Annotated in this window: 50 protein-coding genes, 3 tRNA genes and 2 pseudogenes; 18 read left to right on the top strand and 37 right to left on the bottom strand. The window is 63.4% G+C overall.

What is annotated here, in order from left to right:
• Positions 1-190 (bottom strand): annotated as a pseudogene (locus tag JQ580_RS28355) (hypothetical protein); the annotation flags it as partial.
• 195 nt (positions 191-385) lie between these two features.
• Here JQ580_RS28355 and argE point away from each other — a divergent pair.
• Positions 386-1,558 carry an acetylornithine deacetylase gene (gene argE / locus JQ580_RS28350; protein WP_212283792.1) on the top strand — a complete coding sequence of 391 codons (1,173 nt, stop codon included), beginning with the start codon at positions 386-388 and terminating at the stop codon, positions 1,556-1,558.
• A gap of 124 nt (positions 1,559-1,682) precedes the next feature.
• On the opposite strand, the gene JQ580_RS28345 is transcribed toward argE, so the two are convergent.
• Positions 1,683-2,741: a phosphotransferase family protein gene (locus JQ580_RS28345; RefSeq protein ID WP_212283790.1), complete on the bottom strand. Its 1,059-nt coding sequence runs from the start codon at positions 2,739-2,741 to the stop codon at positions 1,683-1,685.
• Positions 2,742-2,894: 153 nt separating this feature from the next.
• Positions 2,895-4,130, bottom strand: coding sequence for an acyl-CoA dehydrogenase family protein (locus JQ580_RS28340; RefSeq protein ID WP_212283789.1), 1,236 nt, complete (start codon positions 4,128-4,130; stop codon positions 2,895-2,897).
• Between the two features lie 223 nt (positions 4,131-4,353).
• On the opposite strand from JQ580_RS28340, the gene JQ580_RS28335 reads away from it, so the two are divergent.
• Entirely contained in the window at positions 4,354-5,016 is a 663-nt protein-coding gene (locus tag JQ580_RS28335) for a TetR/AcrR family transcriptional regulator (RefSeq protein WP_212283787.1), read from the top strand.
• 10 nt (positions 5,017-5,026) lie between these two features.
• On the opposite strand, the pseudogene JQ580_RS28330 reads toward JQ580_RS28335, so the two are convergent.
• The 16 genes and pseudogenes from JQ580_RS28330 to JQ580_RS28255 form a co-directional block, all read right to left on the bottom strand.
• A pseudogene (locus tag JQ580_RS28330) lies at positions 5,027-5,413 on the bottom strand (RidA family protein); the annotation flags it as partial.
• A gap of 99 nt (positions 5,414-5,512) precedes the next feature.
• A complete protein-coding gene (locus tag JQ580_RS28325) occupies positions 5,513-5,728 on the bottom strand; it encodes a hypothetical protein (RefSeq protein ID WP_094895426.1) in 216 nt (71 codons plus the stop codon).
• Positions 5,729-5,832: 104 nt separating this feature from the next.
• Positions 5,833-6,708, bottom strand: a complete 876-nt coding sequence (locus JQ580_RS28320; RefSeq protein WP_212283785.1) for a beta-keto acid cleavage family enzyme — start codon at positions 6,706-6,708, stop codon at positions 5,833-5,835.
• Between the two features lie 223 nt (positions 6,709-6,931).
• Positions 6,932-8,161: a CaiB/BaiF CoA transferase family protein gene (locus JQ580_RS28315; RefSeq protein WP_212283783.1), complete on the bottom strand. Its 1,230-nt coding sequence runs from the start codon at positions 8,159-8,161 to the stop codon at positions 6,932-6,934.
• A 190-nt stretch (positions 8,162-8,351) separates the two neighbouring features.
• Positions 8,352-9,548 (bottom strand): MFS transporter, encoded by a 1,197-nt coding sequence (locus tag JQ580_RS28310; RefSeq protein WP_212283781.1) that lies wholly within the window; start codon positions 9,546-9,548, stop codon positions 8,352-8,354.
• 121 nt (positions 9,549-9,669) lie between these two features.
• Entirely contained in the window at positions 9,670-9,840 is a 171-nt protein-coding gene (locus JQ580_RS28305) for a hypothetical protein (RefSeq protein WP_212283779.1), read from the bottom strand.
• 27 nt (positions 9,841-9,867) lie between these two features.
• On the bottom strand, positions 9,868-10,083 hold the full coding sequence (locus JQ580_RS28300) for a hypothetical protein (RefSeq protein WP_212283777.1): 216 nt from the start codon (positions 10,081-10,083) through the stop codon (positions 9,868-9,870).
• 3 nt (positions 10,084-10,086) lie between these two features.
• On the bottom strand, positions 10,087-11,430 hold the full coding sequence (locus JQ580_RS28295; RefSeq protein ID WP_212283775.1) for a PQQ-dependent sugar dehydrogenase: 1,344 nt from the start codon (positions 11,428-11,430) through the stop codon (positions 10,087-10,089).
• Positions 11,427-11,819: a DUF2231 domain-containing protein gene (locus JQ580_RS28290; RefSeq protein ID WP_249134498.1), complete on the bottom strand. Its 393-nt coding sequence runs from the start codon at positions 11,817-11,819 to the stop codon at positions 11,427-11,429. Before JQ580_RS28290 ends, JQ580_RS28295 begins: the two co-directional genes overlap by 4 nt.
• 322 nt (positions 11,820-12,141) lie before the next feature.
• Positions 12,142-12,465, bottom strand: coding sequence for a hypothetical protein (locus JQ580_RS28285; protein WP_212283771.1), 324 nt, complete (start codon positions 12,463-12,465; stop codon positions 12,142-12,144).
• A 99-nt stretch (positions 12,466-12,564) separates the two neighbouring features.
• Complete coding sequence (locus JQ580_RS28280; RefSeq protein ID WP_212283770.1) at positions 12,565-13,353, bottom strand: ABC transporter permease; 789 nt, start codon at positions 13,351-13,353, stop codon at positions 12,565-12,567.
• Positions 13,350-14,213 carry an ABC transporter permease gene (locus JQ580_RS28275; protein ID WP_249134487.1) on the bottom strand — a complete coding sequence of 288 codons (864 nt, stop codon included), beginning with the start codon at positions 14,211-14,213 and terminating at the stop codon, positions 13,350-13,352. Before JQ580_RS28275 ends, JQ580_RS28280 begins: the two co-directional genes overlap by 4 nt.
• A gap of 18 nt (positions 14,214-14,231) precedes the next feature.
• Entirely contained in the window at positions 14,232-15,278 is a 1,047-nt protein-coding gene (locus JQ580_RS28270; RefSeq protein WP_212283768.1) for an ABC transporter substrate-binding protein, read from the bottom strand.
• Between the two features lie 22 nt (positions 15,279-15,300).
• The gene (locus JQ580_RS28265) at positions 15,301-16,608 is read right to left on the bottom strand and encodes an NAD(P)/FAD-dependent oxidoreductase (protein ID WP_212283766.1); all 1,308 of its coding nucleotides are present in this window, start codon (positions 16,606-16,608) and stop codon (positions 15,301-15,303) included.
• A 16-nt stretch (positions 16,609-16,624) separates the two neighbouring features.
• Positions 16,625-17,341 (bottom strand): HAD family hydrolase, encoded by a 717-nt coding sequence (locus JQ580_RS28260; RefSeq protein WP_212283764.1) that lies wholly within the window; start codon positions 17,339-17,341, stop codon positions 16,625-16,627.
• A gap of 34 nt (positions 17,342-17,375) precedes the next feature.
• The gene (locus JQ580_RS28255) at positions 17,376-18,458 is read right to left on the bottom strand and encodes an ABC transporter ATP-binding protein (protein WP_212283762.1); all 1,083 of its coding nucleotides are present in this window, start codon (positions 18,456-18,458) and stop codon (positions 17,376-17,378) included.
• A 213-nt stretch (positions 18,459-18,671) separates the two neighbouring features.
• Between JQ580_RS28255 and JQ580_RS28250 the strand changes: the two genes are divergently transcribed.
• Positions 18,672-19,610: a LysR family transcriptional regulator gene (locus tag JQ580_RS28250; protein ID WP_212283760.1), complete on the top strand. Its 939-nt coding sequence runs from the start codon at positions 18,672-18,674 to the stop codon at positions 19,608-19,610.
• 84 nt (positions 19,611-19,694) lie between these two features.
• Here JQ580_RS28250 and JQ580_RS28245 read toward each other — a convergent pair.
• The 3 genes from JQ580_RS28245 to JQ580_RS28235 all read right to left on the bottom strand — a co-directional run bounded on the left by JQ580_RS28245 (position 19,695) and on the right by JQ580_RS28235 (position 20,518).
• Positions 19,695-19,768 (bottom strand) — tRNA-Gly (locus JQ580_RS28245).
• 340 nt (positions 19,769-20,108) lie between these two features.
• Positions 20,109-20,312 carry a hypothetical protein gene (locus JQ580_RS28240; RefSeq protein WP_212283758.1) on the bottom strand — a complete coding sequence of 68 codons (204 nt, stop codon included), beginning with the start codon at positions 20,310-20,312 and terminating at the stop codon, positions 20,109-20,111.
• Between the two features lie 23 nt (positions 20,313-20,335).
• The gene (locus JQ580_RS28235) at positions 20,336-20,518 is read right to left on the bottom strand and encodes a hypothetical protein (RefSeq protein ID WP_212283756.1); all 183 of its coding nucleotides are present in this window, start codon (positions 20,516-20,518) and stop codon (positions 20,336-20,338) included.
• Positions 20,519-20,717: 199 nt separating this feature from the next.
• On the opposite strand from JQ580_RS28235, the gene JQ580_RS28230 reads away from it, so the two are divergent.
• Positions 20,718-21,098: a YciI family protein gene (locus JQ580_RS28230; protein WP_212283754.1), complete on the top strand. Its 381-nt coding sequence runs from the start codon at positions 20,718-20,720 to the stop codon at positions 21,096-21,098.
• Between the two features lie 3 nt (positions 21,099-21,101).
• Here JQ580_RS28230 and JQ580_RS28225 read toward each other — a convergent pair whose 3' ends face one another.
• Positions 21,102-21,716 carry a TMEM175 family protein gene (locus JQ580_RS28225; protein WP_212283752.1) on the bottom strand — a complete coding sequence of 205 codons (615 nt, stop codon included), beginning with the start codon at positions 21,714-21,716 and terminating at the stop codon, positions 21,102-21,104.
• A gap of 128 nt (positions 21,717-21,844) precedes the next feature.
• Between JQ580_RS28225 and JQ580_RS28220 the strand changes: the two genes are divergently transcribed.
• Both JQ580_RS28220 and JQ580_RS28215 read left to right on the top strand, forming a co-directional pair.
• A complete protein-coding gene (locus JQ580_RS28220; protein WP_212283750.1) occupies positions 21,845-23,902 on the top strand; it encodes an ATP-dependent helicase in 2,058 nt (685 codons plus the stop codon).
• Positions 23,903-23,958: 56 nt separating this feature from the next.
• The gene (locus tag JQ580_RS28215) at positions 23,959-24,939 is read left to right on the top strand and encodes an NADPH:quinone oxidoreductase family protein (RefSeq protein ID WP_212283748.1); all 981 of its coding nucleotides are present in this window, start codon (positions 23,959-23,961) and stop codon (positions 24,937-24,939) included.
• A 27-nt stretch (positions 24,940-24,966) separates the two neighbouring features.
• On the opposite strand, the gene JQ580_RS28210 is transcribed toward JQ580_RS28215, so the two are convergent.
• Positions 24,967-25,779, bottom strand: a complete 813-nt coding sequence (locus tag JQ580_RS28210) for an outer membrane protein (protein ID WP_212283746.1) — start codon at positions 25,777-25,779, stop codon at positions 24,967-24,969.
• Between the two features lie 268 nt (positions 25,780-26,047).
• Here JQ580_RS28210 and JQ580_RS34160 point away from each other — a divergent pair, with 268 nt between their 5' ends.
• The 3 genes from JQ580_RS34160 (at position 26,048) to ppk2 (ending at position 29,282) form a co-directional block, all read left to right on the top strand.
• On the top strand, positions 26,048-26,950 hold the full coding sequence (locus tag JQ580_RS34160; RefSeq protein WP_283814000.1) for an AraC family transcriptional regulator: 903 nt from the start codon (positions 26,048-26,050) through the stop codon (positions 26,948-26,950).
• A 90-nt stretch (positions 26,951-27,040) separates the two neighbouring features.
• Positions 27,041-28,075 (top strand): LLM class flavin-dependent oxidoreductase, encoded by a 1,035-nt coding sequence (locus JQ580_RS28200; protein ID WP_212283744.1) that lies wholly within the window; start codon positions 27,041-27,043, stop codon positions 28,073-28,075.
• A gap of 238 nt (positions 28,076-28,313) precedes the next feature.
• Positions 28,314-29,282, top strand: coding sequence for a polyphosphate kinase 2 (ppk2, locus tag JQ580_RS28195; protein WP_249134495.1), 969 nt, complete (start codon positions 28,314-28,316; stop codon positions 29,280-29,282).
• Positions 29,283-29,530: 248 nt separating this feature from the next.
• Here the strand turns inward: ppk2 and JQ580_RS28190 are convergent.
• Positions 29,531-29,616, bottom strand: a tRNA-Tyr gene (locus JQ580_RS28190).
• A gap of 206 nt (positions 29,617-29,822) precedes the next feature.
• Here JQ580_RS28190 and rlmB point away from each other — a divergent pair.
• The gene (gene rlmB / locus JQ580_RS28185) at positions 29,823-30,653 is read left to right on the top strand and encodes a 23S rRNA (guanosine(2251)-2'-O)-methyltransferase RlmB (RefSeq protein ID WP_212283740.1); all 831 of its coding nucleotides are present in this window, start codon (positions 29,823-29,825) and stop codon (positions 30,651-30,653) included.
• Positions 30,654-30,720: 67 nt separating this feature from the next.
• Here the strand turns inward: rlmB and JQ580_RS28180 are convergent, their stop codons facing one another.
• Positions 30,721-31,215: a hypothetical protein gene (locus tag JQ580_RS28180; RefSeq protein WP_212283738.1), complete on the bottom strand. Its 495-nt coding sequence runs from the start codon at positions 31,213-31,215 to the stop codon at positions 30,721-30,723.
• A 42-nt stretch (positions 31,216-31,257) separates the two neighbouring features.
• Positions 31,258-31,737, bottom strand: a complete 480-nt coding sequence (locus JQ580_RS28175) for a hypothetical protein (RefSeq protein WP_212283736.1) — start codon at positions 31,735-31,737, stop codon at positions 31,258-31,260.
• Between the two features lie 282 nt (positions 31,738-32,019).
• On the opposite strand from JQ580_RS28175, the gene JQ580_RS28170 reads away from it, so the two are divergent.
• Together JQ580_RS28170 and JQ580_RS28165 are read left to right on the top strand one after the other, a co-directional pair.
• A complete protein-coding gene (locus JQ580_RS28170) occupies positions 32,020-32,526 on the top strand; it encodes a hypothetical protein (protein WP_212283734.1) in 507 nt (168 codons plus the stop codon).
• 170 nt (positions 32,527-32,696) lie between these two features.
• A tRNA-Thr gene (locus JQ580_RS28165) sits at positions 32,697-32,771 on the top strand.
• 329 nt (positions 32,772-33,100) lie between these two features.
• Here the strand turns inward: JQ580_RS28165 and JQ580_RS28160 are convergent.
• From JQ580_RS28160 to JQ580_RS28140, 5 genes are all read right to left on the bottom strand, one after another.
• Complete coding sequence (locus JQ580_RS28160; RefSeq protein ID WP_212283732.1) at positions 33,101-34,309, bottom strand: ABC transporter substrate-binding protein; 1,209 nt, start codon at positions 34,307-34,309, stop codon at positions 33,101-33,103.
• A 93-nt stretch (positions 34,310-34,402) separates the two neighbouring features.
• Positions 34,403-35,101 carry an ABC transporter ATP-binding protein gene (locus JQ580_RS28155; RefSeq protein WP_212283730.1) on the bottom strand — a complete coding sequence of 233 codons (699 nt, stop codon included), beginning with the start codon at positions 35,099-35,101 and terminating at the stop codon, positions 34,403-34,405.
• Complete coding sequence (locus JQ580_RS28150; protein ID WP_212283728.1) at positions 35,098-36,945, bottom strand: branched-chain amino acid ABC transporter ATP-binding protein/permease; 1,848 nt, start codon at positions 36,943-36,945, stop codon at positions 35,098-35,100. Before JQ580_RS28150 ends, JQ580_RS28155 begins: the two co-directional genes overlap by 4 nt.
• A gap of 11 nt (positions 36,946-36,956) precedes the next feature.
• Entirely contained in the window at positions 36,957-37,832 is an 876-nt protein-coding gene (locus JQ580_RS28145; RefSeq protein WP_212283726.1) for a branched-chain amino acid ABC transporter permease, read from the bottom strand.
• Positions 37,833-37,933: 101 nt separating this feature from the next.
• Positions 37,934-39,268, bottom strand: coding sequence for a substrate-binding protein (locus JQ580_RS28140; RefSeq protein ID WP_212283724.1), 1,335 nt, complete (start codon positions 39,266-39,268; stop codon positions 37,934-37,936).
• A gap of 328 nt (positions 39,269-39,596) precedes the next feature.
• Here JQ580_RS28140 and JQ580_RS28135 point away from each other — a divergent pair, with 328 nt between their 5' ends.
• Complete coding sequence (locus tag JQ580_RS28135; RefSeq protein WP_249134486.1) at positions 39,597-40,127, top strand: hypothetical protein; 531 nt, start codon at positions 39,597-39,599, stop codon at positions 40,125-40,127.
• A gap of 107 nt (positions 40,128-40,234) precedes the next feature.
• Positions 40,235-40,735, top strand: coding sequence for a MarR family winged helix-turn-helix transcriptional regulator (locus tag JQ580_RS28130; protein WP_212283720.1), 501 nt, complete (start codon positions 40,235-40,237; stop codon positions 40,733-40,735).
• Positions 40,736-40,913: 178 nt separating this feature from the next.
• On the opposite strand, the gene JQ580_RS28125 is transcribed toward JQ580_RS28130, so the two are convergent.
• The 4 genes from JQ580_RS28125 to JQ580_RS28110 form a co-directional block, all read right to left on the bottom strand.
• Complete coding sequence (locus JQ580_RS28125; RefSeq protein ID WP_249134484.1) at positions 40,914-42,575, bottom strand: peptidoglycan-binding protein; 1,662 nt, start codon at positions 42,573-42,575, stop codon at positions 40,914-40,916.
• A 470-nt stretch (positions 42,576-43,045) separates the two neighbouring features.
• Complete coding sequence (locus JQ580_RS28120; RefSeq protein ID WP_212283805.1) at positions 43,046-43,519, bottom strand: PRC-barrel domain-containing protein; 474 nt, start codon at positions 43,517-43,519, stop codon at positions 43,046-43,048.
• A gap of 128 nt (positions 43,520-43,647) precedes the next feature.
• Positions 43,648-43,863, bottom strand: coding sequence for a hypothetical protein (locus tag JQ580_RS28115; protein WP_212283718.1), 216 nt, complete (start codon positions 43,861-43,863; stop codon positions 43,648-43,650).
• 77 nt (positions 43,864-43,940) lie between these two features.
• Positions 43,941-44,741, bottom strand: coding sequence for a Crp/Fnr family transcriptional regulator (locus JQ580_RS28110; RefSeq protein ID WP_212283716.1), 801 nt, complete (start codon positions 44,739-44,741; stop codon positions 43,941-43,943).
• Positions 44,742-44,879: 138 nt separating this feature from the next.
• On the opposite strand from JQ580_RS28110, the gene JQ580_RS28105 reads away from it, so the two are divergent.
• Together JQ580_RS28105 and JQ580_RS28100 are read left to right on the top strand one after the other, a co-directional pair.
• On the top strand, positions 44,880-46,973 hold the full coding sequence (locus JQ580_RS28105; RefSeq protein WP_212283714.1) for a sensor histidine kinase: 2,094 nt from the start codon (positions 44,880-44,882) through the stop codon (positions 46,971-46,973).
• Entirely contained in the window at positions 46,945-47,619 is a 675-nt protein-coding gene (locus tag JQ580_RS28100) for a response regulator (protein WP_212283712.1), read from the top strand. Before JQ580_RS28105 ends, JQ580_RS28100 begins: the two co-directional genes overlap by 29 nt.
• 651 nt (positions 47,620-48,270) lie before the next feature.
• Here the strand turns inward: JQ580_RS28100 and JQ580_RS34000 are convergent.
• Positions 48,271-48,657, bottom strand: coding sequence for a ribonuclease H family protein (locus JQ580_RS34000; protein WP_249134483.1), 387 nt, complete (start codon positions 48,655-48,657; stop codon positions 48,271-48,273).
• Positions 48,658-49,079: 422 nt separating this feature from the next.
• Between JQ580_RS34000 and JQ580_RS28090 the strand changes: the two genes are divergently transcribed.
• Positions 49,080-50,921 (top strand): glycoside hydrolase family 15 protein, encoded by a 1,842-nt coding sequence (locus JQ580_RS28090; protein ID WP_409363234.1) that lies wholly within the window; start codon positions 49,080-49,082, stop codon positions 50,919-50,921.
• Entirely contained in the window at positions 50,918-51,790 is an 873-nt protein-coding gene (locus JQ580_RS28085) for an SDR family oxidoreductase (RefSeq protein ID WP_212283710.1), read from the top strand. Before JQ580_RS28090 ends, JQ580_RS28085 begins: the two co-directional genes overlap by 4 nt.
• Positions 51,791-51,797 lie beyond the last annotated feature (7 nt).

Below are 51,797 nucleotides of genomic sequence, written 5' to 3'. Positions count from 1 at the left end.
CGATGCGATCTGCGTCCACCGCCGCCCGGCCCGCGTTCGGACGATCGCGATACGCCCCTCTTCCTTGGGCCGGGTTGAGGCGACACATACGCCGTTTCCGAAATTCGGTAAAGTGGAATATTTTGGGCGACGCGGATTGACCAACCAATTGGGTGTTTTGCCTGTCGGGCAACGCAAGGATGGTAGCCACCCTCGTCATTCCCGGCGCGACGGAGTCGCTAGCCCGGAATCCATTTCGCAGCGCTTGAGGCGGGCCGATAAATCCTGGCTCGAGGCTGTACATCGCCCCGGACTGACGGCGGCGGTGTTGATTTGCCTCCGGAGACCTCACGTTGGTATGGTTCCTGCAAGCACTTCAGCTTCCATCCCCTGACAGAACGAGACAATGCAGAGCTCAAGACCCGACCGGATTCGCAAACTCCTCGCCGACCTCGTCGGCTTCGATACCGTCAGCGACCGCACCAATCTGCCCCTGATTGCCCATATCGAAAGCTACCTCGCCGCGCTGGGCGTCAAGAGCGAGCGTATCACCGATGCGACCGGCCAGAAGGCCTCGCTGTGGGTCACGATCGGCCCCGCGGACCGTCCGGGCCTGGTGCTGTCGGGCCATACCGACGTTGTGCCTGTGGTGGGTCAGGAGTGGAGCCACGATCCGTTCAAGCTGGTCGAGCGCGACGGCAAGCTCTACGGCCGCGGCACCACCGACATGAAGGGCTTCGTCGCGGTGTGCCTTGCCATGGTGCCGGAGATGGTGGAGGCCAAGCTCACGACGCCGATCCATCTGGCGATTTCGTACGATGAGGAAATCGGCTGCGTCGGCGTGCGGCCGATGCTCGGCGAGGTCGCCAAGAAGAGGGTCAAGCCACTCGGCGCCTTCATCGGCGAGCCGACCGAGATGAAGGTCATCATTGGCCACAAGGGCAAGCACGGCGTGCGCGCGACATTCCATGGCCTCGCCAAACACTCATCGATCGCGCCCGAGGGCGTCAACGCGATCGAATACGCCGCCGAGCTGATCGTCGAGATCCGCCGCCGCGCCGTGAAGCTTGCCAGCGAAGCCGAGCGCAACAGCCTCTATGACGTGCCGCATTCGACACTGCTCACCAGCATCGTGCATGGCGGCGCGGCGCTGAACATCGTGCCCGACACCTGCATGGTGGATTTCGAATGCCGCGGCATCGGCATCACCGAGTCGCGCGAGGTGACGGATGCGATTGTCGCCTGGGCCAAGGCCGAGCTCGAGCCGGCGATGAAGGCGCAGCATCCCGACTGCGGCATCGATTTCGAGGAGATCCTCGACTACCCCGCCCTCGACACCGCCGCCGATGCCGCGATCGTCACGCTCGCCAAGAGCCTCGCGGGCCGCAACGACCACGCCAAGGTCGCGTTCGGCACCGAGGCGAGCCTGTTTGCCAGCATGGCCGATGTGCCGTCGGTGGTGATCGGCCCCGGATCGATCGCGCAGGCGCACACGCCGGACGAGTTCGTGGAGATGGCGGAGCTGGAGAAGTGCGCGGGCTTCGTGGAGAAGCTGATCGCGCATTGTGTGAAGGGTTAGATGGCGTTCGCGGTTGGCTGAGTCCCGGCTCTGCGCAGCAACGCTTCGCGTTGCAGCGCGTCCGGGACACGAGAGAGGTGCACCAAAGCAAAAAGGCGCGGCCATCGCCGCGCCTTCACTAATCCTAAACCGCTCCCGCCTTCTGCGCGTACTCCCACGACGCCTTCGACAGCGGCACGGTGCGCTTGGCTGACTCCAGCGCCTTGGCGTTGGCGGCGGTGCCGTCGCGGACGCGGCCGGCGATGCCTTGGGTGATGCCGGCGAGGCGGAACAGATTGTAGGCGAAGTACCAGTTGAGATCCGGCACCGTCATCTTGGTGACGTTGCAATAGATCTGCGCGGCTTCTTCCAGGCTCGGGATGTTGAGCGCCTTGAGGTCGGCGCCTTCGAGACCCGGCATGATCCACTGCATCAGCAGATAGGTGAAGTCGGCCATGGGATCGCCGAGCGTCGACAGCTCCCAGTCCAGCACCGCCTGCACGCGCGGTTCCGTTGCGTGGAAAATCATGTTGTCGAGGCGATAGTCGCCGTGCACCACGGAGACACGGGCCTGCTCCGGCACCGTGCGCGGCAGCCATTCGGCGACCTTCTCGAACTCGGGAATGTGCTGCGTCTCCGAAGCCCGATACTGCTTGGTCCAGCGGTCGATCTGGCGCGCGAAATAATTGCCGGGCTTGCCGAACTCGCCGAGGCCGATCGCCGCGGGATCGTACATGTGGAGTTTCGCCAGCGTCTCGATCTTGCTGGTGAAGATCTTGCGGCGATCTTCCGGAGCCTGGCTCGGCAGCGTCGGATCCCAGAACACCCGGCCCTCCTCCATCGACATGATGTAGAAGGCGGCGCCGATGACACCATCGTCCTGGCACAGCGCATAGGCGTGCGCGACCGGGAAACCCTGCTTGCCGAGCGCTGCGATCACGCGATATTCGCGATCGACCGCATGCGCCGAGGGCAGCAGTTTGCCGAACGGCTTCCTGCGCATAACGTAGGAGCGCGTCGGCGTGTTCAGCCGGTAGGTCGGGTTGGACTGGCCGCCCTTGAACTGGAGCACGACCAGCGGCCCCTCGAAGCCTTCGACATTGTCGCGCATCCAGGCTTCGAGCCGCATCTCGTCGATACGATGCCGTTCCTCGACCGGCTTGGTGCCGGAGAACTCTTCGTCTTTCCTGACGCCGTCAGCCACGATGACGCTCCCTCTTCAGTCCTGACCATTTACGGTCGAAGCATGATCCTAATCGGTAACCGCTGACGCACTTGCGTCAAGCGGTCATTCCGAATGTGGACCATGCCCCTGTCGTTTCTTCACGTCGGGAGCGCCGCTGGGCTCTCCCTCGTGTCAGTGATTGGGAGAGTTGGCATACTTCCGAACCTCGAGCCTGGCAATGGCGCGATTGTGCACCTCGTCCGGACCGTCGGCGAGCCGCAGCGTGCGAATGCCGGCGTAGTCCTTGGCAAGGCCTGCCTCGTCCGACACGCCCGCGCCGCCGAAGGCCTGGATCGCCTCGTCGATGATCTTCAGCGCCATGTTTGGCGCCGCGACCTTGATCATGGCGATCTCGGCCTGCGCGGTCTTGTTGCCGACCTTGTCCATCATGTCGGCGGCCTTGAGGCAGAGCAGACGCGTCATCTCGATGTTGGTGCGGGCCTCGCCGATGCGCTGCTCCCACACGCTATGTTCGACGATCTTCTTGCCGAAGGCGGTGCGTGACATCAGGCGCTTGACCATCTTCTCCAGCGCTTCCTCGGCCTTGCCGATGGTGCGCATGCAGTGATGGATGCGGCCGGGACCGAGGCGGCCCTGCGCGATCTCGAAGCCGCGGCCCTCCCCTAACAGGATGTTTTCCTTGGGCACGCGCACGTTCTCGAGCAGCACCTGGGCGTGGCCGTGCGGCGCGTCGTCGAAGCCGAACACCGGCAGCATCTTCTCGACCTTGATGCCGGGGGTGTCGAGCGGAACCAGGATTTGCGACTGCTGCTGGTGCTTGGCCGCGTTGAAATCGGTCTTGCCCATCAGGATCGCGATCTTGCAGCGGGGATCGCCGACGCCGGACGACCACCATTTGCGGCCGTTGATGACGTAGTGATCGCCGTCGCGCTCGATGCGGGTCTCGATATTGGTGGCGTCCGACGAGGCCACCGCGGGTTCCGTCATCAGGAAGGCCGAGCGGATCTCGCCGTCCATCAGCGGCCGCAGCCATTTGCGCTTCTGCTCTTTGGTGGCATAGCGCATGAACACTTCCATGTTGCCGGTGTCGGGCGCGGAGCAGTTGAAGACCTCCGAGGCCCAGGAGATGTGGCCCATCTGCTCCGACAGCAGCGCGTATTCGAGATTGGTCAGTCCCGCACCGCGGAATTCATCGTCCTCATGCTCGTTCGGCGGCATGAACATGTTCCAGAGGCCTTCGGCTTTCGCCTTCTTCTTGAGGTCTTCCAGGATGGGGATGACCTTCCAGCGATCGCCGGCCTTGTCCTGCTCGTTATAAATCGGCACCGCCGGACGCACGTGCTTGGTCATGAACGACTGCACGCGGTCGAGCCATTCCTTCTGCTTGGGGGACAGATCGAAATCCATGGGACGCTCCTCGTTTCTCTCTTGCGAAGCTGTCTGCTTCAGCAACCTGTTTTGCGCCGGACTGTCATCCCGTCGCGCGCAGCCCGCAAGCGTGCTCGCGGACAGCTCGGAACCGGTTTCGCGAGTTGCGAGCGAGTCCCGATTGCGGATTGACATCTCCGACCTTCAAACGATAGTTTCATACAACTGTTTGAATTGCAACTCCCTCCCCTCAGGGACATCCATGGCCAGCGATCATACGAGGTCTGCCATTCTCGCCGCCGCCGAACGGCTCTATGCCGATCGCGGCTTCGGCGACGTGACGCTGCGCGACATCGTCGCGGAGGCCGGAGTCAACCTTGCCGCGGTGAACTATCATTTCGGCTCGAAGGATGAACTGATCGCAGAGTTATTCGTCACCCGCTCGATCGCCACCAACCGCGAGCGCCTGCGGGAATTGAAGGCGGCGGAGGAAGAAGGCGGCGGTCGCGCGCCGATCGAGGTTATCCTGCACGCCCTCGTCGGGCCGACCTTGCGCGGCTGCCTTGGCCCCGAGAACCAGCGCTCGACCGCGGCGCGCTTCATGATCCGCGCCTCGATCGAATCCGTGCCGCCGATCCGCCGCATCAAGAACCGCGAGATCGACCATTTGCGCAAATTCGCAGGCGCGATGCGCCGCGCCCTGCCCGACCGCAGCGACGTGGATATCTACTGGGGCTTGAACTTCGCGCTCGCGATGGCGCACCACACCATCCGCGAAAGCGAGCGGCTGACGAAGCTGTCGGAAGGCAAATGCGATCTCGACGACGTCGAGGACGTCGTCGCGCGCGTCGTCAACGTCGCGACGATGGCACTGACGGCGGGGCGGAGTGAGGCAAAGGCGCCGGCGAAAGTGGCGGCGCGGTAGTCCCGCACGTCATTGCGATGCAATCGATCTCGACGTCGAAGGGGCCGAACCATTCCGGCGTGCAGACGAAGATCCGCGCCGGCGGGTCTTTCGGGAAATGGCGCGCATAGACGGCGTTGAACACGGCGAAATGCTTCGCCGAGGTGCAGTAGACATTGCACTTCATGACATTGTCGAGGCTCGCGCCGGCCGTCTCGAGGCACAGCTTCATCTGCTCCATGACGATCTCGCTCTGCCGCTCGATCGGCATTTGCGCGATTTCGCCCGTCTCCGGGTCGAACGGCGGCAGGCCTGAAACGAAGATCATGTTGCCGGCGCGCGTCACCGGCGAGACCGGCGCGTTGCGACGGTCGAGAAAGGACGAGATCGGCTCGACGCGAAGCGCTTCGCGTTTCATGGGCGGCCACCTTCGGTGCGAACGAGACTGATGCCTCACTACATTGGTCTGCAGCCGGCATGCTTCGCTTTGAACCGAAGTGTGGTTGTGGCCGCGGGCTCAGGCCCGCTGCGGCATCTCCTCGGCCTCTTCCTTGGCGAGCAGCAGCAGCATCTCGATGCCCATGTCGCCTTCCTGCGGCGAGCGGATGAACTTTATTTCGTCCGAACTTTGCCGCAGCGCGGCAATGATGGCGACGGCTTGATTGGCCGTAGCCGCCTCGGTCGCCAGAACTGCCTTCTGGTCCTTGGCCTGAAACCCGATCGTGTAGGACATGCACTTCCCTCCCGACATTCGCGGAGAGATCGAATCAGAGTCGGGCGCGAAGCGGAAGCCTGTGCGACTACGGACCGGGATTATCTGGGGATGGCGCGCAAGCCTCAGGCAAGCACCAGCATCGCACGCGCGTCCGCCGCCGTCGCAACCGACGCGCCGAGGCTCTTGAGGATGCCGGCGGCATGGGCGACCAGCTCGGCATTGGTCTTCGCCAGCACGCCCTTGGACATATAGAGATTGTCCTCCATGCCGACGCGGACATGGCCGCCGAGCAAAAAGGCCTGCGCCACCATCGGGAATTCGGCGCGGCCGATGCCGAAGCCGGACCAGATCGCGCCCGGCGGCAGCAGGCTGCGGGCATAGAACATCGTCTCCGGCGTCGCCGAGAAACCGTATTTCACGCCGAGCACGAGCGAGAACAGGCCCGGCCCCGTCAGCGTGCCGTCCGCGAACAGGTCGCGCGCCAGGTGACAATCGCCGGAATCGAACAGCTCGATTTCAGGCAGCACCCCAGCGGCCTTCATCCGTTCGGCCATGATGCGGACATTGCGGGGGGTGTTGATCACGACCTCGCCGCCGGAATTCATGGTGTTGAGATCCAGCGTGCAGATGTCGGGCTTGAGCAGCTCGATGTGCTCGACGCGCTTCTCAGGCTGCAACAGCGTGGTGCCGGGACCGGCGACACGCGGATCCTCGACCGACGGCACGAAGCGGCCGCCAGGGCCGGTCGTGAGGTTGATGACGAGGCTCTTGTTGCGGGCGCGGATCAACTCGACCACCTCGCGGTAAAGGGCGATCTCCATCGACGGCCGCCCGGTGGCGGGATCGCGCACATGGATGTGGGCGATGGCCGCGCCGGCCTCGGCGGCTTCCAGCGCGGAGGTCGCGATCTGCTCGGGCGTGATCGGGAGGTATGGCGACTGCTCGGGCTTGGTGAGATTGCCGGTGATGGCGCAGGTGATGATGGTTTTGCCGGCCATGATGGGTCGCCCTCATTTGTCGAAATCAGTACGAGTGTCGGCCGCCTCTTCCTTCTCTCCGTGTGGGAGAAGGTGGCGCGAAGCGCCGGATGAGGGGTCCTCTCCGCAAGTTCAAACAGGCGTGTCTCTCGAGGCGAGAACCCCTCAGCCGTCTCGCCGCTATTGCGGCGAGCCACCCTCTCCCACAAGGGGAGAGGGGAAGAAGCACGCCGCTTCGTCGAAATCAGATGATCCCCTGCGTCTTCAAATCCTCGATCTTGCCCGCATCATAGCCGAGCTTGCCGCCGAGGACCTCCTGCGTGTGCTCGCCGAGCAGCGGCGGGGCGCGATATTCGGTGATCGGGGTGCCCGAGAGCGTCAGCGCGTTGCGGATCAGGGACAGCTCGGGCTCGAACTTGTGCTGCGTCTTCACCCGCATGCCGCGCGACTGGACGTGGGGATCGGCAAACACCTGCTCGAAATTGTTGATCGGGCCTGAGGGCACGCCGGCCTCCTCCAGCTTCTCCAGCCAATAGGATACCTTCTGCTTCAGGAACAGGCCGGCGAAGATCGCCATGATCTCCTTGCCGTGTACGACGCGATCGTTGTTCTTGATGAAGCGCGGGTCGCTCGCGAGTTCCGGCGCGCCGAGTACCGCACAGGTCTTTCGGAACTGGCCGTCATTGCCGACCACCAGCATCAGTTCGCCGTCGGTGCAACGGAACACGCCGGCCGGCATGCCGCCATTGCCCCAGGTGCCGCGCCGCGGCGGCGTCTTGCCGTTGACGAGATAGATCTGCAGCCAGTGCGACAGCGACGCGATCACGGTATCGAACAGGCAGACGTCGATCTGCTGGCCCTCGCCGCCATTGGCGTCGCGATGGTAGAGCGCGGAGAGAATGCCGATCGAGGTGTTCATGCCGGTCATGTAGTCGACGATCGACGGGCCGACCTTCATCGGGCCCTCGCCCGGCTCGCCGTCCATATGACCGGTGACGCTCATCAGGCCGCCCATCGCCTGCAGGATGGCGTCGTAGCCGGCACGGGGTGCGTAGGGGCCGGTCTGGCCGAAACCGGTCACCGAGCAATAGATGATGCCGGGGTTGATCGCCTTGATGGCCTCGTAGTCGAGGCCGTAGCGCTTGAGGTCGCCGACCTTGTAGTTCTCCATGAAGACGTCGACGTCCTTGGCGAGCTCGCGGACGATCGCCTGCCCCTCGGGCTTGGCGATGTTGACGGTGACGGACTTCTTGTTGCGGTTGGCGCAGAGGTAGAAGGAATTGTTGTTGTTGGCCTTGCCCTCGGGGTCGGTGAGGTAAGGCGGCCCGAAGGCGCGCGCGTCGTCGCCGGTGCCCGGCCGTTCGATCTTGATCACCTCCGCGCCGAGATCGCCCAGCATCTGGGCCGACAGGGGTCCGGCAAGCACGCGGGTGAGGTCAAGGATCTTGATGCCTGAGAGCGGCAGGGCCGACATGTCGATTTCCTCCGGGGAACTGATCATCTTAGAACTGATTTTGGCGCGGCAGCTCCAAGCTGGCCGCGCTCCCCAGCGGATACACTATTTTGGCGCCTTGAGCACTGCATTGGCGACATACGGCCATCCCCGGCTCCGGGCCGCTTATTGCGCGCAACTTTCCGCGCCGCGAATATTTCCCCCGGAGGGCTCAGCTCACGGCCGCCGCCACCTGCGGCCGTCGCCGTCCGAGCAGAACCAGGATCAGCACCGTCGCGCAGGAGAACACCAGGGTGAGACCGAGCGCGCCGCGGCTGCCGAATGTGGTGAGCAGGCCGACGAGGAGTGGCGGCGAGATCGCGGAGGCGAGATTGAGGGGCAGCGCGATCATCGACATCGCCTTGGCGAACTCGGCCTGGTCGTAGAACACGAGCGGGATCGTGGCGCGCGCCACCGCCATCGCGCCGCTGCCGGCGCCATAGAGCAGGATGAAGACCGCGACTGCCCAGGTCGCGCCCTCGCTCAGCATCAGAAGCAGCATGGCGACGGGCAGCGCCGTGCCCGCGACGAGCCCCGTCGTGATCCCGTCCCATCGCCCGCCGCCGAGGAGATCGAGCCCGCGGGCGCTGACCTGGATCACGCCCAGCATCGAGCCGAAGAGGAGGGCCTGCGCGGGCGTGAGCCCCTCTGCCCGCAACAGCTCGATCATGATGGCGCTGATGCCGAAATTGACGAAGGCGTTGAGCGTAATCGCGGCGACGACGAGGCCGAAGGTGCTCCTCGGAATCGCGGGCGGTGACGCCTTGACCGGCTCGCCGCCAGCATTCCCCGCGATCTTCCGGCGCGGTGCAAACGCATAGAGCGGCAGGCTGACAACGAGCATCATCGCGGCATAGACGAGGCACGTCCCCCGCCAGCCGAGGTGCCCGCTGAGAAACGAGGTCGTCGGCCAGAAGATGCTGCTTGACAGGCCCGTCACCAGCATCAAGGCGCCGATCGCGTTCTTAGCCTGTCGCCCGGCGATCTCGTTCAGCATGATATAGGCGCCGGTCGAGAGCGTGGCGCTGCCCGCGATGCCGAGGATGATCCAGGCAGCGAAATAGAGCATCGGCTCGCGCGCAAGCGACAGCAGCACGAAGCCCGGGACGGTGACGACCGTGCCGACCATCATGACCTTTCGCGCGCCATGCAGCGCAAAGGACCTGGCGAGCCACGGCGCGCACAGGCCCATCGAGACGTAGAGAACGGATGTCCCGGCAAACACGGCAGGCAGGCTCATGCCGAGATCGGCGGCGAGATCGCGCCCGACAATGGCTGGTAGCCCGATCGTGCCCCATCCGACCAACTGCGTGATCGCCAGCACCAGCAGGACGCCGATCAGCCTGCTGTCAGATTTCAAGAACCGCATTCCAAACGTCGCCTGCCCGGCGGCGCAGATTGCGCCAACAAGTACCTATTACCTGCAGATTGAGGTCACAGGAATGTCGGTCGGGGTGGGCACTGCTGCGTCCGCCGCAGAGCAGCCGTCCTCAAGCTGTATGGCCGGGATCGACGTGTTTCGGCGTCTTCTTCTCGCGCTGCGGCGTCATCTTCGCCGGATCGGGTGCACCGGGGACGCCGCGGGGACCTAGCTGTTCGCGCTGGATGTCGTCCTCGGAACGGGATGGCTCGACGCCGTTCGGCTCAGGAGACTTGGTCATCGCGTTCCTCCTTGTTCGGTGGCCCCTCTAGGGTGCCGCCTTGAAGCCCAGCGTGCCCTCGCCTTCCAGGCGGCCGGGGACGCTGACGTGAACTTCATGTCCCTGCCGAATCGCCAACGTCGCGGCCAACACCGCGGACTCGAACGCTGCTTCTTTGGTGGCATACCTGTTCTTGACGTCTCCGTCGTGCAGCACGCCCCACTCGTCCTCGACGGCAACGATGGCATATTGTGCAAGGCTCATTGATCACTCCTGACGCTGCGTGAGTTGGGGATGGGCGGCGGTGACGCGCCAGACGGTGTTGCCGGTGTCGTCCGCAATCAGCAACCCTCCGCTCTTGTCCAGCGCAACGCCGACGGGACGGCCGCGCGCCTTGTTGTCGCTGTTAAGAAAGCCGGTCACGACGTCCTGCGCCGGCCCTGACGGCTTGCCGCCCTCGAACGGGACGTAGACGACCTTGTAGCCATTCAGCACTTGCCTGTTCCAACTGCCGTGCTCGCCAACGAAGGCGCCGCCGCGATAGGCGGCGGGCAGGCTCGTGCCGGTGGAGAACACCATCCCCAGCGGAGCGACATGCGAGCTCAGGGCATAATCCGGCATGATCGCCTTGGCGACCAGATCCGGCCGCTGCGGCTTGACGCGGGGATCGACGTGCTGGCCGTAATAGCTGTAGGGCCAGCCGTAGAAGGCGCCGTCCTTCACCGAGGTCATGTAGTCGGGAACGAGATCGGGCCCGAGTTCGTCGCGCTCGTTCACCACCGTCCACAGAGCGCCGGTTTGGGGCTCGAAGCTCAGCCCGTTGGGATTGCGCAGGCCGCTTGCGAACACGCGCCAGCGTCCGCTGGCACGGTCGACCTCAAGGATGGCGGCGCGGTTGTGCTCGGCCTCCATGCCGTTCTCGGTGATATTGCTGTTGGAGCCGACGCCGGCATAGAGCTTCGAACCGTCGGGGCTGGCCACCAGGCTCTTGGTCCAATGGTGGTTGATCGGCCCGCCCGGCAGCGGTGTGAGCACCGTGGCCGGCGCGGTGATCCTGGTGTCGCCCTCGGTGTAGGGAAATCTGAGGATCGCATCGGCATTGGCGACGTAGAGCTCGTTGCCGACGAGCGCGATGCCGAACGGCGAATTGAGTTGGTCGAGGAAGACGGTTTGCGTATCCGGCACGCCGTCGCCATTGCTGTCACGCAGAAGCGTGATGCGATTGCCCGGCCCGTTATCGTTGCCGCCCGAGGTCGCCCAGGACTCGATGTAGCCCATGACGATCTCCTTCGGGCGCTTGATCCCTGCGCCCTTCGGCGCCTTGGATTCCGCCACCAGCACGTCGCCATTGGGCAGCACGTAGACGAAGCGCGGATGCTGCAGGCCGGTGGCAAACGCCTTGACCTGCAGACCCTCGGCGACGGTGGGCGTCTCGTCCTTCTTCCATCCGACGATGCGCGCGATGTGCATGGGCGGCAGCAGATATTGCTGGATGTCGGGGAGTTTCGGGTTGGCGCCGATCTGCGCCTTGGGATCGCCGCTGCCGTCGTCGCAGCCGGCCAGGAGCAGCACGGAGGAGCAGAGCAGCGCGCGGGACAGCTTCGACATCATCGCGCAACTCCAACGCCGTGGCGATAGACCATGGCCCAGCCGAGCCATCCCGTGACGGGCAATATCAGGACGGTGATCACGGAGAGAATGAGCCCGGTCGGCCACACCGAGGTCCAGGCATCGCGGGCGTGAACGAGCGTGTTCACGGTCGCCAGGACCAGCGCCAGGACATTTCCGATCAGATGGGGCCAGGCCGGCGCTTGCGCACGCACCAGGCGGTTGCCGAGAAAATCGGTGAGGCCCGCGATCGCGGCCAGCACGCCGAACACGACGCCGACGAGCAGAAGCCAGGCGGAGAAATCCGCCCACATGATCTCGGCGCTGGCGACATAGGCGATGTCGGTCAAAAGCGCCCCGATGAAGCACGCGATCGGGATCGGCACCAGCATCGGATGAATTGGATGACCCGCGATTTCAGCGGTGGTGCGCACGCGCACGTCTTCTCGCACGGTTTGGCCTCGTGTGGCTTTCGGTCCTGCCCGAGCGAGAAACTCATGCGTGGTCTGATGGTTCCTAGGGCGCGTGCGGCCCCCGCAAACCCAACGCGCATCGACCGACGACGAAACAGCCTGGGCGACCGTGCCGCCTTAGGTCCTGCCTGCAAGCTCGACGGCGTCTCGTGGCGTGAGACCAATAGAAGGACCGCGGCCCGGATGACGATGGGCCCTCACCGCGCTTGCCTCCGTCATCCCGACGGCGACATCAGCGTTCTCAGTGCCCAGGAGCGCCGCCGACGCGCGTCAGACCCAGCCTTTCACGGACCTCGTCATCCTCGATCGCCTGATCCAGGCGCGCATCCTTGCCGGCTTCGAAGCCCTCCGCGATTGCCTCGAGTGCCCGAAACGCCTCCCCTGCGCTCGGTGCCGCCGCGATGTGAGCAAGCGACTGGCCGTTGACGGTGAGATCGGCCTCACCCCAAGGGGTGGTGTCAATCTCCAGGCGGTCACCGCCGGCCTTTGCGGTGAAGTGCTGGACGGTGGATTTGGAGGTCGGCAGCGTCAGATCCGGCGTCCAATCGATCGGCTTGTCGGTCATGTCGTGGTTGTCCCGCAGTTACAACCAACGAATAGACCATGCCGCGCAAGTGACATTGACCTGGATCAGGCCCGGCGCGGCCGGCCGTCAGCGCAGGAGTTAGCCCGCCTTCCTCCCTTGCCGGGTGGTTGCGAGCAATACCAGGAGGAACGAGGCCGCAGTCATCAGCGTCGATATCGCTGCAATCGTCGGGTCGATCTCGTCTCGAAGCGCAGTGAACATGCGCTTGGTCAGCGGCTGGTACTGGCCGCCGGAGATGAACAGCGCCACGATGGTCTCGTCCATTGCCGAGATGAAAGCAAAAATGCCGCCGGCGATCACGCTGGACTTGATCTGCGGAAGGGTTACCGCGAAGAAGCTGCGCAAACGGTTCATGCCGAGGCTTCGCGCAACCATCTCCTGCGCCGGATCGAAACTCTGCAGGCCCGCCAGCACCGAGATGACGACATAAGGCAAGCCCAGCATCACATTGGCGAGCACGAGGCCGGGCAAGGTCGCGACCAGGCCGACCTTGGCGTAGACGAAGAAGATTCCGACCGCGGTGATGATGATCGGGACCACCAGCGGCAGCAGCAGCGTCATATGGACGACGCGCATGATGCGCAGCTTGGACTGGCTGATGGCATAGGCAGCAGCCACCCCACACGGTGTCGCGATCACGACGGTGAACAGCGCAACCGTCAGCGTCACGCGCGTTGCCTGCATCCAGGCCGGGTTCGTGAAATATTGCTGATACCAGCGCGTCGAGAACGACGGCGGCGGGAAAGTCAGGAAGCGCGCGCTGGAGAACGAGATCGGCGCGATGATGAGAACGGGCAGGATCAGGTAGACCAGGACCAGCGCGCTGATCACATACAGGGCAATCCGTGCGGCCGAGATGCGCATCATTTCTGCCCCAGCACGCGGTCGAGCGAGATGAAGCGGCTGACGACGAAGAAGATCGCGAGCACACTCACGAGCAGGACAACGGCGACAGCACTGGCCGCGCCGAACTGGTTATAGAGTTCGACGTTGCGACTCACGAGCATGGACACCATCACGGTGCGGCCGCCGCCGAGCAGCTCCGGCGTGATGTAGAAGCCGAGGCAGAGCACGAACACCATCGTGCAGCCGGCGAGCACGCCGGGCAGCGACAGTGGCAGGAACACGCGAAAGAATGTCAGCGACGGGCTCGCGCCGAGGCTGGCGCCGGCCTGCATGAGATCGCCGGGGATCTTCTGCATCGTGGCATAGAGCGGCAGCACCATGAACGGCAGCAGGATGTGCACGGTCGCTACCACCGTACCAAAACTGTTGTGGACCAGAGCGAGTGGCTCGGAGATCACGTCGAAATAGCGCAGGAATTGGTTGATCACGCCGCTGCGCTGGAGCAGCGCCAACCAAGCATAGGCGCGGACCAGCACGCTGGTCCAGAACGGCAGCACGACCAGCGACAGGATCAGGATGCTCCAGCCCTTCGGCACCGAATTGGCGAGATAGGCCACGGGATAGCCGAGCAGCAGAGCGATCAAGGTGACAGCGAGGCTGATCTCGAAGGTCAGCGCGAAGCTTCGCCAGTAGATGTCTTCGGTGAAGACACGCCGGTAGTTCTCCAGCGTGAATCCGTCATGGTAGATCGACTGCCAAGCGAGCCAGCCGACCGGCAGCACGATCAAGAGCAAGATCACGAGCAGCGCCGGCGACACCAGCGCCAGCATCAGCCAGTGCTCGCGGCGCTGATGCTTTTGCGATGGATCGGACACTGTCATCGTCAACGCTGCCTCGTCTCACTTCTGCATGAACGATGCCCAGCGCTTCTCGGCGGCTTCGCCGGCCGGCGATGACCACCAGGCGTAGGACATCAGGGCCTGCTTGGCCGCGTTCGCCGGCTCGCTCGGCAATTGCGCGGCACGGTCGGGCTTGATCACGTTGGTCTCAAACGCCTTCGGGTTGCCGGGGCCGTAGTCGATGTGGAGCGGCAGATTGGCCTGGTGCACGGGATCGACGGCCTCGTTGAGGAATTTCACCGCGGTGTCGAGGTTCGGTGCGCCCTTGAGGATGCAGAGCGAGGTGCTCTGAAGGACGCCCTGGTTATAGGTGAAGGCAACCTTGGCGCCTTCCTTGGCGACCGCGCTGACTCGGCCGTTCCAGGCCATCTCCATGTCGACCTCGCCGTCGTTGAGCAGTTGCGCCGACTGCGCCCCCGAAGTCCACCACACCGTGATGTGCGGCTTGATCTCCTCGAGCTTCTTGAAGGCGCGATCGACGTCGAGCGGATAGAGCTTGTCGGGCGCGACGCCGTCGGCCATCAATGCGGCCTCGAGCGTGGCGAACGGGTGGTTGCGCAGGGCGCGGCGGCCGGGGAATTTCTTCACGTCCCAGAAATCCGCCCAGCTGTTCGGCGCGTCCTTCGGGAACGTCTTCTGGCTGTAGGACAGCACGCTGGAATAGAACTCGTAGGAGACCGAATAGGGACTGCGATAGGCCTCCGGCATCGCCGCGCCGTTCGGAATCTTCGAGAAGTCGAGCTTCTCGATCAGCCCCTGCTCGCCGCCACGCAGGCAGTTGCCGGTGGGCGTGTCGACGACATCCCAGATCGGCTTGCCGCTGCCGACCTGGGTTTTGATCGCAGGCCAGGCGTCGGGAATCGAGTCCTGGTTGATGGTGATGCCGAGCTTCTTGGCGCTGGGATCCAGGATCGCCACCGTCTGCGCCTGCTGGTAGGCGCCGCCTTGCGAGACGAAGGTGATCTGGTCGGCGGCATCGGCCGCACCCGCAAATCCGATTGCGCCGAGCAGCGCGCAGCCCATTCCAAACTTCTGCTTCATCGTCATCCTCGCCTCCTCCAAAGGAATTTCACTGGCCGATCGCATCGAGAAACTGATACCAGCCGGCGACCATGCGCACGGCGGGTTCGCGCAGCGGATAGAACGGAATGGACCTCATGCGGCTGGCATCGAGCAGCCCGACATCGGGACCCTCGCCGCGCACGAGGGCCGCGAGATAGCGGCCCATCAGGCTCGACATCGCAACGCCCGCGCCGTTGTAGCCCAGCGAGACCAGCGTGCGGTCGTCGATCCGGCCGATATGGGGCACCGAGTCCAGCGTCATCGCGACAAGGCCCGACCATTTGTATGCGAGCGGGACCTCGGCCAAATCCGGAAAGATTCCGACCATCGCCTTGCGCAGCGCGTCGAAGGCGGCCTGCGAGTCCTGCTTGCCGAAGGCGCCGCGGCCGCCGAAGATCACGCGGTTATCGACCATGCGGAACCAGCGCATCATGCGTTTGGTCTCGGTGTAGGTCCGCCCTGTCGGCATCAGCCTTCCAGCGAGATTGCGCGGCAGCTGTTCGGTCGCAACCATGGCGCTGCGGAACGGGACCAACGTGCGCTGCATATGTGCAGTGGCGCCAGTCAGATCGGAATAGCTGTTGGTGGCGATGATCGCCTGTTTGGCACGCACGGCGCCTCGCGGCGTCTCGGCGACAACACCGTCCTGCTCGCGCCGCAGCTTGACGACCGGGGATTCCTGGAAGATCGGAACACCACGGCGCGCCACGCCGTCGGCAAGGCCCCGCAGATAGTTCAGCGGATGGATGCCGCCGGAGCCCGGATTGAGAACGCCGCCGACAAAGATGTCGGAGCCGGTCTCCTCGCGCACCTCGCGCTTGCCGAGGATGCGGACCTCGGCAGACCCCATCTCACGCGTCATCCAGTTGGCCTCGTCGATCGCGGCCTTCAGCGTCGTCTCGTTATGCGCGGCCTTGACCTGTCCGGTGCGCGTCAGGTTCGCGCTGGTGATGCCGAATTCGGACACCAGTTCCTCGACCATGTCGGTCGATTCATGCGCGATTTCGTACATGCGCTTCGCCATGGCGCGGCCATGCGCGGCATCGATCTCGCGGAACGACAGACGAAACTTTGCGGTGATCACGCCTCCGTTGCGTCCGCTGGCGCCCCAACCGGGGCGGTTGGCTTCCAGCACGATCGGCGATGCGCCGTCCCTGGCGATGTGGTGCGCGGCAGAGAGGCCGGTGTAGCCCGCGCCGATGATCACCACATCCGCCTGGCGTTCGTCCGACAGCACGGGAAAGTCGCGCGCCGGCTCCGCCGTGGCTTCCCACAGCGAGTTGACCGATGGCAATGCGCTCCAGTCGCGGGTCATGCCGGCGCTCACGGATTTACGCCGCGGGCCCGATGGCGGCGTCGGCCAGCGCCTTCAAGGTCGGGAAATGGAAGTCCGGCTTGGTCAGCGTCTCCACCGCCGGCGTGCCGCCGAAACCGGCGACGCCCTGGCGGCGCTCGATCCAGCACACCTTGTAGCCGAGTTTCCGCGCGATCCCGATGTCGTGGTACTGGCTCTGGGCGACGTGCAGAATGTCGGACTGCTTGTAGCCGAACGCCGACTGACGCCCCTTGTTGTAGGCGAAGAATTCCGGATTTGGCTTTGCCACGCCGGTGTCGTCGGCACAGACGGTGTCGTCGAAGGGATCGTCGAGCGCGTGGGCGTAGGCGGACAGCGCGACGCGGTCGGCATTGGTCATCGCAACCAGGCGGAATTTCGTGCGCAGCCGCTTAAGCGCCTCGGCCGAATCCGCGAACGGGCCCCAGCGCAGCACCGAGAGCTGGAAGGTGTCGCAGGACGCGTCGTCGGACGGCAGTCCGAGTTCCTTGGCCAGATGGCGGTAGACGTGGAACATCGCCTCGCTGGAGCGCTCATAGTGCTTGTCGCGGCCGCGCTTATAGGGCTCGAAAATCTGCTCGTCGCTGAGCTCGGCCGGCGTCTTGCCCGAGATCTTGCGCACCGCTGCGAGCACGCCGGCCTCGAAATCGATCAAGGTGCCGACGACGTCGAAGGTGAGGACCTTGAAATTGCTGAACGCGGCTTGGGTCGACATATCGTTTCTTCTTTCGGTTGGACAAGGCTTGAGTTCAGTCCTTCACCCTCGGCACGACGATGGTGTCCTGGGGATGAAGGGTCACGGTGAGGCTGCCGCCGAGCGGCGGGATGCGGCTGTAGGCCTGATGATAGCTAGGCTGGCGCAGGCTGAGCACGATGCCGTCGGCGAGCGCCAGAAAGATGCGCAGGCTCTCGCCCTGATAGACGATATCGGTTACCGTGCCGGTGAGCCGGTTGCAGGTGGCATCCTGTGCGCCGTCGTCGATCAGCAGCTTTTCGCTGTGCACCGCCAGCATCAGCGCATCGCCGTTGGGGATGGCGCGGGCGCTACGCAGCAGCGCGTTGCCGAGCGCGACGCTGGTGGCATCGACACGGCGGACCGGCAGCATCGTGGCTTCACCGATGAAGCTCGCGACGAAGGAATCGGCGGGATGGTCGTGCAGCCGCTCGGGCTCGTCGATCTGGATCAGCCTGCCGTCCTTCATCACCGCGACACGGTCGCTCATGGTCAGCGCCTCGCGCTGGTCGTGGGTGACGTAGATGATGGTGGCGCCGATCCGCCGGTGCAGCGCGCGCAGTTCGATCTGCATGGATTCGCGCAGCTGCTTGTCCAGCGCGGAGAGCGGCTCGTCCATCAGGATCAGCCGCGGCTCGAAGATCATGGCGCGGGCGAGCGCGACGCGCTGGCGTTGGCCGCCGGAGAGCTGCGCGATGCCGCGCTCCTCGTAGCCGGCGAGGCCGACCATCGCGAGCGCCGCGCGCACCTTGTCGGGCCAGCTTGCCTTCGGCAGGCGACGTGCACGCAAGGGGAAGGCGACATTCTCGCCGACACTCATATGCGGGAACAGCGCATAGTTCTGGAAGACGACGCCGATGTCGCGCTTGTGCGGCGGCATGTAAGTGACGTCGCGACCGCCGAACAGGATCGTGCCTGTCGTGGGCAGGATGAAGCCGCCCAAGATGCCAAGCAGCGTGGTCTTGCCGGAACCCGAAGGACCGAGCAGCGATACGAACTCACCGGCGCCGACATTGAGGGAGACGTCGTCGAGAGCGCGAACGGCGCCGTACGCCTTGCTCGCGGACCGGATCTCGACGCTTTCCGCTCGTTTGTCCAACGATCGCCCTCGCCTCGTTCCCCGTCATGACGTGCCTCACTGCGCGCCATAAGCCTGCATTATAGACAGCGTCCCGGAGCATTTGCGGGTGCAGCGTGCGCCGCACCATAATGGTCTCCCGAACACCCTGTCTTTAGGCTGCGACACGAATGACACCAGACTTGGCAAAACTCGGCAATTGCCAAATTCTCACCGCGCCCATAACATGACGTTATGCCCGAGCTGCGCCGGATGCTGCCCTCAAGTAACGCCCTGTTCGTCTTCGACGCAGCGGCGCGCAATGGCAGCTTCACGGCGGCTGCCGCCGAACTCAACGTCACGCAGCCGGCGGTGAGCCGGATGCTCGGACAATTCGAGGAGCATCTCGGCGTTCGCCTGTTCGACCGCAAGGCGGGCCGCGCGGTGCTCACCGAGGAAGGCGAGCAGCTCTATCGCCGCGTGCTCGAAGGCTTTCGCAGCATCGAGAGCGGCCTCGTCGAGATCGAGCGGCGCCGCAAGGGCACCGAGACCGTGACGCTGTCGGTCTCCTCCGCCTTCACCACGCATTGGCTGATGCCGCGCATCGACAAACTCCAGAAGCAGTTTCCCCAGGTCGATCTGCGCTTCCAGCTGATCTCCGGCGCATTGCGCGGGCCGGTGGAGAATGTCGATCTCGGCATGCGCTTCCGCGATCGCGACGAGCCATCGTCCGGCGGCACACTGGTGATGAAGGAAGTGATGCTGCCGATGTGCAGCCCGACCTATCTCGGCGCGACCGATCCCACCGAGGGCAACACCATCATCCGCCTCGCCGAGACGCCGGGCGACTGGGCCGCGGATTACGCATCCCTGCTCACCGGTCGTCGCGGTGCAGCCAAGGGGCTCAGCTTCACAGATTATGCCGTCGTGATGCAGGCCGCCCTGCTCGGCCAAGGCATCGCGCTCGGCTGGCTGACGGTCGCCTCGCATTGGCTCCTGACAGGCGCGCTGGTGCCGGCCTCCGAGACGCTCACCACCACGCGCCGTCTCTGCGAGTTCCTGCCGCCACGCAACCGGCCCATGCGGCCCATTGCGGCCGAGATCCGGGATTGGATCATCGCGCAAATGCGGACCGAGCTGGCTGCAATCGATCGGCAATATCCACGACTTGGCTTGATGCCTGCGTGCTACTGAGCTGTTCAGGCGGATTCGCAAAGCTCCGGCCATCTGACGATCGACGTCAGCAAGCAGGCTTCAATTTTGATGCGATCCAGGCGTTGGAGCGGGTGAAGGGAATCGAACCCTCGTATTCAGCTTGGAAGGCTGCTGCTCTACCATTGAGCTACACCCGCGTCAGGGCTCCCTAACACGGCCGGGCGGCGGCCTCAACTGCCCTGGAGGTCGCTTTCCGGTGTCGCCCCGGCCTTGCGATCAGCTCCGGTTCCGCCGGAGCCGCCGCCTCTTAACAGCGGCGCCGATGCCGCCTATATTGGTGTCTTCCGCAACCAACGAAAGGAGGTGATCCAGTGTCTCTTACCAAGCGCTGTCACCTCGCTGGGATCGCCCGCTAAGCTCTGAATAAGGGATTGGCATCGGGGCGCTCTCAGCCCTGGACCAGCGAGCAAGAATCGGGCGCGACGGGGCTTCCCCGCCGCGCCTTTTTCTTGGGATGTCCGGGATCGAAAAAGCAGCTCAGCCCGTGCGAAGCCGCTCACGCAACGCGACGGCGGCGATCAACATGCCGATGCACCAGGCGACAACCGCCTGGCGAGGCTCCCCGCCGAGCAGCACCGTGACAATGCTCGCCAGCAGGCACGGCACGATCGCTTTGCCTGTCCGGCTCGTCAGTGCGAGCAGGAACGGCATCGACGCGATCGGTATTTGCAGAACGTCCATCTTGGGCAATCGGTCGCGAGGCATCAGAAGCCGCAAACACCGAGCACGCGCGGCCGCTTGCCGCGCCGGCTTTCGACGATGCGCTCGCCGCCATTCGCGGCCGAACTGCCGTAATAGCGGTGATGACCGCTTTGGTCGTGCAGATCGGCCGTCTGAGATGGTCCGGCCCGACGTGCGTCGCAGATGATCTTGATGTGACCCGACATTGCCGCCTCCAGCAGAAATCTTGTTGTTGTGGTCATCAGTCGCGACCAATTCCGGGGGCGTTCACATGGCCGGTGCGCAATCGGGTTTCAGGACGGTTTCGTCGCGGCCAGGCAACGCAATATTTTATGTGGGGGATTGTCGGCATCGCCTGCGGTGCTACGTCCTTCGGGATCGGTGCAGAAAGACAATGAGGTGACGATGCTGTACGCCATCCTGGCCTACCATGTGGAAGACGAAATCCTGTCCTGGACGCCTGAGCAGGACGCCGCGGTCGTTGCCAAGGTCATCGAAGTTCAGGCCCCCTTGCGGGCCAGCGGGCAGTTCGGGCCGGCCGCTCGTCTGGATGAGACCCGAAAGGCCCGCACCTTGCGCGGACCCGGCGCGGGCATGGTGCTGGACGGACCGTTTGCCGAGACCAAGGAGCAGCTGCTGGGCTTCCATTTGATGGAATGCGCCACCGAGGAGGAAGCGATCGCCGCGGCGCGGAAACTGCGTGCGGTCAATCCAACTGCGGTCTACGAAATCCGCCCGGTCAAGCTTTACGTGCCGGCCGATGGGTTCGGCGCGACGGCCGGGTGAGACTCAACCTCTCGCGCCCGGCCCGGTCCGCGCTCCGTAGAAGCGCTGGATCAGGAGGCCGCCGAAGGCGAGGAACCACAGAAAGGGCGCGGCGTGCGGCGCGAAGGCCGCCACGATCGTGCCCGGAATGAACACGAGCAGCGGAAACAGCGAGGCCATGATCTCATGGCTCCAGCCGCCCAATATCCTCCACCATAGCCAGGCGTTGAGGCCGGCGATCGCGCTCAGATGCAGGCCGTAGAGCACCGCGACCGCGCTGCTGAGGGGATAGTTGGTGTAGAGGCCGTTGGTGACAGGCAGCAGCACGATCGAGAGCAGGAAAAACAGATTGAGCATCACCGCACCGCGGCTGCCCACCGGCTGGCGCGCCAATCGGCGGTGATGGCTGATCCAGAATACGCCGGCAATGATGAAGCTGAGCGCGAAGCCGATCAGCTTGCCCGAATAGACCCGGGCCAGATCGTTCCAGTCGGGCGCGCTCGTAAATACAGCGGCCTTCGGCAGGTCGTAGGCCAGCAGCGTCATGGCGACGCCAAAGATGGTATTGCTGAGCGACTCCAGCCGCCGCATCTCGAACTGCTCGGGCTCGAACTTGGGCTCGAACTTGGGGTCGGTCATGCCGGCTGCACGCTTTTCGGGCTGGAACCTTGGGCCGTCTTTTCCCTAGGTGCTAAATCGAGTTTCGTCCAGCCGCATTGCGATTCGCGCGGCAATAGCCGACTCTCGCCCTTTCACCGGGGCGATTCGTGGCGACATATCTGGACACGCTCAATGCGGAGCAGCGCCGCGCCGTCGAGCATGGCGTGGCCGATGGCGCGACCGTGGGCGCTCCCCTGCTGGTCATTGCCGGCGCCGGCTCCGGCAAGACCAACACGCTGGCGCACCGCGTCGCGCATCTGATCGTCGCCGGCGCCGATCCGCGCCGCATCCTGCTGATGACGTTCTCACGCCGCGCGGCGGCCGAGATGGCCGGCCGGGTCGAGCGCATCGCCCGCAAGGTGTTGGGGGAGAACAACGCCGCGATCATGCGCGATGCGCTGACCTGGGCCGGCACCTTCCACGGCATCGGCGCTCGCCTGTTGCGCGAATATGCCGAGCGGATCGGCGTCGATCCCTCCTTCACCATCCACGACCGCGAGGATTCCGCGGACCTGATGAACCTGGTCCGGCACGAGCGCGGCCTGTCGAAGACCGAGAGCCGCTTTCCCGCCAAGGGCACCTGCCTGTCGATCTACTCGCGCTGCGTCAACGCCGAGATGGAGATCGAGAAGGTCTTGGGCCAGCACTATCCCTGGTGCGCAGGGTGGGCAGCCGAGCTGAAGGGACTGTTCGCGGCTTACGTCGAGGCCAAGCAGGCCCAGCACGTGCTCGATTACGACGATCTGCTGCTCTACTGGTCGCAGATGATGAGTGATGCGCTGATCGCCGAGGAGATCGGCGGCCGCTTCGATCACGTCCTGGTCGACGAGTACCAGGACACCAACCGCCTGCAATCCTCGATCCTGCTGGCGCTCAAGCCGGACGGACGCGGGCTCACCGTGGTCGGCGACGATGCGCAGTCGATCTATTCGTTCCGCGCCGCCACCGTCCGCAACATCCTGGACTTTCCGCAGAGCTTCTCGCCGCGCGCGGAGATGATCACGCTCGACCGCAACTACCGCTCGACGCAGACCGTGCTGGCAGCGGCCAATGGCGTCATCGGGCTCGCGCGCGAACGCTTCACCAAGAACCTCTGGACCGACCGCGCCGCCTCGCACAAGCCGCAGCTCGTCACCGTGCATAACGAGGCCGACCAGGCGCGCTACATCGTCGAGGAGGTGCTGGCGAACCGCGAGCAAGGCGCGCTGCTCAAGCACCAGGCGGTGCTGTTCCGGACATCCTCGCATTCCGGCCCGCTCGAGATCGAGCTGACCCGGCGCAACATTCCGTTCGTGAAGTTCGGCGGGCTGAAATTCCTCGATGCCGCGCACGTCAAGGACGTACTGGCGCTGCTGCGCTTTGCCGAGAACCCGCGCGACCGCGTCGCCGGTTTCCGCATCCTGCATTTGTTGCCGGGCATTGGTCCTGCGACCGCGCAGCGCGTGCTCGACCAGATGGCGGAGAGCAGCGACCCGCTTGCCGCGCTCGGCCAGCTGCCCATGCCGCCACGCACCGGCGCCGACTGGACCGACTTCGTCCGCACCGTCGAGAATTTACGCTACTCGGAATGGCCGGTCGATCTCGAACGCGTGCGGCTGTGGTACGAGCCGCATCTCGATCGCCTGCATGAGGACTCCGAGACGCGCCGCGCCGACCTGATGCAGCTCGAGCAGATCGCGAGCGGCTATGCCAGCCGCGAGAAGTTCTTGACCGAACTCACGCTCGACCCGCCGGATGCGACCAGCGACAAATCCGGGCCGCCGCTGCGCGACGAGGACTATCTGATCCTCTCGACCATCCACTCCGCCAAGGGCCAAGAGTGGAAGTCTGTGTTCGTGCTCAACGTCGTCGACGGCTGCATGCCGTCCGATCTCGGCGCCGGCACCTCCGCCGAACTCGAAGAGGAGCGCCGCCTGCTCTATGTCGCGATGACGCGCGCCAAGGACGATCTGCACCTCGTCGTGCCCCAGCGCTTCTTCGTCCACGGCCAGGCCGCCAAGGGCGACCGCCACGTCTACGCCTCGCGCACCCGATTCATCCCGGAGCAGCTGGTCTATCTGTTCGAGCGCACCGCCTGGCCCAAGGCCGCCGCCGGCGCTGCCCGCACCGCGGCGCAGGGCCCGAAGGTCGACATCGGGGCGCGGATGCGCGGAATGTGGCGGTAGACGCAAGAGGCTCGTCGCAGGACCTGTCAGGATAACGTGAACAACAGAGGTCCGGAATGAAAGCCGTCGTCGTCGAGCAATACGCCCCCATCGATCAGATCGAACTAAAGGACGTTCCGTCGCCGTCCATGGAGCCTGGGCAGGTGCGCGTTCGCGTGGAGGCTGCAGGAATCGGCTTCGTCGACGGCTTGAAGATCCAGGGCCTTTACCAGACCAAGGATCCCCTACCCTTCATTCCCGGAACGGAGTTCGCGGGTGTCGTGACGGACGCGCCAAGCGCGCCCGGCGGCTATCAAGCCGGCATGCGCGTGATGGGGATGACGCGGTCGGGCGCGCTGGCCGAGGAGATCATCGTCAGGCCCGAAGCGCTCCTTAGTCTCCCAGACGGCGTCGCGGCCGGCGTCGCCGCCTCGTTTCGTGCCAATTATCTCACCGCCCTCTATGCGCTGAGCGCGCGCGCCGCGCTGGTCGCCGGCGAACAACTGCTGGTGCTGGGCGCGGCCGGCGGCACCGGCACCGCAGCCGTGCAGATCGGCAAACTGCTCGGCGCCCGCGTGATCGCGGCGGCATCGACGCCGGAGAAACGCGACTTCGCGCAGGCGCACGGCGCCGACGCGGTAATAGACTACACCCAGGCGAACTGGCGCGACACGCTCAAGGAGTTGACCAATGGACGCGGCGCGGACGTGATCTTCGATCCCGTCGGCGGCGAGATTTCGGTGCAGGCGTTTCGCTCCATCGCCTGGCGCGGACGCCATCTCGCGGTCGGCTTTGCCGCCGGCGCCATTCCCGCATTGCCGTTCAATCTGCCGCTTCTCAAGGGTGGCGCGCTGCTCGGCGTCGACCTCGCGCAGATTGCAACCCGCGAGCCCGACGTTCAGAAGCGTCTGATGTCGGAGCTGATCGGCTGGCTCGCCGACGGCAAGCTGAAGCCCGCGGTCGGCCGCGTCTTCGCACTGGAAGACTTTCGCGAGGCATTCAAGACGATGCAAACGCGCTCCGCACTCGGCAAGATGGTCGTGCGGATCTCGTCCTAGCGCTTCAGGTGATGGGCTCTGCGCTGCTCAGAAATTGTAGTTCAGCCCGGCCCGGACGAGATCGATGGTGGTGGTGGAACGAGCATTGAGAAAGCTCGGTGCGAACGGCGCGCCGGCAGGGAGGCTGCCGACGGCCGGGTAGTTGCTGCTGCCGAGATCGACGTGAAGATACTCGACCTTCAAACTGAGGTTCTGCGTGAAGCGCTTTTCGCCGCCGATGCCCGCCGTCCAGCCGGTCGCGATGCGGGACGAGCTGCCGGTGAAGCACGACCCTAATCCGTAGAACGGACCACAGGCGAAGGCGTAGCCGAAATTGCCGATCGAGTTCGACGCACCCGGCGGCAACGACACGCTGGCTGATTCACTGACGCGCCCGTAAGCGAAGCCGCCGGTGGCGAAGATCAGGAGATCCGGCGTCGCCAGGAATCCAACGCGGCCTCGGACGGTGCCGAACCAGTCGATGTTGCGGCTGACGTCGAACGTCGCCGGCTGCAGGCCGAAAAGCGTCACCGGCGTCGACGCGTTTGCCTTCAGGCTCGCGGCGGCGATGTCGGCCTCGACGCCGACCACGCCACGGCCGGCAAACTGCCAGTCATAGCCGACCTGCCCGCCGCCGAGCCCACCATCGGCGTTGGGAGACGCCGAGACCGCCGGAACGACAGGCTGGCCGAACGACAGGCTCTGCGTCAGCGCGTCTCCCGGAAGCGCCGTGACACCACCCCTTGCCCAGCCATAGCCTCCGTTGAGTCCGACATGAAATCCCGTCCAGTTGGTCTCGCCGGCTTGTGCAGACACGCATCCACCGAGAACCAATAGCGCCGCGGCAAGGGCCTTCTTCATACCGTGTCCTGTCATTGTCGCATCACGCCGGCAGCTGGCGCGCGCGGCCGCTCCCGAGACTCGCTGTCATCCTAGAAGGCGCCGCGCCAAAATCTCGGCGCTCCGTGCAACCGACCCTGCAATTTGCGCAACGGCGCGGAAATGTTTCCCGTGTTGCGAGCGCATCACACGGACTACCGCGCCGTGCCTGGACGGCGCCACGCCAGTTCGAACCGGGTTCGTCAGGCGCGCGACAAAGGCGTCGGACTTCGACGGGGGCTCGATCAGTTTGACGACCAAGCGCGCGACGCGTTTCCTGTTCAACACCGACGTTCTACCGCCGGAGGACAGGCTCGCCGCCTGGGTGGAGGATCTCGGAGCGCACGACATGCGGCTCGAGATCGAGCCTTCCGAGGCCGGCGCGGATCAGCCCGGCAATGGCGGCTTCGCATTCAGCTGGATCGGGCCATCCTTCTATCGCACCGTCGGCGAGGATGCGGCAACGCCACCTGTTGCCGGCGACGGAATCCTGCTGTGCTACGGCCCCATTGGCTCATCCGTGAGCGCAGGGCCTGCCCGGCTCAACAATGTCCGGCTGGACGGCACGCTGATCCGCGGCCGGATGCCCGACATCGACGCGCGGCTGCTGCGCCAAATGCCCTCGGACAACATCGCCCTTCGCCTGCTCCAGGCCTATGTCGAGGCGCTGGCTGCGAGCGGCATTCCCGCCGATCGCGGGCTCGCCCATGGCATCCAAGAACACATCATCGACCTGGTGGCGGCCTCGCTGCGGCTGGGCGACGACGATGTCGAGCGTGCGGCAGGCGACGTGATTGCGGTGACGCGCCTTGCTACGGCGAAGACGGATATCCGCACCCATCTCGCCGATCCAACTTTATCGGCCAAACAGGTCGCGCAGCGCCTCGGCCTGTCCGAACGATCGATCTATCTGCTGTTCGAACGCGGCGGCTTGAGCTTTGCCTCCTTCGTCATGGAGGAACGGCTCAAGCTTGCCTTCGCCATGCTGCTGGATCCCGCACGACGGCGCGACCGGATCGGCGACATTGCGCTCGCCGCAGGCTTCGGCGATCTCTCGACCTTCGACCGGAGCTTCCGCCGCCGCTATGGGCGAACCCCGTCCAGCCTGCGCCGCCCTGGGGCTGACCATCCGGCACCAAACAAAACGGATTGAAAAATCGGAAACCGAGCATTTCCGTGCGCGCCCTTGTGGCCCGGCTGCGGTTCATTAGATCTGGCCGATCATCCCACAGAGACCTGATCGATGACCGCACCGCTCGAATTCGGACTGGACACCTTTGGCGACGTCACCAGGGATGCCGCCGGCGCCATGCTTCCGCACGCGCAGGTGATCCGCAACGTCGTCGACGAAGCCGTGCTGGCCGACGAACTCGGCCTCGATTTCATCGGCCTCGGCGAGCATCACCGCGCCGATTTCGCAATCTCCTCGCCGGAGACCGTGCTCGCGGCGATCGCCGCGCGAACCAAGCGCATCCATCTCGGCTCGGCCGTGACGGTGCTGTCTTCGGACGACCCCATCCGCGTGTTCCAGCGCTTTGCCACGCTGGATGCATTGTCGAACGGACGCGCGGAGGTGATCCTCGGCCGCGGCTCGTTCACGGAGTCCTTTCCGCTGTTCGGCTTCGACCTGCGCAAATACGAAGAGCTGTTCGAGGAGAAGCTCGACCTGTTCGCCGCGCTCCTGTCGCAGAATCCGGTGAGCTGGGAGGGCAAGTTGCGTCCGCCGCTGCGGGATCAGCTGGTCTATCCGCCGGTCGAGCACGGCACGCTCAAGACCTGGATCGGCGTCGGCGGCAGCCCGCAATCGGTGGTGCGCGCCGCGCATTACGATTTGCCTTTGATGCTCGCCATCATCGGCGGCGATCCCGCGCGCTTTGCGCCCTTCGTCGATCTCCATCACCGCGCCGCCAAGGAATTCGGCCGCGCCGCGCAGCCGATCGGCGTACACTCGCCCGGCTATGTCGCCGAGACGGACGACGAAGCGCGCGAACAGCTGTGGCCCGACTACAAGGCGATGCGCGACCGCATCGGCAAGGAGCGCGGCTGGCCGCCGATGGGCCGCGACGAGTTCGTCAACGAGGTCGAGCATGGCTCGCTTTATGCGGGCTCGCCGGAGACGGTGGCACGCAAGATCGCCCGAACGGCGAAGACGCTCGGCATTGCACGGTTTCAGCTGAAGTATTCGGCGGGGCCCCTGCCGCACGAGAAGCTGATGAAGAGCATCGAGCTCTACGGGCGCAAGGTGGTGCCGATGGTGAAGGAGATGCTTGCCGCTTGATCCACGTCAAGTCGCACGATCGGGTTTCCGCACTAGAAGAGGATTCCCCCGTGCATCAGGACAAGCAAGGCGAATGGCACCTCTTTCCCGGAAGTCCCCGCAGGCGCGCCGCCGGAAGGCCCCCGGCAAATCGGCAGCGCAGGTCAAATCGGCCAGCGCGCGGACGCGCGCGATCGAGCTGACGGCGGTCGAGCGGTCTTTCGCCGAGCAGTCGTCCTCGGCTGCGCTGCAGACCGAGATGGCGGCGCTCGACAGCGTGCTGAAGGGGCCGCCGGCCCTTTCGCCGGACAGCGAGCCGGTGCAGGCCATTCTGACCGGCGCGGCGCCTGATGATGCCGAGCGTCTCCAGGCGCTGCTGACCGGCAGGGAAGCCAAGCGCGCGAGGCGGACCACCAGCGACGAATTGGCCGACGATTGGCGGCTGGGCGGTTACCCCTACAAGTCGCGGATGTATCGCCGCGACTACGAGGAGCAGAAGTTCGTCCTGCAGACCGAGCTGCTGAAATTGCAGAACTGGATGAAGGAAAGCCGGCAGCGCCTCGTCCTGTTGTTCGAGGGCCGCGACGCGGCAGGCAAGGGCGGCGCGATCAAGCGATTCATGGAACACCTCAATCCGCGCGGCGCGCGGGTCGTGGCGCTGGAAAAGCCGAGCGAGGTCGAGCGCGGCCAATGGTACTTCCAGCGCTACGTGCAGCATCTGCCGACCGCCGGCGAGATCGTGCTGTTCGACCGCAGCTGGTACAACCGGGCCGGCGTCGAGCGCGTGATGAGCTTCTGCTCGCCCGGAGAGTACGACGAATTCCTGCGTCAGGTCCCCGAGTTCGAACGCAATCTCGTACGCAGCGGGCTGCACCTCATTAAGTTCTGGTTCTCGGTCAGCCGCGAGGAGCAGCGCCGACGCTTCAAGGAGCGCGAAGGCCACCCGCTGAAGCAATGGAAGCTGTCACCGATCGATCTCGCCTCGCTCGACAAATGGGACGACTACACCCGCGCCAAGGAATCCATGTTCTTCCACACCGACACGGCGGACTGCCCGTGGATCGTCATCAAGTCCGACGACAAGAAGCGCGCCCGCCTCAACGCCATGCGCTACGTGCTCCATGCGATGCCCTATGCCGGCAAGGACAGCAAACGCATCGGCATGATCGACGATCTCCTGGTCGGGCGCGCGAACGTGATCCACGAGCGGGAGGAGCATGGGAAGTAGGGGGAGCAAAGCAACGATCCGGCCGGCCGCCATCGCCTACCAAAGTCGCTTCTTCGCAAAGGCGTGACCTCGATGTCCGAAGAGGCCACGTACGTGACGAGCCGCCACGGTCAGACGAACGCTTCGCTTTCCAGAGGATAGACAGAATGCATTGAGGCCGCCCTCCTTCGCCAAGGCTTCGGAGGGCATTCTGCGTCGCGCAGCTGGAGGCTGCAAAATCCTGCGAAGCGCTTCAGCGCGAAGCAGGATGGTGGGGGAGGCAGGACTCGAACCTGCGAAGCCATGAGGCGGCTGATTTACAGTCAGCTCCCTTTGCCACTCGGGACACTCCCCCGCTCGACGGCAGCACAATCGGGCCGGACCCTGCCGGCGACCGAAGACGGCCATGGAACGTGAAGGCCGCGACAGCCCGGATGGGGGCGCGACCGGGCGCGGTTATGGGCGATCCGGTGGGGCAAAGTCAACCGAGGCGACCAGCTAAAATCGCCCCCGAAGCCACCCAAATTGCCATATTCAGGGACCCGTGACACAAGCGAGCCCATGAAGGACAAAAAATTCACCCCCAGGGGCCCCCGCGGCGGGGCTAAGCCCTTCAACAAAACAGGGAAATCGGGCGGCCGACCGGCCTGGCGCGACCGCGATTCGCAGCCCGACGGGCCGGTCATCCTCTATGGCTGGCACACCGTCACCATGGCGCTGGCCAATCCGGCGCGGCAGATCCGCAAGCTGACGCTGACCGAGAACGCAGCCAAGCGGCTCGCCGACGAGAACATCGCAACCCGCGTCGCCCCCGAGATCGTCCGTCCCCAGGAGATCGACCGCCTGCTCTCGCCGGACGCCGTGCACCAGGGCCTGCTCGCCGAGGCCGACCCCCTGCCCTCGCCCGACATCGAGGACCTGGCGCAGGAAGGCATGGTGCTGGTGCTCGACCAGATCACCGATCCCCACAATGTCGGCGCCATCCTGCGCTCGGCCGCAGCCTTCGCGGTGAAGGCGATCGTCACCACCGCGCGCCACAGTCCGGAAGCGACCGGCGTGCTCGCCAAGGCCGCCTCGGGCGCGCTGGAGCTGGTGCCAATGGTGTCCGTGCAGAACCTCGCCCGCGCCCTGACCACATTGAACGAAACCGGCTTCCAGACCGTCGGCCTTGATAGCGAAGGCAGCGAGGATCTCTCGGACGTCGCGCTGCGCGAGCCGCTGGCACTGGTGCTGGGCGCCGAAGGCAAAGGCCTCAGGCAATTGACCCGCGAGACCTGCAGCGTCGTGGCGCGGCTCGACATGCCCGGCGAGATCAAGAGCCTCAACGTGTCGAACGCCGCCGTGCTCTCGCTCTATGTCGGCGCCAGCCGGCTGGGCCTGATGAAGCCGTGATTCAAAAAAGCAAAACGCCCGTCCGCATCGCGCGAACGGGCGTCTCGTCAGATCAACCGATCAGAGATCAGTAGTAGCGACGCAGCACGCGGTGGCCGCCATAATACGGCGCAGGCGCGTGGCGGTGGGCGTAGCCATAGCGCGGGCCATAGCCGTAATGCGTGCGCGGCAGATAGCCGACACGCGGGCCGTAGCCGTAGCGGTACGGACGGTAGTACGGGCGATGATACGGCGCGACGGCAGCACGATAACCATAGCCGTAGTTGGCGGGCGCGACGACCGCGTCTTCACGGTAGGTCGGATACGGCGCGAAAGCGCCCGGGCCGGTGTAGGTGGGACCCTGGTTGACGTAGTAATATTGCGTGGTCGGCTCGGCGAGACGCTCATAGGCGGCGCCATAGCCGTAGCCGGCACCATAGCCGTAGCCGCCGCAACCGGTGTTGCAGCCGGAATAGACCGGCGCAACCGGCTGGCAGGGGTTGAAGCCGCACGCCGCGGCGGGTGCCGTGGCGACGAACATCGCGGCAGCTGCCGCGACCAGTCCCGAAATCATCTGACGCATTACTCTCTCCTGTTGATTTCCGTTTGTTGGATTTGACGTTTCTTAACCCGGCGGCCGGCCGGGGGCTTGGACACGCGGTCGCGGTGGCCGCGGACGATCGTTGATCTCGGGCGCGAGGATCACCGGCGGAGCATCGACCGGCGCATTCATCTGCGCCGGCAGCGGCGCCGATTGCGCGCCCCAACTCTGGTAATAGCTCTCGGCGGGCTTCGGCAGTTTGCGATTCGCGGGCGGCTCGACCTCGAGCCGGCCATAGCCGGGGCGCAGGCCCATCGTCGGATAATAATGCCCGACGTCGGTCGGCTGCCGCTCGGCGACGTAGCGTCCGCCATAGATCGTGGGCTGCACCTGCTGATTCTTGCCCAGGCCCCAGACACCCTCGACCACGGCGTAGGACGCATCGATATTGTTGATGATGATCGGCACGCCGGGCCGGCCGGGGACGACGATATCGAAGCCGCTATCGGCAAACGCCGTCGCGGGCAGTCCGATCAGAAAGGCAGCAAGCGCTACGACACGCATCAAGGGATCCCGGTTATGCGCCGGCAACCTACCCGATCGGGGCGACAAGAGGGTTAAGGCGCGCTCACCAATTGCCGGTAAGCCTAATGTGTAAGGATTGCGCGGCGTTCAAATGCCGCCAAGCCCATCAGTGAAGCGTTAACGGCGCGCATCCGGCCAGAATGGAACTGTGCCGTGCTCACATCGGTTTGACCAACCAACTCGCGAAAATCGACAGTGTTTGCGGAACGTCCGGCGCCGCCAGCGTTTAGCCATCGTCAAGAATTTGGGAGACAAACAATCATGAACATCAAACTTCTCGGAGCGACGGCGATTGCAGTGACCATGCTGGCAGGCGCGGCCAACGCGCAGGCCGTCGTGAACGAACCGGGCCGCTGCGCAGCGCAATTCCCCAACGCGAACTGCAAGAATCTTGGTCCCGGCAATCCGTACACCGATCGTGGATACCGCAATCAGCGCGTGTCTTACCGTCAGACCAACTCCTACCGCCAGACCAATGGCGACTGGAATAACGACTGGAACAGGAGCCGCACCGGCTTCTGGCCGACCGACGTCGCAGCCGGTGTTGCCGGCGCCGCGATCGGCACCGCCGGCGCGATCGCCAGCGCGCCGTTCCGCGCCTGGGACGATTCCTATGCGTCCGACAATGGCTGGAACACCTCGTGGGATAACCGCGGCTGGGACAATCGTGGCTGGGACACCCGCAGCTACGCCCAGCGTAACGGCTTCGTCTGCACGCCCGGCACCTGGTTCAAGGGCGAAGACGGCCGTCGGCACATCTGCCAGTAAGTCGATCCATAACTGATGCGAGCGATCAGGCGGCCCCCGGGCCGCCTGATTCATGTCGGCTGCGACGGCTTTCCCGGTTCTGGCACTTTCCGATCAAGTCTGGTATTGCGGCGGCGCGACGGGTGGACAACCCCGGCCCATGCCGGCCCCTCCCCGGATCGTCAGGCGTCGCCGGCTTAGCTCAGCGGTAGAGCAGCGGTTTTGTAAACCGAAGGTCGGGGGTTCAATCCCCTCAGCCGGCACCAGTGTTTACAATGGCTTAGCTCTAAAATGTAGCCCGACCTTTTTCCTTTCTTCCCGAAACGGCACCCTCGGGGCTACAACGGGCTACATTGGATGCGACCACTGGACCAATACCACCGTTTTCGTGCACTCGACGATGGGCTTGGATCGGCAGCAAGCCTGCTCCGCCACGCGTGTCCGACAGAGCGTCCTCGATCTGAAGGTGGCCGCTCTGATTGCGTCTCTGGAAACGCCTATTCTCAAGATGCTCCGGGAAAGCAGTTCGCCAGATATTGGCGCATCGTGGATGCGTCGTTTGAGCAAGCATCTTTTCAGGTCGACCGTGTGGCTATCAATGCGTAACCAACGGGCAAGCTGATTCGGACAACTTCCCGAAGGCCTCTTCGCCCGACATAGTCTGCACCAGCTTGTAATAATCCCAAGGTTGTTTGGACTCCTCGGGCTTCTTTACTTGCATGATATACATCTCATGCTCCATCAGGCCATCGGCGCGGATCTTGCCGCTGCTGGTGAACATGTCGTCAATCTTCATCTTCTTGAGCTCAGCCATCACCTTCTCTGAATTGGTCGAGCCGGCGGCTTTGACGGCGTTGAGGTAGGTCATAGTCGCCGAATAATAGCCCGCCTGATTCATTGTCGGCTCACGCTTGGTCTTTTCATAATAGCGCTTGGCGAAGGTGCGGGTCTTGTCGTTGAGATCCCAATACCAGGCAGTAGTGAGATAGAGGCCCTGTGCAGTCTTGAGGCCGAGGCTGTGAATGTCGCTAACGAAGGCGAGCAATGCGGCGGGCTTCATCGTCTTGGCGATCCCGAACTCGTCGGCAGCCTTGATCGAATTAGTGAAGTCGTTGCCGGCATTGGCAAGTCCAAGCACCTGTGCGCCGGTATTTTGTGCCTGGAGCAGATAGCTTGAAAAATCTGACGTCGAAAGCGGAACGCGTACGGCGCCTATCACCTTGCCGCCATTGGCCTCGACTACCTTCGAGGCGGAATCCTGCAACTGAGTGCCGAAGGCATAGTCGGCCGTGAGAAAGAACCAGGTTTTGCCGCCCTGTTTCACCATCGTCTTGGCGGTGCCGTTGCCGAGTGCCGTAGTGTCGTAGACGTAGTGCACCGTGTACGGTGTGCAGTCCTTGCCGGTCAATGACGCGCCGGCTGCGCCAATGGCAATGAATGGGACCTTCTTTTCCCTGGCGACATTGTTCATCGCCAGGCTGACTCCCGTGTTCGATCCGCCGAGAATCATCGTAACGCCATCGCGATCTGCCCATTCACGGAACTTTTGAGCTCCGACGTCGGGCTTGTTCTGGTGATCGGATACCATGAATTCGATCTTATTGCCGAGCACGCTGCCGCCGAAATCATCGATCGCCATCTTCGCAGCCTCGACGCCACCGGGGCCGATGACATCGGCATAGAGGCCGGACATGTCGTCGATATCGCCGATCACGACCTTGTTTTCGGCAGCGTGTCCGGCTGTCGCCGCTGCCACGGACGCTGCGAGCAACCAGGGGATAGTTCTTAGCGCGATGTATTTCATAACAGCGTTCCTCCAATGTTGAATTTTGGCGCGCGTAGTGAAGACGTTGCGTCGATTTCGACGATGTTTCGTTCTCGCCGCCCGCGGGACCAATTAGACGCCGAGATAGCGCTGCAGCAGCTCCGGCTGCGCCTTCAGCTCCAGTGCCGGCCCCTCATGTACAATGTGGCCGTTGTTGATGATGTAGATCCGGCTCGCCAAGGCCAGCGTCGCCGCGAGATTCTGCTCGACCAGCACGATGGTCTGCCCCGCAGCCGCCAGATCGCGGCAGGCCTTGACGAGGTCGTGGACGATCACGGGTGCAAGACCCTCGAACGGCTCGTCCAGCAGCACGATCTTGGGATCACGCACCAGCGCCCGCGCGATCGCAAGCATCTGCTGCTCCCCGCCGGAGAGTTCGGTGCCGCGGTTGCTGCGACGCTCCTTCAGCCGGGGAAACATCTCATAGATGCGGCCGAGCGGCCAACGCTTCGGCGCGGTGAGCCCGGCAAGGAGGATGTTCTCCTCCACTGAAAGGCTGCCGAATATCCGGCGTTCCTCGTGCACCAGCTGCATGCCCGTCTGCGCGATCTTGTGGCTTCTGCGTCCAGCGATGTCGATGCCGTCGAACTTCACGGTGCCGCTACGCGGCGTTACAACGCCCATCAGGCTCTTCAGCGTCGTGCTCTTGCCGGCCCCATTCCGGCCTAGCAGCGCCACGACCTCGTGACGCTCGACGCGCAGGGCGACGTCAAACAGGATGTGCGAGTCCCCGTAATAGCTGTTCAGGCCGTGGACCTCGATCAGGCTCATGCGGCGATCTCTCCATGCACGCCGCCGAGATAGGCTTCCTGCACCGCGGCGTTGGTCTTGATCTCTTCAGGCGTGCCGGACACCAGCACGCGGCCTTCCTGGAGCACGGTCACGCGCTCGACCAGCTCGAACAGCGAATCCATGTCGTGGTCGATGATGATCATGGTGCGGCCGCGCGCGATCGATTTCAGCAGCTCGACGGTCTCCACCCGCTCGCGCGGGCTCATGCCGGCGAGCGGTTCGTCGAGCAGCAGGAGGCGCGGCGACGTGGCGAGCGCAAGGCCGATCTCCAGCCTGCGCTTCTCGCCATAGGCGAGCTCGGACACGGGCGTGTCGGCGCGGCGGGTCAGGTTCACCAAAGCGAGCGTGTGCTCCACCTGCTCCGTCAGGCCCTTGACGCCGGCAAGCGTGCGGAACAGATCGAGGCGGAACTTGCCGCGCAGCTCGGCGAGCGCGGCGATCGTCAGGTTCTCTCGTACCGTGAGGCCGGTGAAGAGCTGGTTGACTTGGTAGCTCTTGGTGAGCCCGAGCTGGCAAACCTCCGTGACCTTCAGGCCTGTGATGTCGCGGCCTTCGAACACGATCTGGCCCGATGTCGGCGCGACCTCGCAGGTCAGCATCTTGAAGAAGGTCGACTTGCCGGCGCCGTTTGGACCGATGATGCCTCGCAGCTCGCCCTGATCGACGCTGAAATCAATGTCGCTGTTGGCGACGAGGCCGCCATAACGCTTGGTGAGGCCGGTGGCTTTGAGGATCGGTCCGGAATAAGCTGGATGCTCGACCTCCTTGGCCAGCATCGGCGCCGACGGGGATTCCTGCTTCGCCTCGGTGTCGGTCGCGTCTCCTTCAGTCTCGTCTTCCGTCCGCTTGCGCCTGCCTGAAGCGAGGCGATAGAGATCGGAAATCCCTCCGACGATGCCGCCGCGCAGGAAGCAGACCAGCAGCACGAACACGACGCCGAGCACGAGCTTCCAGGCTGCGCCCAAGCCGAGCGCGGACTGGAGGAAATCCTGCAGGAACAGCCACACCGTTGCGCCGACCAGCGGGCCGAACAGCGTGGCCCTTCCGCCGATCGCTGTCTGCATCACGAGCTGGCCGGAGGTGTCGAAGGTGAAGGCGTCGGGCGGCATGAAGGCCTGGAGCACCCCGAGCAGGCCGCCGGCGAAGCCCGCGTAAGCGGCGGCGATCACGAAGGCGGTCAGCTTGTAGCCGTGGATATTGTGGCCGACGGCGGTGGCACGCAGCGGATTGTCCCGGATCGCGCTCAGAATTGCGCCGACCGGCGAGCGCACGATCCTGAGCGCGATGATGACGCCGACGAAATAGCACAGCGCGATGAATTGATAGAGCGACCAGCCATTGGTGAAGTGGATGGTGGTGAAGCCGAGATTGAAGCTCGGGGTCGGCACGCCCGGCAGTCCGTTCTCGCCGCCGGTGAAATCGGAGAGCGGATTGAACTCGACGAAGAAGAACACCTCCGCGATCGCCACCGTGATCATGGCGAAGTAGATGCCGGTGCGGCGCAGCGCAATCAGGCCGATCAGATAGCCGGTCGCCGCCGCCGCGATCATGCCGATGACCAGCGCGCCCAGCACGTTGCTGAAGCCGGCGCGGGTCAGCAGGTAAGCGGCGACGAAGCCGCCGGTGCCGTAGAAGGCGGACTGGCCGAACGACAGCAGGCCCGTGAAGCCGAACAGGATGTCGAAGCCGAGGCCGAACAGGCCCCAGACCAGGATCCGGTTCACCGTGTTGGGCGCGAAGCCAAGGTGAGGCAGCACGAAGGGAGCCACGATCAGGCCGATGGCCGTCAGTGTCTCGGTCAGGAACGGGCGTTGCTTGAGCATCAGCGGATCACTTATTCGCGGCCCTGCGCGCCGAGCAGGCCATGCGGTCGCACCACGAGCACGAGCGTCATCGCCGCAAACAGCATCACATAGGCATAGCCGGGGTTGAACATGGAGGTGACGCTGATGATCTCACCGGCGATCAGGCCACCGAGGATCGCGCCGGGGAACGAGCCGACGCCGCCGATCACCACCACCACGAAGGTCTGGACCAGGATGTCGTCACCTATGCCCGGTGTCAGCGACACCACGGGCGCGTTGACGATGCCGGCAAAGCCGGCGGCCATTGCGCCGATGCCGAATACGACCATGAAGACGCGATAGACGTTGATGCCGAGCGAATCGACCATCACCGAATCCTCGATGCCGGCGCGCACAATCATGCCGAGCCGGGTGCGGTACAGGACCAGGAACAGCGCACCGAGCGCGATCGCGACGATGCCGACTACGGCGAGACGGTAGGTGGGATAGAACATGAAGCCGAGATTGGTGATGCCCCGGAACAGCGCCGGCGGCGGCACGATCTGCGATTGACTCGAGAACACCAGACGCACCAGCTCGACGAAGCAGATGCCGAGCCCGAAGGTCACGAGCAGCTGGTCTTCGTGCGGGCGATGATAGAAGTGGCGGATGATGAGACGTTCCATCGCTACGCCGAGCAGCATCACGAACAGCGAGCCTGCGATCACGGCGAGGATGAACGATTCAGTGTACTGGTAGGCGACGAAGCCGGCATAGCCGCCGATCATGAACATCGCACCATGCGCGAGGTTGAGCACGCCGAGCGTGCCGTAGATGATGGTCAAGCCGGAGCTGATCAGCGCGAGCAGTGCGCCGAGCGCCAGACCGTTGAACAGCTGCGAAATGAGGTTAGGCCAACTAATCATGCAATGATCACGGTTGTGGCACCCTAGTGCGCGCACCAAAAACAAGGTGACGCCGCAGGAGCCGGAAGGGGCCTACGGCGTCACGGGAGAAACGCACTGGCTCAGCTATAGTCGCCGAGATGGCAGCCGAACGCGTCCGGCTTCTGCATCAGGCCTTCGCCCGGCACGATCTCGACGACGTCGTACCAGTCTTCCTTGCTCTTCATGTCCTTCTGCTGCTTGCCCTTGACGATGATCACGGGGCGGACGCACTGATGGTCTTCGGGACGGTAGTGCACGTCGCCGACGAGCGAGGGGATCGTCTCGCCCTTCTCATAGGCCTTGATCACATCGGGCGGATTGAAGCTGCCGGCCTGCTCGCACATGCGGGCCCAGTGCGCGAAACTGACATAGGCGTTCTCGGCGCCCCATTCCGGCTTGTAGCCGTACTTCTTCTCGAAGGCCTCGTTGAACATCTTGGCCAGCGGGAACTTGTCCTCGAGCGTCCACCAATAGTCGGTAGCGGCGTAGACGCGTTGCATCAGGCCGCCGGTCTCGCGCGCGATGAACGGCACCTGATACGGGACGACCAGCTTCATCTTGTCGAGCACGCCGAACTGCTTGGCCTGCTGGGTCGACAGCACCGCGTCGTGGCCCCAGTTGACGTTAATCAGAACGTCGGCGCCTGAGTTCGCAACGTTCAGAAGATAAGAGGAGTAGTCGGGCGCCCCGAGCGGCGCGACCTGGTTGGTCACGGTGGTCCAGCCTGCGGTCGCGAGGAAGTCCTGCATCGACTTCGTGACGGTGTGACCGTAGGTGTAGTCCGGCGTGAGATATGCCGCCTTCTTCGCCTTGCCGAATTCCTTGACCATGATGGGGCCGATCGCCGCCGCGGCCGTCTGACCGAAGAAGTTCTGGCGAAAACCGTACCGGACGCAGTCCTTTCCGGTGGTGTCGTTCGAGCCTGAGATGCCACACACGAATATCACATGCTCGCGCTGGGCGAGCTTGTTGAGCGCGACCGCCACCGCGCTCGACGTGCCGCCGGTGATCATGATCGCCTTGTTCTCGCTGATGAAGCGCTGCTGCGCCTGCACAGCCTCGTTCGGCTTGGCAGCGGAATCCGCGACGCCGAACTTCAGTTCCTTGCCGAGCACGCCCTTGCTGGTCTTGGGCGAGATCTTCTTGATCAGCTCATGGCCCTCGTTGATGTGCTCGATCGCGAGTTGATAGCCCTTGAGCTCGTCTTCGCCCTGCACGGCATAGGTGCCGGTGCGCGGCACCGAGATGCCGATGAAGGCGGTGGAACCCGAGACGCCCGCGGGATAGGTACCGATCGCCGGCTTGTCCTCGGCAAAGGACGGCATCGCGGGCAGCACCGAGCCGCCGATGAGACCCGCCGTGGTCTGCAGCAGGCCACGGCGTGAAAGGCCACGGCGAATGGGACTATCAGTCATGATCGTTTCCTCCGATGTCGTCCTTGATTGCTGGCACAGCACGACCTGTCCCGGGCAGCGGGCCTCAAAGGCCTGCGTGCGCCGGGCACATCACATCCGCGTGCAGCTCTTGCATGTAAACATTGCTCGTGAACGTCTTCTGTCAATTTCGCCTTTGGTCGAACGGCGCAAATTGTCTCGTGAAAACATATCGTATCACGATATATATTAGTCTTTGTGAGTAGTCTCCGACGAGCTTGACGAGGCAATGATGCGGAACACGATGGCGGCAAGCGTTCGAAGGCGACGATCCTGGTCTCAGCAAGCGGATCGGCAAGAGGCTCCGTTATTGGAGCGAGAGGCAAGCACGCAGCGTGTTCCGACGCAGGCTGACAAGGGTTCCTGCCAACCGCGCAACCAGACGGTCGGCAAAGTCGGAGCGGCCATTGGCTCGGTTCAGGCCGAGCGTGCGCCCGCGCCGATGAAGCGACTGAGCGTGCGCGCCCAGAATGTCCTGAAGGAACTCGCGCTCGAACTCACCGGCGAGCAGTCGCCGAAGGGGAATTGGTCGCCCTCGCGCGAATTGCTGCGGGCGCTGACGGCTGAGCGTCTTGCAGCTGCCCGCAATTGCGGTCCTCAAACCTTGAGGGAAATCGTCGACTGGGCCCAGGGCTGCGGGGTGACGATCAGGCCAGTGATCCCTCCCGGCGGGTCGCTCTCGCAGATGTGGAGCGGACTGATCGCCAACGCGTCCGCGGGTGTCTTAACCCGTGCTGAGGTCGTCGGCGCGCTCCAGCGTTCAGTCCGGCGCAAAAGTGTGCGTATTCCGATTGCGTTTCAGATCGTCCTGGTCAAGATTCTTCTGTCTGGTATCGAATAGATCGCTAATAGCTGTGTGTCGCTTCCCCGACCGATGGCCCGACGAACCGCCTTCTGCTACTTTTGAATAATGCTGCCTCACGCACGGCAAGGCCGGAAGCCCACAAGATGGTTCGATCGAAAAAGGCGCAGCGCATCAAGGAAACTGGGTCCCCTCAGCGGCGGGCTCGACGCACCATGCGCGAGTCCGACTACGCAGCATTGGCACATTTTCGATTTCAGATCAGGAGTTTTCTTGCGTTCAGCGAAGCAGCTGCTGCGCAACAGGGATTGACGCCCACACAGCACCAGGCCCTGCTCGGCATCAAAGGCTTCGTACCCACGGGACCGGCTACCATCGGCGACGTGGCAAGGTTTCTTCTGATCCGCCACCACTCGGCCGTCGAATTGATCGATCGCCTGGCCAAGCTTGGACTGGTAAGCCGCGTCGCGGATCCGGCAGATGCACGACGAGTACATCTCAAGCTGACCAGGACGGGTGAGCGGAAGCTAAAATCTCTCTCGCAGAAGAATCTCGAAGAACTCCGCCGCGCGGCGAGCCCGGCCTTCAGTCAACTGCTGGGGTCGTTCGAAGCTAGGACAATTCCAATTCAGAAGCACAGGCTCTGAGCGGCTGCGTCCGCTCGGCCCGCTTGTGCGTCTGCGGCGCACCTCCCTGTCATGTACCGGGCGTCTCGGAATGGCATGCCCGCGCAGCCACGGCATGGCCCGCGCGACTTTGCCGCCCGGTTATATGGCACGCAGACAGGGGCCAAGCCGAAGCAAGACCCCTTTGCTGCTGCGCGGCCTACTTCTTGTTCGTACCCGAGTCCGTCGACCCATTCGGGGATGTAGTCTGGTTCGCACTCGGATGATTAGCTGTCGACGAGTTTCCGCTCGGCGACGGCTGGTTAGCCTGACCAGTCGTAGTCGACGGATTAGGCGAGTTCCGTCCCGTCGTTGAAGACGGCTGGTTCTGCGCCTGGCCGGAATTATGGTTCGGTGCCTGCTCGGCCGTGTTCTTCTGGTTCGTGGGCTGCTTCGACTCAGCGGTGCCGGCGTTCAGCTGGTCCGTCGGTTGACCCGTCTGGCTCCGAGCAGTGCCGGTACCGGATTGTCCCTGACCGGTGGCGGCCTGGTTGCCGGTTGGGGTCTGCATCCCAGCCGAGTTCTGAGCGCCAGCGGACGTGGATTGTGACTGGATGCTTTGGTTTGCCTGCTGGCTCAGCCGGTTGGAGACGCCAAGCGACGAAACCGTGCGCATATCGATGGTGCCCGTCACAGCGATCCCTTGCTGTCGCTGATAGACGGTGATTGCCTCGCGAGTCTCGGGGCCCCAAATGCCGTCGGCTTCGCCATGCAGAATGCCACGGTCGATCAACACGCGCTGGATGACGCGGATGTCATCAGCCGGTAGGTCAACGGCCGCTAAAGTGCTGCTGCCGCTACTCGTGCCGCCCCCATGGCTGGCAGCGCCGGCGAAGCGCCCGCCGGCACCGACCGGCACCACGTCGACGATGCGACGATCATGGTCGACAATCACGACCTCATCCTCCACGACGAAGAAGCTATCGTCGCGATAGGCAGGGAAAACATCGATCAGAGCCGGATACGTGGAAACCGAGGCGATTGTCACGCTGGATGGAACCGCGATGCCGGTACGAACCTGGAAATTGATCGAGCTGGCGTTGATGTGGGGAGCCTTGCTGGCCTGCACGACCGACTGCTGCAGCGTCGTGCGCTGCTCCGCCGTCACCTGCTTGCCACTCTGGGTCTGAGTACTGGCCGAGATCTGATTATGAGCCTGATCCTGCGCGTCGGTGCGGCCCTGTGCCGCATTCTGGCTGGCTGAGCTCGAATTCTGCTCCTGTGCAGTTTGGCCGGATCCGCTCTGGCGGCTCTTTGTCTTGTTGTCGGCGTTGGCGTCGCTCTTGCCCTTGTCCTGCGTACGGTCATCCGCCCGCTGCTTACTGTCACGGTCGGACTTGGCCTGACCGGCCGCCTGATCCTTGCCCTTTTGGCCGTGCTGCTGAGCATGGTCCTTACTACTATCGCGCTCCTCCTTGCTGGCTTCATGCTCCTTGCTGGATTCCCCTGAGCGGCGCGTATTGTCGCGGTCCGCCGTCTGCCCTTTGCTGCTCTCCCGCGAGCCTTCAGCGCGGCCCTGCTCATGCGAGCCGGATTCCCGGCTCTGCGCCCGGCTGGCCTCGCTGTTTCCTGCGGAGGGGCCTTCGGCCTGCTCACTCTCGCGAGATCCTGATCCTCGGCCTTGTGTCATTGATTCATTGTGGGAAGCACCTTCCCGACTGGAAGCGCCGCTGCCCGCCCCACCGGCATGGCCACCGGACATTCCTTTTTCAGGCGTCCCGCTCCCCGCCCCTCCTCCGCTCACACCCTGTGCAGACGCAAGGCCTATGCTGGCCAGCAGCATCGCTGTCGTGACCAAAAACCTGCTCTTCATTCTTTTCATGCTGCATTCCTCCTCTCGGTTGTTCGCTAACTCCAATTGGATGAGGCGGACAAATCGATGCAGTCTTGCAATGCGAATGTCCGTCGCCGAGCAACTGGCAGAGGAGAGGATCGTTCCTCGTAGCGGGGACCTCTGTCAGCTTCTTTGGAGGCCGAAGATCGTCGAGAGATACGCTGACCACTGCCCGAAAGAGCGCGCACCGCCAGACAATGGCAAGCCGATTGTCGACGGAGGAATCCAATCGGGCGCCGCTCGGCAACGATCAGCGGCCTATCCGGTGAGCAAACCCGAAATCAGGGCTGCCTCAGCCAGCGCGGCGCAAGCTGATCGATTCAAACCGGAAGTTCAAGCTGCATTCGTCTCAACGCAAACGAAGTAGATCACACACTCGAAGACAGCCGAAAAGGCGGCGCCATCTGCGATGACACCGCCTTGGCCAGCCCGCGGTGAAAGTGCGACAGTGGTCGGTCTCAGTACTTGAATTCAGGCATCTTCTTCAATTGATCCTTGTCGGCATTCAGCACCACGTGATCCGGATACCAGTTGTCATTGCGGTTTACCGACGTCGACGCACTTCCCGTCGTCACCGAGCTTGCGCTTCCGGTCTTTCCGGCACCAGCGTTCGACGCCGTATTCACCGGTACTTTCGAGAATTTCAGCTGATCGAAGGCTACGGCAACATTGTGCTCGCCCATTCCAAGAAAGCCGCCCACGCCGATCACCACATTGGCAACCCGGCCGCTGGAATCCAGGATCAGATCGTTGATGTCGCCGATCTTCTCATTGCTGTTGTTGTAGACGTTCACGCCAACCAATTTCGACGCACGCCATTCGCCTTGCTTGTGCATCGATGCCGTCGAAGCAGTCGTTGATTGATTATTGGGCGCCGTAGCTGTCGCACCGCTCTGGGGGGCTTGCGCCAAGACTGGTGTCGCCATCAGCATCGCTGATGCGATAAGGCAGAGAGTTTGAGTTTTCTTCACGACGATTTCTCCTTGTTGTTAGATCATCGTCAACTCGTGTCGCGATCGGAAGTTTCGTATCGTCGGATTCGCGGTACGCCCGCGGACATTCATCCGACCAGCTTGAGGCGGCTGCGCATTTTTTGGCGCAGCATTGCGCGCGTGACAGAAGGGTTGCAAATGATGAACTCGACCATGGCGATGATGTCATCTCTGGTCCGATGACAGCAGGGGTTCTCGTAAGCAGCGAGCAGTCGTTGGGCCTCCTCCACGGCGGCCACCAGGACCTCAGCGTCAGTTCGCATCTTGATGTCTTGCGACGACATTTCCCGCCTCTCTGCCAACCTGTTTCGAACCGTGGGTACTGCTCGGTCCCCTACGAGTGAACCAGACTGCCGCTACGCTACCCAGAATATGCAACACGCAGGGGCGGTACCGGACAAGGGCGGTTGTGCGCCGCGAGAATGATGCTCTGACAATCGCACGACATCGTCTTGAGCCTGGCCGGATCCATCACAACCAATCCCGCTCTCCGGCATCCAATCACGCCTTCGCGCACCATATTTCCTAGAGCAACCGTAACGCCGGCGCGCCTGACCGCGAGCGCATTGGCGATATAGCTGTGCGTAAAAGGCACCTCGAGAGATCCGAACCTGTCGCTTGCGACCAGTAGCCAGCGCGCCAGACGCTGGTGCAGCGAGTGCCTGGCATTGCAAGCCGACAATTGCGCGCTGTGAATCAGCGTCGCCTGCACATACCCAAGAAGAAGTTTCTCGATCTCGACGTCTCGCTTGATCAAGGGGATCAGCTGCACGGACGGGATACGCAGCGCCTGCCCCCGCATTCGTACGCTGCAGCGATGCGGCGAGACGTGCATGCCGAGGACAAGCGGCACACCAACGAAATCCTTCATCCCGAGGGTATGGATCTCGACGGGCAAGCAGTCGCCCGCCCGGGTCGTGACGGAACATCCGCCCGAATCGATGAAATATGCGTATCGCAAAGGCATGCCGCGATCGTAGAGAATTTGCCCCTTGTTCAGAGGTACCGTCTCGCAACTATCGAGCAGGCGAGATCGCGACGACGCCGACAGCCGTGCCACGAGCTCGTTTCCGCCAACGGCGCAGAAAGCGTCATCTTCGCGGGGCCGGCCCACGTCGAGTTTGTCATCGAGTAACAGCCGCGACGATGATGAATGTTCCATGTCAAGCCAAATTCTAGACCGCAACAATGATTGCCTGTAGCATGAGCTGGATCGAAGCATCCTGGGAGTCAGGGTGGCCATCGGGCTGTGTCGGGAAAAACCTGACTTGCAACAGAAGCGTCGAGGAAGAGCCGAAACGTGGTCGTTTGGCCGTCTCATTTGAATCCTGCTGGCTTGGAAAGGCCGGCGTCGAGCGCCCGGCGCGCGGCCCGCCGTCCCCTGATCCTTGTCTTCATTGCCGCAGCCATGCCCTTGGCGCTTTTTGCAGGATGGGTCGTATTCCTGAATGCTCAGCAACAACGCCGTGGCTCCCAGACGGCCGCGGTGGAGACGCTGGACAACGTCGTCAACCGCCTGGCTTCCGAAATAAGTCTCCAGCTCGAGATCGCCGAAACTCTTGCAGCTTCCGCCACGCTCGATAAGCCGGATCTCGATGCATTCTATCGCGAGGCTACACGCATCAACGAAGCCCGCCTGCTTTGGCAGACGATTCAGCTCGTCGATCCCGATGGGAATCAGGTGCTCGACGTTAGCCGCCCACTCGGAGACGGAATGCGCGTCATCGCCGATCGCGAGAATTTCGAGCAGATCCTGAAGACGAGGAAGCCGGCGATCGGCGGAATTGGCCCCCGAAGTCCTCTCACCGGCAAGCGCGTGGTTGCGGTCAGGGCCCCGGTCGAACGCGACGGGCAGTTGAGGTTTGTGTTGACCGTGGCTCTGGTGCCCGATGCGATCAACCAGATCTTGAAGAGCGCAGGAGCACCGGCAGGTTGGGTGGGCTTTGTCGTCGACGCCAAGGGCAATATCGTGGCCCGCACCTTCGGCGAGCAATCCGAACTCGGGCAGTCTGCAAGCGCCACGGTCCGCGAAGCGATCGCCTCCGCGCCGGAAGGAAGTTACGTCAAGACCACACCCGCCGGCGACCAGGTCGATTCGATCTACAAGGTCATTCCAGAAACCAGCGGATGGTCGGTTCATTTTGGAATACCGACGCAGGAGCTCAACGGTCCGGTGCAGCGCTCTGCGATGTTTCTCGCCGGCGGAGGAGTCCTGAGCTTCGTACTGGCCCTCACACTGGCGTGGTACACGATCCGCGACATCTCGCTTCGCCGGCGAGAGCAAGAGGCACAGGCAGCATTGGCGCTCAGTGCCAGTGAGGAGCGACGCAGGCTGACGATCGATGCGGCAGACCTTGGCGTATTCAGTTGGGATTTTACGACCAGAGAAGCGCTGGTATCGCCCCGCGCACGCGAGATGCTCCAGATCGAAGGCTCGCGCTCCGACGGCGACATGAGCCTGCCCGTCGAGCGGATGCTGAGCAGCATCGATCCTGCTGACCAACAGAAGTTTGAGGCATCGCTGCTCAGTTGCCGTTCGGGGAACGTCGCAATCGCCGATTTTCGTACCGCTCCACCTCATGGCAGGTGGCTGCGAGCCAGCGGACGCCTCTCCAGGCTCGACGAAAACAATCTGGACGTTGTATACGGGGTCATCCTGGATATCGATGAGACCAAGCGGGCCGAGCTGGAACGGCAGCAGTTGCTCAGACGTCTTTCGGAGGCGGAGGAGAACGAACGTCGTCGGATCGCAAGAGAACTCCACGACCAGATCGGCCAGACGGTCACGGGGCTCCTTCTCGGCCTGAAGGGCCTCGAGCCATTCTTCGGCGCAAGCCAGAAACGGAAGCTCGGCTTGGAAAAGCTCAATTGGTTGCAAGGGCTGGCAAGGGGGATCGGCCGCGATATCCATCAAGTCGCCGCGGATCTGCGGCCGACGGCCCTTGACGATCTCGGCCTCTACAAGGCGCTCGAAGCGTTTTGTGCCGAAATCCAGCGCCGCTTCGGGATGAGTGTCGATTTTCAGCCGCTGGGCAAAAGGGATCGCCTCGGTCAGGACGTCGAAATAGCGGCCTATCGGGCCGTCCAGGAGGCCGTAAACAACGTGGTCAAGCACGCCCGGGCGAGAAACGTCAGTGTTGTGATTGATCGGCGCGCAACAGAGCTGAGGATCGTCGTCGAAGACGACGGCAACGGCTTCGACCTTAAGGGGTTCTCCCGTAGTGACGGCCGCCATGCAAAATTAGGCCTCTCCGTCATAGAAGAGCGCCTGACGCTGTTGGGCGGATCGTTGGCGATCGAATCCGAGCCCGGTCATGGCACGTCGCTATTCATGAGAATTCCGCTGCCAGTAGAGGAGATGGGCTATGTGCCCGATCCGGATCACGTTGACTGACGATCACCCGCTCGTCCTGGCCGGTATGAAAGCCTTGCTTCAGGACGTGGTGGACATCGAAATCGTTGGCGAAGCCACCGATGGACAGACCGCGCTCGACGTCATCCGGCAGACCACACCCGACATTGCCATCCTGGATATTTCGCTGCCGGGCGTCAGCGGGCTGGAAGTCGCCCGCACGCTGGCAACTCAATTGCCCCAGGTCCGTCTGCTCGCGCTGACCGTGCACGAGGATCACGCCTACGTCCAACCCATGCTGCAGGCGGGAGCCCGTGGCTATCTGTTGAAGCGCTCGGCGGCCGACGAACTCGAGCGTGCCGTCCGCGCGATAGCCGGAGGCGGACTGTATCTGGACCCCGCAATCGCGGAGAAGGCTCTTCCGTCTACGCAGGGCGGCCATTCGTCTTCGGGCACCGCCGCAACCAGCGAATTGACACCGCGCGAAAGCGAGGTTCTCAGACTGATCGCACAGGGTTTCAGCAACAAGGAAATTGCAAATCAGCTGAGCATCAGCATCAAGACAGTCGAAACCTACAAGGCGAGGGCCGTGGAAAAACTTGGGCTGTTCACGCGGGCCGACATCGTGCGCTATGGCGTCGCATTAGGGTGGCTAGGTCATCCCGGGAAAGGCGTGGATCAAGTCTGAGCCATCCCGGCGAAGTATATGGAGGCGATTGACGTCAGGATTTTCCCGACGAAGCGCGCTCATCTCCCGACTGCTCATTTGTGTCGCGCAGACTATCTTTTTTGTGCGAGTGACACCAGCGCGGCTCCTGTGATGGGACCGGCCGTCGCGGCTCCGCCCACTGGAGCCGACCAGCTAACGGAGGCACGTATGAGAAATGTACTGTTCCGAGGCCGCATCGGGCGACGGTTGTTTGCACGCTACGAAAAGTTGCCGAAGCTTGCGGGCCGGCCACGGTCCCACGTCGATGAGAGCACGGTCAGAACCGCCGGCATTTGCCTCGCTTGCGTCTACGTTGCCTGCCTGCTGTTCTCGGCCTTTGCTATCGCTTGATTGCAAATCATCGAACCGACTATCCGCCATAAAAGCCGCCGGATCGGCTTTTGAAGTTCGACCAGCCGGGAGACCGTCTCATCATGGATACTATGTGTGCGCGGCTCCTGCTCGGCATATTGGTTGCGCGTTCGACTGTTGCGAGGATGAAGGCAGCGGCGATGCTGGCGGACTTGGCATCCCCTTTAATGATGGCCTGCTGAGGGATGTCGATTTCCTTCAACCGCTTTGCATGATCAGCAAGTGCTGCGGCGTCAACCCCAGCCCGCGGACCGCACGCTACATAGCCTGGATGCCCGCCCAATAGATATTGATCGCGTCGATCTCCTCGACCTGGACAAACGCCACGCGCCAACTCTCTGCCTTTGCCTTGATCTCGTTCGCGAGTTCTTCGCGAGCAGCTGCGTCGAGCTTCTTCGAGTCGTCGATCCGACTATCCGCGTGCCGGGCTTCAGGATCACGGCGCAGGCGGAGGACCGGTCCGGCGAGAGGGCTCATTCCGGCCTCGTCGATGCCTGCCACGGCATGATGATGGCCACTTTCCCAAAGAGAAGACTCGAAGCGGAGCATCTTGCCGAGGCGCTGCCCCTCGGACCTATTTTCGAAGCGGCGCTTATCGATTGAAGCCAGTATGGCGCGCGCTCCCGCGCGGGTGTAGGCCCGCAAGATCTGCTCGACGCTCTGTCCGGTGAACTCGTGAAGTTGATTGAAGCCAAGATCGCGCAGAAGTTCAAGCGCCAGTACGCCAAGCTCACTCCGACGAGATCATGGTGCTGGCATTTCTCCGTAAGCGCCTCTTTTCTCTGAAGGCCTAGCCGTACCAGCCTCCGGACGGCTGCGTCCCTCCTCGATGCCTCCGGGTACGCCTCGGCAGGTACTGTCGTCGGCAAAAACGGGCCTTCCATTCAAATGCGGGTGCTGGACGTGGTGAGAGCCGGCGCACCGCTCAGCGCGAGCGATACGGCGCGGGTGCTGATTTCATCCGGTTCTGCTTCCGCGTGCCGCGCTCTAAACGAAAGTACATGCCCGGGACCACCTGAGCGCGGAACTGGAGGGCGCGACTTACATTGACCATCAATGGTGTCCTGATGGCCCGAATCGAAGATTACGCACTTATTGGCGATTGCGAGACCGGCGCACTGGTGGGGCGCGACGGCTCAATCGATTGGCTCTGTTTCCCGCGGTTCGATTCCGATAGCTGCTTCGGGCGGCTCCTGGGAGATGAGAAAAACGGATATTGGAGCCTTCGCCCGGTCGACCGATCTACGAACGAACGTCGCTACCTACCAGGCACGCTGATTCTGGAGACTGTCTTCGCGACGGAGACGGGCCGTGCACGTCTCGTCGACTTCATGCCCCCCAAGACGGGCGCGTCGAAGGTCGTCCGGATCGTTGAGGGCCTTGAAGGATCCGTCGAGATGGAGAGCGAGTTGATCGCACGGTTCGACTATGGGGTCAGTGTACCCTGGGTGAGCCGCCTGGAGGATGGTGCGGTCAGCTTGGTCGCGGGGGCGTCGATGCTGGTGCTAAGAACGGGGGTGCCGCTGCACGGCAAATCGATGAAGACAGTCGGCGCGTTCTCCGTCGAACCGGGCCAACGCGCTGCCTTTGTTCTCTCCTACCAGACATCATATGAAGATCCAGCCTCCGCTGACGATCCGTGGCTTCTCCTGGATCGTACAGAAAGTTTCTGGCGCGATTGGTCCAGCCGTTGTGGAGCAGCGGGGCCCTATTCGGACCAGGTTCTGAGATCTCTCATAACTTTGAAAGCCCTGACGTTTGGACCTAGCGGCGGCATTGTCGCTGCGGCCACAACCTCGCTTCCTGAGCAAATTGGCGGGTCTCGCAATTGGGATTATCGCTTCTGCTGGGTCCGCGATGCCACGCTAACTCTGTTGGCCCTTATGGGGGCCGGTTACTACGAGGAGGCGCGCGCTTGGCGAGACTGGCTCATCCGCGCCGTGGCGGGAAGCCCGGACCAGTTGCAGATCATGTACGCCGTCACAGGCGAGCGCAGGTTGACAGAATGGGAGGTGCCCTGGCTGTCGGGATACGTGAACTCAAAACCGGTGCGTATTGGGAATGCGGCCCACACCCAGCTTCAGCTTGATGTCTATGGCGAGTTGATGGACGCCTTATACCAGGCCCGCCGAGGCGGCCTCCCCGAGAACAACCGGGCATGGGCGATCCAGTGTGCCCTCCTCGATCATCTCAAGGAAATTTGGACGGAGCCGGATCAGGGTATCTGGGAAGTGCGAGGTGGAGCCAAGCATTTCACCTTTTCCAAGATCATGGCCTGGGTCGCCTTCGATCGCGCCATCAAATCGGCTGACGAGTTCGGAATGGACGGTCCCGTGGACAATTGGAAGGTGCAGCGTGCCGCCATTCAGGAAGATGTTTGTCGGCGCGGCTACGATGAACAGCGAAAGACGTTCGTTCAGGTTTACGGCGAGTCCCAGCTCGATGCAGCCCTGTTGCTGATCCCCGCGGTGGGTTTTTTGCCGCCCGAAGATCCGCGGGTGATATCGACCATTGAAGCGATCGAACGCGAGCTGGTCAACGACGGCTTTGTGCAACGATACGATACGAAGGCGACCAAAGATGGCCTGCCGCCTGGCGAAGGCATGTTTTTGGCATGCAGCTTCTGGTTGGCGGACGCCTATCACCTGATCGGCCGTGATGCTGAAGCCAAGGCATTGTTCGAGCGGCTTCTGGCTCTCCGCAATGACCTCGGTCTGCTGTCGGAAGAGTATGACGTCGAGCGAAGCCGGTTGGTCGGCAACTTCCCCCAAGCCTTTTCCCACATCGCCCTTGTGAACACCGCGCATAATCTCACGCACCGCGAAAAGCCTTCTGAAATTCGCGGTAGCAGGAAAGCGATCCCGAGCAGGGGGAATAAAAGTAAGGACGCACCGAGGAGACACGTATGATAGAGAGGCCGAGCGATTCTGGTGCCTCAGCCGCTTCTGAGAAGCGACCTCAAGCAACCGTGCCCTTTCCGATCGTGTTGGAAGGACAGCCTGCGCTGGTAACCGGGGCGAACTCGGGAATCGGGCGCGCGGTGGCCCTGGGGCTCGCCGCCTCTGGCGCTGATGTAGTCGTCAACTACGTGGTCGAACCACAAGCAGCGGACGATGTGGCCCATCAAATCGAGGCGCTTGGCCGGAAGGCGATCACCATCAAGGCCGACGTCAGCAACGAGGAGGACGTCCGGTCGATGTTCTCTAGCGCCATAGGTCATTTTGGAACGCTACACATCGCGGTAAGCAATGCCGGCTTGCAGCGCGATGCGCCGTTTCACGAAATGACGCTCGAACAGTGGAACAAAGTCATCGAAGTCAATCTGACCGGACAGTTCCTCTGTGCCAGAGAAGCCGTGCGTGAATTTAAGAAACGAGGTGTGGTGAAGAACATCTCGGCGGCAGCAGGCAAACTCGTTTGCATGAGCTCCGTCCATCAGGAGATCCCTTGGGCTGGTCATGCGAACTATGCTGCCTCTAAGGGCGGCGTCATGCAGATGATGCGAAGCCTGGCGCAGGAAGTTGCTCCGTTGGCCATCCGGGTCAATGGCGTCGCGCCTGGAGCGATCCGTACACCGATCAACCGACCAGCGTGGGAAACCAATGGAGCCTTCGACAGCCTGATGACCCTGGTCCCCTATCAACGCATCGGCGAGCCCAACGATGTCGCCCGAGCGGTCACCTGGCTAGTTTCAGATGCGTCCGACTACGTGGTTGGCACCACCTTGTTCATCGACGGCGGCATGATGCTTTTCCCGGGCTTTGCAAGTGGGGGGTAGATAAAGC

It is taken from the genome of Bradyrhizobium sp. SZCCT0148, assembly GCF_018129985.1.
In the GTDB taxonomy this organism is placed as follows: domain Bacteria; phylum Pseudomonadota; class Alphaproteobacteria; order Rhizobiales; family Xanthobacteraceae; genus Bradyrhizobium; species Bradyrhizobium japonicum_H.
Note: the sequence above shows the minus strand (reverse complement) of the source record. Positions and strands in the feature narration are given on the sequence as shown.

Coding starts and splice junctions, on each gene's coding strand:
- argE (WP_212283792.1), top strand. CDS start 386: ATGCAGAGCTCAAGACCCGACCGGATTCGCAAACTCCTCGCCGACCTC.
- JQ580_RS28340 (WP_212283789.1), bottom strand. CDS start 4,130: ATGGATTTCGATCTGTCCCCCAAGCAGAAGGAATGGCTCGACCGCGTG.
- JQ580_RS28335 (WP_212283787.1), top strand. CDS start 4,354: ATGGCCAGCGATCATACGAGGTCTGCCATTCTCGCCGCCGCCGAACGG.
- JQ580_RS28325 (WP_094895426.1), bottom strand. CDS start 5,728: ATGTCCTACACGATCGGGTTTCAGGCCAAGGACCAGAAGGCAGTTCTG.
- JQ580_RS28320 (WP_212283785.1), bottom strand. CDS start 6,708: ATGGCCGGCAAAACCATCATCACCTGCGCCATCACCGGCAATCTCACC.
- JQ580_RS28315 (WP_212283783.1), bottom strand. CDS start 8,161: ATGTCGGCCCTGCCGCTCTCAGGCATCAAGATCCTTGACCTCACCCGC.
- JQ580_RS28310 (WP_212283781.1), bottom strand. CDS start 9,548: ATGCGGTTCTTGAAATCTGACAGCAGGCTGATCGGCGTCCTGCTGGTG.
- JQ580_RS28305 (WP_212283779.1), bottom strand. CDS start 9,840: ATGACCAAGTCTCCTGAGCCGAACGGCGTCGAGCCATCCCGTTCCGAG.
- JQ580_RS28300 (WP_212283777.1), bottom strand. CDS start 10,083: ATGAGCCTTGCACAATATGCCATCGTTGCCGTCGAGGACGAGTGGGGC.
- JQ580_RS28295 (WP_212283775.1), bottom strand. CDS start 11,430: ATGATGTCGAAGCTGTCCCGCGCGCTGCTCTGCTCCTCCGTGCTGCTC.
- JQ580_RS28290 (WP_249134498.1), bottom strand. CDS start 11,819: ATGCTGGTGCCGATCCCGATCGCGTGCTTCATCGGGGCGCTTTTGACC.
- JQ580_RS28285 (WP_212283771.1), bottom strand. CDS start 12,465: ATGACCGACAAGCCGATCGATTGGACGCCGGATCTGACGCTGCCGACC.
- JQ580_RS28280 (WP_212283770.1), bottom strand. CDS start 13,353: ATGATGCGCATCTCGGCCGCACGGATTGCCCTGTATGTGATCAGCGCG.
- JQ580_RS28275 (WP_249134487.1), bottom strand. CDS start 14,213: ATGACAGTGTCCGATCCATCGCAAAAGCATCAGCGCCGCGAGCACTGG.
- JQ580_RS28270 (WP_212283768.1), bottom strand. CDS start 15,278: ATGACGATGAAGCAGAAGTTTGGAATGGGCTGCGCGCTGCTCGGCGCA.
- JQ580_RS28265 (WP_212283766.1), bottom strand. CDS start 16,608: ATGACCCGCGACTGGAGCGCATTGCCATCGGTCAACTCGCTGTGGGAA.
- JQ580_RS28260 (WP_212283764.1), bottom strand. CDS start 17,341: ATGTCGACCCAAGCCGCGTTCAGCAATTTCAAGGTCCTCACCTTCGAC.
- JQ580_RS28250 (WP_212283760.1), top strand. CDS start 18,672: ATGCCCGAGCTGCGCCGGATGCTGCCCTCAAGTAACGCCCTGTTCGTC.
- JQ580_RS28240 (WP_212283758.1), bottom strand. CDS start 20,312: ATGGACGTTCTGCAAATACCGATCGCGTCGATGCCGTTCCTGCTCGCA.
- JQ580_RS28235 (WP_212283756.1), bottom strand. CDS start 20,518: ATGTCGGGTCACATCAAGATCATCTGCGACGCACGTCGGGCCGGACCA.
- JQ580_RS28230 (WP_212283754.1), top strand. CDS start 20,718: ATGCTGTACGCCATCCTGGCCTACCATGTGGAAGACGAAATCCTGTCC.
- JQ580_RS28225 (WP_212283752.1), bottom strand. CDS start 21,716: ATGACCGACCCCAAGTTCGAGCCCAAGTTCGAGCCCGAGCAGTTCGAG.
- JQ580_RS28215 (WP_212283748.1), top strand. CDS start 23,959: ATGAAAGCCGTCGTCGTCGAGCAATACGCCCCCATCGATCAGATCGAA.
- JQ580_RS28210 (WP_212283746.1), bottom strand. CDS start 25,779: ATGAAGAAGGCCCTTGCCGCGGCGCTATTGGTTCTCGGTGGATGCGTG.
- JQ580_RS28200 (WP_212283744.1), top strand. CDS start 27,041: ATGACCGCACCGCTCGAATTCGGACTGGACACCTTTGGCGACGTCACC.
- ppk2 (WP_249134495.1), top strand. CDS start 28,314: ATGGCGGCGCTCGACAGCGTGCTGAAGGGGCCGCCGGCCCTTTCGCCG.
- rlmB (WP_212283740.1), top strand. CDS start 29,823: ATGAAGGACAAAAAATTCACCCCCAGGGGCCCCCGCGGCGGGGCTAAG.
- JQ580_RS28180 (WP_212283738.1), bottom strand. CDS start 31,215: ATGCGTCAGATGATTTCGGGACTGGTCGCGGCAGCTGCCGCGATGTTC.
- JQ580_RS28175 (WP_212283736.1), bottom strand. CDS start 31,737: ATGCGTGTCGTAGCGCTTGCTGCCTTTCTGATCGGACTGCCCGCGACG.
- JQ580_RS28170 (WP_212283734.1), top strand. CDS start 32,020: ATGAACATCAAACTTCTCGGAGCGACGGCGATTGCAGTGACCATGCTG.
- JQ580_RS28160 (WP_212283732.1), bottom strand. CDS start 34,309: ATGAAATACATCGCGCTAAGAACTATCCCCTGGTTGCTCGCAGCGTCC.
- JQ580_RS28155 (WP_212283730.1), bottom strand. CDS start 35,101: ATGAGCCTGATCGAGGTCCACGGCCTGAACAGCTATTACGGGGACTCG.
- JQ580_RS28150 (WP_212283728.1), bottom strand. CDS start 36,945: ATGCTCAAGCAACGCCCGTTCCTGACCGAGACACTGACGGCCATCGGC.
- JQ580_RS28145 (WP_212283726.1), bottom strand. CDS start 37,832: ATGATTAGTTGGCCTAACCTCATTTCGCAGCTGTTCAACGGTCTGGCG.
- JQ580_RS28140 (WP_212283724.1), bottom strand. CDS start 39,268: ATGACTGATAGTCCCATTCGCCGTGGCCTTTCACGCCGTGGCCTGCTG.
- JQ580_RS28130 (WP_212283720.1), top strand. CDS start 40,235: ATGGTTCGATCGAAAAAGGCGCAGCGCATCAAGGAAACTGGGTCCCCT.
- JQ580_RS28125 (WP_249134484.1), bottom strand. CDS start 42,575: ATGAAAAGAATGAAGAGCAGGTTTTTGGTCACGACAGCGATGCTGCTG.
- JQ580_RS28120 (WP_212283805.1), bottom strand. CDS start 43,519: ATGCTGATGGCGACACCAGTCTTGGCGCAAGCCCCCCAGAGCGGTGCG.
- JQ580_RS28115 (WP_212283718.1), bottom strand. CDS start 43,863: ATGTCGTCGCAAGACATCAAGATGCGAACTGACGCTGAGGTCCTGGTG.
- JQ580_RS28110 (WP_212283716.1), bottom strand. CDS start 44,741: ATGGAACATTCATCATCGTCGCGGCTGTTACTCGATGACAAACTCGAC.
- JQ580_RS28100 (WP_212283712.1), top strand. CDS start 46,945: ATGTGCCCGATCCGGATCACGTTGACTGACGATCACCCGCTCGTCCTG.
- JQ580_RS28090 (WP_409363234.1), top strand. CDS start 49,080: ATGGCCCGAATCGAAGATTACGCACTTATTGGCGATTGCGAGACCGGC.
- JQ580_RS28085 (WP_212283710.1), top strand. CDS start 50,918: ATGATAGAGAGGCCGAGCGATTCTGGTGCCTCAGCCGCTTCTGAGAAG.